This window comes from Streptacidiphilus alkalitolerans, from assembly GCF_042511045.1.
GTDB classification, from domain to species: domain Bacteria; phylum Actinomycetota; class Actinomycetes; order Streptomycetales; family Streptomycetaceae; genus Streptacidiphilus; species Streptacidiphilus alkalitolerans.
This window is the reverse complement of the sequence record NZ_JBHEZX010000004.1, coordinates 457892-515087: the sequence shown is the minus strand read 5'-3', so window position 1 is coordinate 515087 and position 57196 is coordinate 457892. Positions and strand designations below refer to the sequence as shown.

Annotated in this window: 51 protein-coding genes, 3 tRNA genes and 1 pseudogene (2 of these 55 cut by a window edge); 29 read left to right on the top strand and 26 right to left on the bottom strand. The window is 70.8% G+C overall.

Annotation, left to right across the window (positions count from 1 at the left end; all coding sequences use genetic code 11):
• The 3 genes from fabF to ACEZDG_RS11765 form a co-directional block, all read left to right on the top strand.
• On the top strand, nt 1-460 hold the 3' end of the coding sequence (gene fabF, locus ACEZDG_RS11775) for a beta-ketoacyl-ACP synthase II (RefSeq protein ID WP_380506678.1). The gene continues 806 nt to the left of window position 1, outside the view; only the last 460 of its 1266 coding nucleotides appear in the window; its start codon lies beyond the left edge, outside the window; the stop codon is at nt 458-460.
• A 138-nt stretch (nt 461-598) separates the two neighbouring features.
• On the top strand, nt 599-1204 hold the full coding sequence (locus tag ACEZDG_RS11770) for a TetR/AcrR family transcriptional regulator (protein ID WP_380506675.1): 606 nt from the start codon (nt 599-601) through the stop codon (nt 1202-1204).
• Nucleotides 1201-1647, top strand: a complete 447-nt coding sequence (locus ACEZDG_RS11765) for a hypothetical protein (protein WP_380506672.1) — start codon at nt 1201-1203, stop codon at nt 1645-1647. The genes ACEZDG_RS11770 and ACEZDG_RS11765 overlap by 4 nt, the downstream gene beginning before the upstream one ends.
• Nucleotides 1648-1689: 42 nt before the next feature.
• On the opposite strand, the gene ACEZDG_RS11760 is transcribed toward ACEZDG_RS11765, so the two are convergent.
• The 4 genes from ACEZDG_RS11760 to ACEZDG_RS11745 form a co-directional block, all read right to left on the bottom strand.
• Entirely contained in the window at nt 1690-3669 is a 1980-nt protein-coding gene (locus tag ACEZDG_RS11760) for a S53 family peptidase (protein WP_380506669.1), read from the bottom strand.
• 616 nt (nt 3670-4285) lie between these two features.
• On the bottom strand, nt 4286-4780 hold the full coding sequence (locus ACEZDG_RS11755) for a DUF3145 domain-containing protein (protein ID WP_380506666.1): 495 nt from the start codon (nt 4778-4780) through the stop codon (nt 4286-4288).
• Between the two features lie 595 nt (nt 4781-5375).
• Nucleotides 5376-5720 (bottom strand): hypothetical protein, encoded by a 345-nt coding sequence (locus ACEZDG_RS11750; protein ID WP_380506663.1) that lies wholly within the window; start codon nt 5718-5720, stop codon nt 5376-5378.
• Between the two features lie 71 nt (nt 5721-5791).
• Complete coding sequence (locus ACEZDG_RS11745; protein ID WP_380506660.1) at nt 5792-6814, bottom strand: NADP-dependent oxidoreductase; 1023 nt, start codon at nt 6812-6814, stop codon at nt 5792-5794.
• A 95-nt stretch (nt 6815-6909) separates the two neighbouring features.
• Between ACEZDG_RS11745 and ACEZDG_RS11740 the strand changes: the two genes are divergently transcribed.
• The 10 genes and pseudogenes from ACEZDG_RS11740 (at nt 6910) to ACEZDG_RS11695 (ending at nt 13522) form a co-directional block, all read left to right on the top strand.
• Entirely contained in the window at nt 6910-7356 is a 447-nt protein-coding gene (locus tag ACEZDG_RS11740) for a MarR family winged helix-turn-helix transcriptional regulator (RefSeq protein WP_380506657.1), read from the top strand.
• A gap of 151 nt (nt 7357-7507) precedes the next feature.
• Nucleotides 7508-8992, top strand: coding sequence for a glycosyltransferase 87 family protein (locus tag ACEZDG_RS11735; protein WP_380506654.1), 1485 nt, complete (start codon nt 7508-7510; stop codon nt 8990-8992).
• A 64-nt stretch (nt 8993-9056) separates the two neighbouring features.
• Nucleotides 9057-9130 (top strand) — tRNA-Ile (locus ACEZDG_RS11730).
• Nucleotides 9131-9556: 426 nt separating this feature from the next.
• On the top strand, nt 9557-10051 hold the full coding sequence (locus ACEZDG_RS11725; RefSeq protein WP_380506651.1) for a TIGR03668 family PPOX class F420-dependent oxidoreductase: 495 nt from the start codon (nt 9557-9559) through the stop codon (nt 10049-10051).
• A 55-nt stretch (nt 10052-10106) separates the two neighbouring features.
• Nucleotides 10107-10877, top strand: coding sequence for a GntR family transcriptional regulator (locus tag ACEZDG_RS11720; RefSeq protein ID WP_380506648.1), 771 nt, complete (start codon nt 10107-10109; stop codon nt 10875-10877).
• A 131-nt stretch (nt 10878-11008) separates the two neighbouring features.
• A complete protein-coding gene (locus ACEZDG_RS11715) occupies nt 11009-11143 on the top strand; it encodes a hypothetical protein (RefSeq protein WP_380506645.1) in 135 nt (44 codons plus the stop codon).
• Nucleotides 11140-11472 carry a hypothetical protein gene (locus ACEZDG_RS11710; protein ID WP_380506643.1) on the top strand — a complete coding sequence of 111 codons (333 nt, stop codon included), beginning with the start codon at nt 11140-11142 and terminating at the stop codon, nt 11470-11472. The genes ACEZDG_RS11715 and ACEZDG_RS11710 overlap by 4 nt, the downstream gene beginning before the upstream one ends.
• A gap of 76 nt (nt 11473-11548) precedes the next feature.
• A complete protein-coding gene (locus tag ACEZDG_RS11705) occupies nt 11549-11794 on the top strand; it encodes a hypothetical protein (RefSeq protein ID WP_380506641.1) in 246 nt (81 codons plus the stop codon).
• A gap of 102 nt (nt 11795-11896) precedes the next feature.
• Nucleotides 11897-12526 (top strand): DUF3761 domain-containing protein, encoded by a 630-nt coding sequence (locus ACEZDG_RS11700; protein ID WP_380506638.1) that lies wholly within the window; start codon nt 11897-11899, stop codon nt 12524-12526.
• 53 nt (nt 12527-12579) lie between these two features.
• A pseudogene (locus tag ACEZDG_RS11695) lies at nt 12580-13522 on the top strand (IS5 family transposase).
• A gap of 345 nt (nt 13523-13867) precedes the next feature.
• Here the strand turns inward: ACEZDG_RS11695 and ACEZDG_RS11690 are convergent.
• Entirely contained in the window at nt 13868-14467 is a 600-nt protein-coding gene (locus ACEZDG_RS11690) for a T6SS immunity protein Tdi1 domain-containing protein (RefSeq protein WP_380506635.1), read from the bottom strand.
• A 71-nt stretch (nt 14468-14538) separates the two neighbouring features.
• A protein-coding gene (locus ACEZDG_RS11685) for an IS5 family transposase (protein ID WP_380506632.1) occupies nt 14539-15347 on the bottom strand; the annotation gives its coding sequence in 2 pieces (ribosomal slippage) (nt 14539-14999 and nt 14999-15347; 810 coding nt in all).
• A 1146-nt stretch (nt 15348-16493) separates the two neighbouring features.
• Here ACEZDG_RS11685 and ACEZDG_RS11680 point away from each other — a divergent pair.
• From ACEZDG_RS11680 to ACEZDG_RS11660, 5 genes are all read left to right on the top strand, one after another.
• On the top strand, nt 16494-17348 hold the full coding sequence (locus ACEZDG_RS11680) for a hypothetical protein (protein WP_380506629.1): 855 nt from the start codon (nt 16494-16496) through the stop codon (nt 17346-17348).
• Nucleotides 17349-17512: 164 nt separating this feature from the next.
• The gene (locus ACEZDG_RS11675; RefSeq protein ID WP_380506626.1) at nt 17513-17866 is read left to right on the top strand and encodes an AraC-like ligand-binding domain-containing protein; all 354 of its coding nucleotides are present in this window, start codon (nt 17513-17515) and stop codon (nt 17864-17866) included.
• A 701-nt stretch (nt 17867-18567) separates the two neighbouring features.
• Complete coding sequence (locus ACEZDG_RS11670; protein ID WP_380506623.1) at nt 18568-18690, top strand: hypothetical protein; 123 nt, start codon at nt 18568-18570, stop codon at nt 18688-18690.
• Nucleotides 18691-19042: 352 nt separating this feature from the next.
• Nucleotides 19043-25651: an RHS repeat-associated core domain-containing protein gene (locus tag ACEZDG_RS11665; protein ID WP_380506620.1), complete on the top strand. Its 6609-nt coding sequence runs from the start codon at nt 19043-19045 to the stop codon at nt 25649-25651.
• A gap of 38 nt (nt 25652-25689) precedes the next feature.
• Nucleotides 25690-26061 carry a hypothetical protein gene (locus tag ACEZDG_RS11660; RefSeq protein WP_380506617.1) on the top strand — a complete coding sequence of 124 codons (372 nt, stop codon included), beginning with the start codon at nt 25690-25692 and terminating at the stop codon, nt 26059-26061.
• Between the two features lie 84 nt (nt 26062-26145).
• Here ACEZDG_RS11660 and ACEZDG_RS11655 read toward each other — a convergent pair whose 3' ends face one another.
• The 3 genes from ACEZDG_RS11655 to ACEZDG_RS11645 form a co-directional block, all read right to left on the bottom strand.
• A complete protein-coding gene (locus tag ACEZDG_RS11655; protein WP_380506614.1) occupies nt 26146-26664 on the bottom strand; it encodes a type II toxin-antitoxin system PemK/MazF family toxin in 519 nt (172 codons plus the stop codon).
• An 82-nt stretch (nt 26665-26746) separates the two neighbouring features.
• A tRNA-Asn gene (locus tag ACEZDG_RS11650) sits at nt 26747-26819 on the bottom strand.
• A 31-nt stretch (nt 26820-26850) separates the two neighbouring features.
• Nucleotides 26851-26923 (bottom strand) — tRNA-Asn (locus tag ACEZDG_RS11645).
• 267 nt (nt 26924-27190) lie between these two features.
• Here ACEZDG_RS11645 and ACEZDG_RS11640 point away from each other — a divergent pair.
• Complete coding sequence (locus ACEZDG_RS11640; RefSeq protein WP_380506611.1) at nt 27191-27502, top strand: YtxH domain-containing protein; 312 nt, start codon at nt 27191-27193, stop codon at nt 27500-27502.
• Nucleotides 27503-27619: 117 nt separating this feature from the next.
• Entirely contained in the window at nt 27620-29044 is a 1425-nt protein-coding gene (locus tag ACEZDG_RS11635; RefSeq protein ID WP_380506608.1) for an FGGY family carbohydrate kinase, read from the top strand.
• 18 nt (nt 29045-29062) lie between these two features.
• Here ACEZDG_RS11635 and ACEZDG_RS11630 read toward each other — a convergent pair whose 3' ends face one another.
• The 6 genes from ACEZDG_RS11630 to ACEZDG_RS11605 all read right to left on the bottom strand — a co-directional run bounded on the left by ACEZDG_RS11630 (nt 29063) and on the right by ACEZDG_RS11605 (nt 36961).
• Complete coding sequence (locus ACEZDG_RS11630) at nt 29063-30139, bottom strand: RNA polymerase sigma factor (protein ID WP_380506605.1); 1077 nt, start codon at nt 30137-30139, stop codon at nt 29063-29065.
• Nucleotides 30140-30338: 199 nt separating this feature from the next.
• Complete coding sequence (gene dnaG, locus ACEZDG_RS11625) at nt 30339-32270, bottom strand: DNA primase (RefSeq protein ID WP_380506601.1); 1932 nt, start codon at nt 32268-32270, stop codon at nt 30339-30341.
• Between the two features lie 63 nt (nt 32271-32333).
• Nucleotides 32334-33593: an NAD(P)/FAD-dependent oxidoreductase gene (locus ACEZDG_RS11620; RefSeq protein WP_380506598.1), complete on the bottom strand. Its 1260-nt coding sequence runs from the start codon at nt 33591-33593 to the stop codon at nt 32334-32336.
• A gap of 100 nt (nt 33594-33693) precedes the next feature.
• Complete coding sequence (locus tag ACEZDG_RS11615) at nt 33694-34965, bottom strand: deoxyguanosinetriphosphate triphosphohydrolase (protein WP_380506595.1); 1272 nt, start codon at nt 34963-34965, stop codon at nt 33694-33696.
• A 95-nt stretch (nt 34966-35060) separates the two neighbouring features.
• Nucleotides 35061-35984 (bottom strand): sirohydrochlorin chelatase, encoded by a 924-nt coding sequence (locus ACEZDG_RS11610; RefSeq protein ID WP_380506592.1) that lies wholly within the window; start codon nt 35982-35984, stop codon nt 35061-35063.
• An 86-nt stretch (nt 35985-36070) separates the two neighbouring features.
• Nucleotides 36071-36961 carry a trypsin-like serine peptidase gene (locus ACEZDG_RS11605; RefSeq protein ID WP_380506589.1) on the bottom strand — a complete coding sequence of 297 codons (891 nt, stop codon included), beginning with the start codon at nt 36959-36961 and terminating at the stop codon, nt 36071-36073.
• Between the two features lie 254 nt (nt 36962-37215).
• Here ACEZDG_RS11605 and ACEZDG_RS11600 point away from each other — a divergent pair, with 254 nt between their 5' ends.
• Entirely contained in the window at nt 37216-38385 is a 1170-nt protein-coding gene (locus ACEZDG_RS11600; protein WP_380506586.1) for an alpha/beta hydrolase, read from the top strand.
• A gap of 17 nt (nt 38386-38402) precedes the next feature.
• Here ACEZDG_RS11600 and ACEZDG_RS11595 read toward each other — a convergent pair whose 3' ends face one another.
• On the bottom strand, nt 38403-39428 hold the full coding sequence (locus ACEZDG_RS11595) for a proteasome assembly chaperone family protein (RefSeq protein WP_380506583.1): 1026 nt from the start codon (nt 39426-39428) through the stop codon (nt 38403-38405).
• A 410-nt stretch (nt 39429-39838) separates the two neighbouring features.
• Here ACEZDG_RS11595 and ACEZDG_RS11590 point away from each other — a divergent pair, with 410 nt between their 5' ends.
• Nucleotides 39839-40525, top strand: a complete 687-nt coding sequence (locus ACEZDG_RS11590; RefSeq protein ID WP_380506580.1) for a GNAT family N-acetyltransferase — start codon at nt 39839-39841, stop codon at nt 40523-40525.
• Between the two features lie 239 nt (nt 40526-40764).
• Here the strand turns inward: ACEZDG_RS11590 and ppdK are convergent, their stop codons facing one another.
• The 3 genes from ppdK to ACEZDG_RS11575 form a co-directional block, all read right to left on the bottom strand.
• Nucleotides 40765-43533 (bottom strand): pyruvate, phosphate dikinase, encoded by a 2769-nt coding sequence (ppdK, locus tag ACEZDG_RS11585; protein ID WP_380506577.1) that lies wholly within the window; start codon nt 43531-43533, stop codon nt 40765-40767.
• A 392-nt stretch (nt 43534-43925) separates the two neighbouring features.
• On the bottom strand, nt 43926-45098 hold the full coding sequence (gene dusB, locus ACEZDG_RS11580) for a tRNA dihydrouridine synthase DusB (protein WP_380506574.1): 1173 nt from the start codon (nt 45096-45098) through the stop codon (nt 43926-43928).
• Between the two features lie 59 nt (nt 45099-45157).
• Nucleotides 45158-46063: a helix-turn-helix transcriptional regulator gene (locus ACEZDG_RS11575; protein ID WP_380506571.1), complete on the bottom strand. Its 906-nt coding sequence runs from the start codon at nt 46061-46063 to the stop codon at nt 45158-45160.
• 102 nt (nt 46064-46165) lie between these two features.
• On the opposite strand from ACEZDG_RS11575, the gene ACEZDG_RS11570 reads away from it, so the two are divergent.
• From ACEZDG_RS11570 to ACEZDG_RS11560, 3 genes are all read left to right on the top strand, one after another.
• Nucleotides 46166-47653, top strand: coding sequence for an MFS transporter (locus ACEZDG_RS11570; protein WP_380506568.1), 1488 nt, complete (start codon nt 46166-46168; stop codon nt 47651-47653).
• An 85-nt stretch (nt 47654-47738) separates the two neighbouring features.
• Nucleotides 47739-48032 (top strand): type II toxin-antitoxin system Phd/YefM family antitoxin, encoded by a 294-nt coding sequence (locus ACEZDG_RS11565; RefSeq protein WP_380506565.1) that lies wholly within the window; start codon nt 47739-47741, stop codon nt 48030-48032.
• Nucleotides 48029-48430, top strand: coding sequence for a type II toxin-antitoxin system VapC family toxin (locus ACEZDG_RS11560; RefSeq protein WP_380506562.1), 402 nt, complete (start codon nt 48029-48031; stop codon nt 48428-48430). Before ACEZDG_RS11565 ends, ACEZDG_RS11560 begins: the two co-directional genes overlap by 4 nt.
• Before the next feature lie 30 nt (nt 48431-48460).
• Here ACEZDG_RS11560 and ACEZDG_RS11555 read toward each other — a convergent pair whose 3' ends face one another.
• Nucleotides 48461-49294 (bottom strand): hypothetical protein, encoded by an 834-nt coding sequence (locus ACEZDG_RS11555; RefSeq protein ID WP_380506559.1) that lies wholly within the window; start codon nt 49292-49294, stop codon nt 48461-48463.
• Nucleotides 49295-49664: 370 nt separating this feature from the next.
• On the opposite strand from ACEZDG_RS11555, the gene ACEZDG_RS11550 reads away from it, so the two are divergent.
• Nucleotides 49665-50279: an NADAR family protein gene (locus ACEZDG_RS11550; RefSeq protein ID WP_380506557.1), complete on the top strand. Its 615-nt coding sequence runs from the start codon at nt 49665-49667 to the stop codon at nt 50277-50279.
• Here the strand turns inward: ACEZDG_RS11550 and ACEZDG_RS11545 are convergent.
• Genes ACEZDG_RS11545 through ACEZDG_RS11535 form a run of 3 tightly spaced genes read right to left on the bottom strand, consistent with a single transcriptional unit; the run spans nt 50267 to nt 52916 of the window.
• Nucleotides 50267-50998, bottom strand: a complete 732-nt coding sequence (locus tag ACEZDG_RS11545; RefSeq protein WP_380506554.1) for a DUF4097 family beta strand repeat-containing protein — start codon at nt 50996-50998, stop codon at nt 50267-50269. The genes ACEZDG_RS11550 and ACEZDG_RS11545 overlap by 13 nt on opposite strands.
• Nucleotides 50995-51639 (bottom strand): response regulator, encoded by a 645-nt coding sequence (locus tag ACEZDG_RS11540; protein ID WP_380506552.1) that lies wholly within the window; start codon nt 51637-51639, stop codon nt 50995-50997. Before ACEZDG_RS11540 ends, ACEZDG_RS11545 begins: the two co-directional genes overlap by 4 nt.
• Nucleotides 51627-52916, bottom strand: a complete 1290-nt coding sequence (locus ACEZDG_RS11535; protein ID WP_380506549.1) for a sensor histidine kinase — start codon at nt 52914-52916, stop codon at nt 51627-51629. Before ACEZDG_RS11535 ends, ACEZDG_RS11540 begins: the two co-directional genes overlap by 13 nt.
• 177 nt (nt 52917-53093) lie before the next feature.
• Between ACEZDG_RS11535 and ACEZDG_RS11530 the strand changes: the two genes are divergently transcribed.
• A complete protein-coding gene (locus tag ACEZDG_RS11530; RefSeq protein ID WP_380506546.1) occupies nt 53094-53516 on the top strand; it encodes a hypothetical protein in 423 nt (140 codons plus the stop codon).
• Nucleotides 53513-53887 (top strand): hypothetical protein, encoded by a 375-nt coding sequence (locus ACEZDG_RS11525; protein ID WP_380506543.1) that lies wholly within the window; start codon nt 53513-53515, stop codon nt 53885-53887. Before ACEZDG_RS11530 ends, ACEZDG_RS11525 begins: the two co-directional genes overlap by 4 nt.
• Nucleotides 53888-53962: 75 nt before the next feature.
• Here ACEZDG_RS11525 and ACEZDG_RS11520 read toward each other — a convergent pair whose 3' ends face one another.
• Entirely contained in the window at nt 53963-55351 is a 1389-nt protein-coding gene (locus ACEZDG_RS11520; protein WP_380506540.1) for a glycine--tRNA ligase, read from the bottom strand.
• Nucleotides 55352-55607: 256 nt separating this feature from the next.
• On the opposite strand from ACEZDG_RS11520, the gene ACEZDG_RS11515 reads away from it, so the two are divergent.
• Nucleotides 55608-56024: a Fur family transcriptional regulator gene (locus ACEZDG_RS11515; protein WP_380506537.1), complete on the top strand. Its 417-nt coding sequence runs from the start codon at nt 55608-55610 to the stop codon at nt 56022-56024.
• Nucleotides 56025-56175: 151 nt separating this feature from the next.
• Here the strand turns inward: ACEZDG_RS11515 and ACEZDG_RS11510 are convergent, their stop codons facing one another.
• Nucleotides 56176-57006: an isoprenyl transferase gene (locus tag ACEZDG_RS11510; RefSeq protein WP_380506534.1), complete on the bottom strand. Its 831-nt coding sequence runs from the start codon at nt 57004-57006 to the stop codon at nt 56176-56178.
• A gap of 30 nt (nt 57007-57036) precedes the next feature.
• Nucleotides 57037-57196 carry the end of a DNA repair protein RecO gene (gene recO, locus ACEZDG_RS11505; RefSeq protein ID WP_380506531.1) on the bottom strand. The gene runs 587 nt beyond the window's last position, so the window shows 160 of its 747 coding nt (coding positions 588-747); its start codon lies beyond the right edge, outside the window — the gene reads right to left on this strand; its stop codon occupies nt 57037-57039.

Genomic DNA, 57196 nt, shown 5'->3' with positions numbered 1-57196 from the left:
CCTGTCCTCGGACGCCCACCACATCGCGCAGCCCGAGCCGACCGGCGCCGGCATCGCCCGCGCCCTCGCCCACCTGTTCGAGTCCACCGACCTGGCCAAGGAGGAGGTGGTGCACCTCAACGCGCACGCCACCTCGACCCCGCAGGGCGACGTGGCCGAGATCAAGGCGCTGCGCAAGGAGCTCGGCGACCATGTCGACCACATCGCGGTGTCCGCGACCAAGTCGATGACCGGCCACCTGCTCGGCGGCGCCGGCGGCATCGAGACCGTCGCCACCGTGCTGGCGCTGTACCACCGGACGGCCCCGCCCACCGTCAACGTGGACGACCTGGACCCGGAGGTCGACGCCGACATCGTCATCGCCGAGGCCCGCAAGCTGCCCGAGGGCCCGATCGCGGCGCTCAACAACTCCTTCGGCTTCGGCGGCCACAACGTGGTCCTGGCCTTCCGCCGCGACTGACCCGCAGACACCCCCAAGGCCCGGCCCGGTACCCACCGGACCGGGCCTCTGCGTTTCCCTTGCAGTCCGACCCCCGCACTCCCTACTATTTGAGCACTCGCTCAGTTTGAGCGGGCGCTCAAAAGTTGAGGGAGAGGCATGGCCAAGGGCCGGAGTTCGGACGACACCAAGGCTGCGCTCGTCGAGGCGGCCATCGCCGCCCTGCGCGAGAACGGTTTCGCCGGGGCCAGCGCACGGGAGATCGCCCAGCGGTCCGGCTGCAACCAGGCGCTGATCTTCTATCACTTCGGCACCGTCTCCCAGCTGCACCTGGCCGCCCTGGACGCGGTGAGCGCGGCCCGCGACACCCGCTACCGGGCCATGGTGGAGGAGTCGCACGGACTCTCCGCCCTGGTCCGCGCCGCGCGGGCGGTGTTCGACGAGGACCTGGACCAGGGGCATGTCACCGTCCTGGTCGAGATGATCGCCGCCGCCCAGTTCAACCCGGAGCTGCGGCCGGAGGTCGCCGCCCGGATCCGCCCCTGGCGCGCCTTCGCCGCCGACTCGATGAAGGACGCCCTGGCCGGCTCCCCCGCCGCCCGGCTGCTGCCGCCCGACGAACTGGCCCACGCCGTGGTGGCGATGTACCTGGGCCTGGAGATGCTCGCCAACCTGGAGGGGGAGCGCGAACCCGCGCTGGCCCTGTTCGACCGGGCCGGGAAGATCGCCTCCCTGCTCGACATCTTCAAGAGGAGACGCAAGTGAGCGCCGTGAAGGTCGATCGTGCCTGGCTCTGGTTCGCCGCCTGGCTGCTGCTCGGGGCCGGCTGGTGCCTGGCCCTGCTGACCGCCCTGACCATAGGGGTCTTTGTCGCGCCGGTGGTGCTGGCGGCGACGGCCCTGCTGCTGTGGCGGGCCGGGAAGCGCTCCGCCGTGGGGCTGCCGGGGCTGGTCTCCGGCCCCGCCCTGCTGCTGTTCTTCGTCGGCTACCTCAACCGCGGCGGCCCCGGCGACGTCTGCACCGCCGACGGCACCACCTGCACCGAGGAGTGGGACCCGACCGGCTGGCTGGTCGCCGGATCGGTGCTGCTGCTGGCCGGGGTGGCGCTGTTCCTGGTGCTGCGCCTGGTGCTGCGCCGCCGGGCCCGCCGGAGCGGAACGCGCCGGAGCCCGGCGGGTGGTCCCGCCGGGCTCCGGTTCACCGCGTGAGCGTTGCCTCCCGCGTGAGTGTGCTTACCGCGTGAGCTGCCGTCAGCCGTTCTTGAACGACTTCAGGTAGGTCTCGGTCGGCGAGCCGACACCGGTAGCGCTGTCGTAGCCCTTGACCGCGGTCAGACCGTAGTCACGGCCGAAGGCGATCAGACGGGCGCGCAGGGTGCCGTCCACGATGCCGGCGTCGAAGACCGCGCTCAGCGGGGGCTGGCCCTTGACCGCCGACTCGTTGACGACGTCGGTGTAGGACTTGCCACCGGCCCGGGAGTAGATCGCCGGGTTGGCGAAACCGAGCGGACGGCCGCCGTGGGCCTGGATCGCGTCGGCCTGGACCGCGGAGAACTCCGGCGCCGAGACGCTGGTGCCGCCGTAGCCGCCCTCGCTGTAGGCAGCTCCGTCGGAGATGCCGACCAGGACCGAGGTGTAGAGGTCACCGTTCATCGAGATGTCCGGGGTGACCCGCTGGGCGGTGTCGCTGTGGACACCGGTCTGCAGGGTGTGCGCCAGCGCGCTGGGAACGACCGGGCCCTGGTACCAGGGCTGGGCGAAGTCCTGGCTGACGCCGCCGCCACCACCGAAGTAGAAGGCGCCGGGCAGCGGGCTCCAGCCCTTCTGGTCGGCGGTCAGCGCCGAACGCAGGGTGCCCATGTCGGTCTCGAAGCCGTAGTCGCCCTTCTTCGAGGAGATCGCCAGCGCGGTACCGCCGACGCTGGTGACCCACTGGGACGAGTCCGGCCAGTTGGCCTGGGCCTCGGTGGTGGTCGGGTCGCAGTTCGCACCGGTGGCCGCGGCCCCCGGGGAGCTGTCGCCGCAGTCGCCCGCGGAGAAGTCGAACCCGATGCCCTCGATGGCGCCCTGCTGGAAGATCTGCTCGTAGGCCGCGATCAGCTCCGGCGGGTAGTCCCCGTTGACCGAGCTGTGCATGATCTCGCCCCAGGAGTTGGAGACGACATCGGCCAGGTGGTTGTCCACGACGTTGGCCAGGGCAGCGCCCAGGTCGTCGTCGGTGCAGGAGTTCGCGCCCACGTAGACGACCTTGGCGTCGGGCGCGAGCCCGTGCACCATCTCGACGTCCAGCGCCTCCTCGGGGGCCCAGCCGGCGGCGCCGCCGCAGGCGTCCACGTTGTTCCACTGGTCCGGGGTGACGATCTCGGAGTACTGGCCCGGCTTGAAGGCCTTGTCACCGTGGTTGGTGGAGTACTGGTTGGCGTCCGCCTCCATCGTGCTGGAGCCGAAGGCGTCGATGATGGCCACCGTGGCGCCCTTGCCGGTCAGACCGGAGGCGGTGATGCCGTACGCCTTGCGCAGCTGCGACGGGTAGAACGAGCACTGGTCGAACGAGGTCTTGGCGACGTAGCCGTACGGCGCGCCCTTGGCCGCCTTCTGGCCCCAGTAGTCGGAGCAGGTCGCGACCGTCGGCAGCCCGGTCTTGCTCGGCTTGGCACCGGCGCCCTGGGCGGCGGTGTTGACCGAGATCGACTGCGGCTTGGCCGCGGGGGTCACCGTGGCCAGGCCCACGACGCCGATGACGTCCGAGGCGACGGCGGCCGGGATGACCGCGTTGGCGGTCGGCGCGTGCACGGTCTTGCCCTTGAGCTTGTACTGGTGCAGCGAGGTGCCGAAGGCCCGCTTGATCGCCGCGGTGTTGCCGCTGACGGTGATCGCGTGCTCGGTGGTGCTGCCGATCTTGAGGCCGGCGCCGGTGAGCCAGTCCTGCACGGCCTTGATCTGGGCCGGAGTGGCCAGGAACTTGGCCTTGGCCTGTGCGGCCGTGAGGAACTTGCCGTAGGAGGCGTTGCCGGGAGAGGAGACGGCCTTGGCATAGGCCGCGAGCGCGGCCGGGTCCTGCCCGTTGAGGTACACAGTGGCTGAGGTCACGGCGTTGGCCGCGACCGCGCCCTGGTCCGCCGAGGCGGTGGCCCAGGCGGGGCGGGTGCCCGCCAGTACCTTGGCCTTGGCGGCGACCGGGGCCGCCTGGGACGGAACGGCGAGAGCAAGGGCACCGGTGGCGAGGGCCATGGAGGCGACCGCCGCGGTGGCTATACGTGCTCGTCGGCCATGGTTGGACTGGTGATCGGTAATGACGACTCCAGGAGTGAGGGCCCGTCAGGACAAGTGCTCCGTACGAATCACATGAACGCTCGTTCGGAACGCCACTGTGATGTGTACACGGGTCAAGAATTGCGGCGCAAGGGGTTGCGGAGAACTGGTGCGGCAACTGCCACCACTGGCAGTGGATGCAACACAGGGTTTACACGGGTGCGACCTGACCGTCCGTCAACAGGATGATCTCTGTCGATTATCGGACAACTGCGGGTCGGCGGGGGTGTGGATGTGGCAAACGAGGGGTTGCCAGGGGGCTTCGAGGCCCTCCGTAAAAGGGATGTACCAGGACATCACGACGGGCCCGGACGGCCCGAATCACCCCAGGTTGCACTTGGATCACAGCGCTGAGCGGCAGCCGGAACGGCTGCGGAAGCAGCCCCTCCGTTTGTGTCGGAGGGCCGGGCGGGCGGGCCGCCGGACGGCGGGGCGGGCGGGTCGTGGGGCGGGCGGTCGGGCAGGGCGTCGGACGGCGGTGCGGGCAGGGCGTCGGACGGACGGGCGGGGCGTGGGGCGGCGGGCCGGACGGCTGTCAGACCACCTGGTGCAGCCAGCGCACCGGGGCGCCCTCGCCCGCGTGCCGGAACGGCTCGAGCTCGTCGTCCCAGGGCTTGCCGAGCAACCGGGAGATCTCGGCCTCGAGGTCGGCCTGACCGGTCTCGGCGCGCAGCAGCGCGGTGCGCAGCCGCCCCTCCGGGATCAGGATGTCGCCGTGGATGCCGGTGACCGCGTGGAAGATGCCGAGATCGGGCGTGCTGCTGTAGCGCTCGCCCTCGCAGCCGGCCGACGGGTCCTGGGTCACCTCGAAGCGCAGCAACTGCCAGCCGCGCAGCGCGGACGCCAGCCGCGAGGCCGTGCCGGGCTCACCCTGCCAGGAGCACTCGGCACGCCAGGTGCCGGGAGCGACCGGCTGGCGAATCCAGTCGAGGCTGACCCGCACGCCGAGCACGCCTGCTGCGGCCCACTCGACATGGGGGCAGAGCGCACGTGGCGCGGAGTGCAGGTAGAGAACTCCACGAGTCGTCACCGGGACCTCCAATGTGGTGCGAGGGGCGCCTTCCCCAGCGGCCTCGATGCCCACGTCCGGTTGCTCCTGGTGGTGTCAGTACGTCACCACAGGGATGACTACCCGAGGTGACATTCTGTAAACACTAAGCGATCAATAATCTCGACAAATCGGACTAACTCTCACTCATCGTGGCCAAAACCAGGCCGACTTGGTCAATCCGAAGAGAAGTTGAGCGCTCACCGGAATGCTGAGGAAACGGTACCGCGCCCGGGCCCGCCGTGGGTGTCGGTCCCGCTGAACCACCCGAAAGCACGCGCATCCCGCCCCGGAAGAGTGGGATTCGCGTGCTCATCGGATGGTCGTCAAAGCCGATCTACCGCCGACCGCAGGGTCGGGGGGCGGGTCCTGCTCCGTCATCAGACTGACCCTCCGTCAAACCTCCCGCACCGGCCCCTGCCCGGAGCCGACGACATTGACCGGGCGGCGCAGCCCCCGGCCACGGTGAACTCGTTCACCGGGACGCCGGCCTGCTCGAACGCCTCGACCTCGGGGACGGTGGTGCGCGTGGCCAGGCGAAGATGTCGCCCACCCCGCTCTGCCCCGGGACCGCGGTTTAGTCGGCGGCCTCGATCCAACGGTCGGCGGCGGCGTACAACTCCGTTCCCTGATCAAGCAGTTGCATCACCTTGGCGTACTGCCACTCGCCGGAGACCTTCCCGCCGTAGTTAGGCGTGCGGACGCCCGGCCGGGCCGGGCAGCTCGGACAGCGGGGTGCCGTGGCGCCGACGCCGACGACCTGGTCGGGTCCGACCCCGGCCTGCGCGAGCGCGCGTGGCACAGCCTCGCGCAGCAGCACCTCCCGCCAGTCGTCCGGCACCTGCGGCGCCCAGTCCGGCGGCAGCACAATGCTCCGGTCGGGCAGCACCCGGTCGACAACACCGTGGCGGTACTCGTGCACCGCCCCGGGGGTGGGCAGGGGCGACCCCAGGAACTGTTCCGGGAACCGCCCCCGCCGTCAGCCGACCCGTGTCAGCCGGTGACCCTGACCAGCATCTTGCCGGTGTTGCTGCCGCGCAGCATGCCGAGGAAGGCGTCCACCGCGTGCTCGAAGCCGTCCACCACGGTCTCGTCCGCCACCAGGCGCCCGTCGCGCAGCCAGCCGCCGACCTCCTCGACGAACTGCGGCTGCAGCGCGTAGTGGTCGCGCACCAGCATGCCCTGGAGCCGCAGCCGCTTGCCGATCGCCAGCGCCAGGTTGCGCGGGCCGACCGGCGGCTCGGTGCTGTTGTACTGGGCGATGGCGCCGCAGAGCACCGCACGTCCGTGCACGTGGAGCGCACCGATCGCCGCCTCCAGGTGCTCCCCGCCGACGTTGTCGAAGTAGACGTCGATGCCCTCGGGGGCGGCCTTGGCCAGCTGCTCGGCGACCGGGCCCGCCTTGTAGTCGAACGCGGCGTCGAAGCCGAGCTCCTCGGTCAGCCGGCGGACCTTCTCCGGCGATCCCGCGCTGCCGACCACCAGCGAGGCGCCGCGCAGCTTGGCGAACTGGCCGACCATGCTGCCGACCGCCCCGGCCGCGCCGGAGACGAAGACGGCCTCGCCCGGCTTGAAGGAGCCGACCTCCAGCAGACCCGCGTAGGCGGTGAGACCGGTCATCCCGAGCACGCCGAGGAAGGACTGCAGCGGCAGCGCGGCGTCCACCTTGACCGCCTGGGACGCGTCGAGGGTGGCGTACTCGCGCCAGCCGAGCCCGTGCAGCACCGGGTCGCCGACCGCGAAGCCCTCGGCCGCCGAGGCCACCACCCGGCCGACCGCGCCACCGTCCATCACCGCGCCGAGCTGGAACGGCGGAGCGTAGGACTTGACGTCGTTCATCCGGCCGCGCATGTAGGGATCGACCGACAGGTACTCGTTCCTGACCACGATCTGCCCTGCCTCCGGCGCCTGCACCGGTGCTTCCACCAGCGCGAAGTCCTCCGGGACCGGCCAGCCGGACGGCCGCGCCGCCAGGTGCCACTCGCGGCCGGTCGCGGGCAGGGTCTGCTCAGCCATGTCTCGACATCCTTTACTTCATCGTTCATTGATTACTTCAAGTAACTGTGCAGCCAAAAGCTTCACCATGTCAAATATTCAGCTAACCTTTCGGCATGTCACAACCCCAGGATCCGCTCACCCTCGAGGTGGTCGACCTCATGGCGAACCTCGTCGCCCTCTTCCACAAGGAGTACGAGGAGGCCGCCGCCGCCCGCTCACTGACCGGCGCCCAGGCCAAGGTATTGGCCCTGCTGCGGCGCGGACCGATGCCGATGCGGCAGATCGCGCAGACCCTCGCCTGCGAGCCGTCCAACATCACCGGCATCGTGGACCGGCTGGAAGCCCGCGGCCTGGTGGCCCGGCAGCCGGACCCGGACGACCGCAGGGTCAAGCGGGTGGCCGCCACCGAGGCCGGACGCGTCGCGTCCGAGGAGCTCAGGGAGTCGCTGCACTTCGCCCGCACCCCGCTGGCGGGCCTCGCCCCGGACGAGCGGGGCCAGCTGCGGGACCTGCTGCGCCGCATCGTCGACGGCGCGCAGCGGCCGGCCCGCTCCGCGTAGCCCGCACGGCCCGGACGGCTCCGCGTAGTCCAGAAGGATGAGAGGGCTCCCCCGGCTTGGGGGCGCTACTGTCCGAGCCCCCCGCTAGGCTCCCGTGGACGAAGGATCTGGCAAAGCGGGCCAGGTCGCAACGGCAGCCGGAGGCGGGGACGTGGCGGGGGAAGCAGTACGCGAAACGGCGGTGGACGGCAGTCGACCCGCCGAATCCGCAGCTCAGGAACCCCGGAGGTCACAGGAGCCGCAGCGATCCGCAGGCATCCCGAGCGCCCGGACCCCGACCGGCTCCGGGAGCCCGGCAAGTTCCCGGACCCCGGCCAACCCCTGGATCCTCGCGAGACCCGGGAGACCCACCCGCAGGGCCTGGGTCCTGGTCACGGTCGGCACCCTGCTGTCCCTCGCGCTCTACGGCTTCGTCCGGCACGCCGTCGGCGTCGACATGGTCGACATGGTGGTCTACCGCGCCGAGGGGAACACCGTCCGGCACGGCACCGACCTCTACACCATGGTGGTGCCGAAGTTCGACCTCGTCGCCACCTACCCGCCCTTCGCCGCGCTGATGTTCGTGCCGACCACGTACTTCCCGGTCGAGGCGCTGCGGGTGCTGGTCACCGCGATGAACCTGCTGCTGCTCGGGGCCGTCGCCCTGTTCTCCTTCCGCCTGGTGGGCTGGCCCGGGCGGAACGTCCGGCCGATAGCCGCGGTCGCCCTGGTCGGCGTCGGCATCTGGCTGGAGCCGGTCTGGGCCACGCTGAAGTACGGTCAGATCAACCTGCTGATCGCATGCCTGGTACTGGCCGACCTCACCCGCCCGGACCACGCCCGCAGCAAGGGCCTGCTGATCGGCATCGCCGCGGGCCTGAAGCTCACCCCCGGCGTTTTCGGCGTCTACCTGCTGCTGACCGGCCGCCCGCGCGCGGCGCTGGCCTCCTTCGGCGGCTTCCTCGGCACCGCCCTGCTCGGCTGGATCGCCCTGCCGAACGCCTCCGAGCGCTTCTGGACGCACTACCTCTACGACTCGCACCGGGTCGGGGTCACCCACATCCCCGACAACCAGTCACTTCGCGGCGCCCTGGCCCGGCTGCTGCACGAGCGCGACCCGGGGCTGTCCTGGGCCGTCCTGGCCGCCGCCGTCGCGCTGATCGGCCTGGGCACAGCGGTGTACGCCACCCGGAGCAACCGGCACGTGCCGCGCGCCGAGGCCTGGGGTGTGGTCTGCGCCGCCGTCACCGCCCTGCTGATCTCCCCCGTCAGCTGGACCCACCACTGGGTCTGGTGCGTGCCCGCGCTGGTCCTGCTCACCGCCGAGGCGGTGACGGAGCAGCAGCGCCCGCGCGGCGCACGCCACCTGCGCTGGCGGCTGATCCTGGCCGGCGGCCTCGTCACCTTCCTGGGGTACGGCATGTGGCTCACCCCGCACAGCCCTCGGCGCAGCATCGCACTGCAGTTCTGGCAGCAGCCGATCTCCTCGATCTACGCCGTCTTCGGCCTCCTGCTGCTTGGTGTGGCGCTGGCCCGCGCGGTCCGCAGGAACCGGGCGGCCTCCGCCGCAGGAAAGATCAGAAGCACGGAACCTCCCGCGCGGCCCACGCGTCTCACCAGCTATGCTGCGGCGAGCGGTCCACACGCGGGCCGCTAGTCCTGATGTACGACGATCAACTGGAAAGATCGTCCGTACGGTCGGTACTGTGTGCGAATGGCCCGGGGCGGTAGCTCAGCCGGTTAGAGCAGGGGACTCATAATCCCTTGGCCGTGGGTTCGAGTCCCACCCGCCCCACTCGGTCGCAGCCCAGTTCAGCACCCCTGAACTGGGCTTTTTGCTTCGGGGGCGGGCGGCGGAATGGGGCCTTGCTGGACCGCTGCCGGCCCGAGCGTCAAGCGATCATGGCTTCCGGTCGGATCCAGCCACCCTGGAAGCCCATGCGATAAGCCGACTGCATTGGCGAGGCAGGGCACCGCAAGGATCGTCCGTTGATCCCACCGGAGGACCCCGCTCATATCGAACACCATCGAGCGCACTCAGCTGAACGTTCTCGGCCGCTGGTGCCGCGCTGCCGTCACGGCCGGAACGAGTCGACCGCACAGACGGGGCCCGCCGTCATGTCGATGGCGGGCCCCGTCTGGTGTCTCAGATTCCGGTCCACTCTCCGGGACGGTCGACCCAGGAGACCTGTGCAGGCTCGCGCAAATCGGTACCGGGTCGATGCTGTTCGACGAGGACCTCGAACTGGGCTTGGATGCCGCCGGGTTCGGTTGTCGTGCGCGCTACGGTCGGGACATGAAGCTCACGACCGCCGAGGCGCGGGCGCGTCTCCAGCAGGCCCGCATCGCCCGACTGGCGACCGCCGGCGCCGATGGACAGCCGCACCTGGTGCCCATCACCTTCGTCCTGGACAACGAGTGCATGTACTTCGCCATCGACCACAAGCCGAAGTCGACGATGAAGCTGCGGCGGCTGCAGAACATCACCGAGAACCCTCAGGTGTCCGTCCTGGTCGACCACTACTCCGACGATTGGGACGCCCTGTGGTGGGCCCGCGCCGACGGCACCGCGGAGATCTGGGACGCGGGGGATCCGCGCGCTGACGCGGTCGAACTGCTGTCCGCGAAGTATGAGCAGTACCGGGAGACGCCGCCTCTCGGTCCCGTGGTCGCGATCGCTGTCCGGTTGTTTTCCGGGTGGTCCTACGCGAGTTGAGCGTCGGGGTGCTGTCGTACTCTGCTTGGATACACAAGCGGAGGTACCTGTGCCCATGGCCGCCCGCGAAGCGCCACTGTTCCGACAGATCGCCGACTCGCTGAGGTCGGCGATCCTCTCAGGCGAGTTCACGCCCGGAACTCAACTGCCGTCCGAGAACGACCTCAAGGACCGGTACGGCACCACGCGCGTGACGGTCCGCAAGGCCATCGCACTCCTCAAGGCTGATGGGCTGCTGATCAGCCAGCAGGGCAAGGGCGTGTTCGTTCGGCCGCGGCCGGCTGTCCAGATGCTCACAACAGGTGCGAACTGGCGGCGCCGACGCGAGAGCGGGACTGCCAACTACAACGCCGAGGCCGCCGCCCAAGGGCTGGTCGCGGAACAGCAGTTGCTCGGGGTGGAGACCCTCCCGGCCCCGGCGGAGATCGCCGAGCGCTTCGAGGTACCGGCGGGCACCCCTGTGATCGTCCGCCGCCTGCTGTTCGTCGTGGACGAGCAGCCCATGCAGTTGGTGTGCGCCTACTACATGGCGGCCCGCTTCGCCGGCACTGAGGTCGAGCAGCCTCGCCGGATCCGGGGCGGAGTGAGTCGGCTCGTGGAGGACCCGGTGGGTCCGATCCGGCAGCGGTTCATCCAGTTCGTCGAGGATCTGGAGATCCGGATGCCGACGCCGGAGGAGGCCGAGACTCTCGCGGTGCCGCCGGGTGTTCCTGTGGCCAGGGTCTTCCGGACCGGCCATGTCGCCTCTGGGGAGATCGTTGAGGTCCTGGACTCGCTGGTGCCGTGCGATCGCCACGTCTTTCGGTATGTGATCGACGTTCCCTGATCAGGTGATTATCCGTCACCAGGTGCCCACAGGCCCCCTTTTCGCGCCATCCGCTCTTGTATATCCAAGTGAACCGCCCCTATGGTGGGACGAGCTTGGATATACAAGCACCCGTAGTCATAGGGGGCGCCATGTCGGTCGCAAATCTGCAGGCCCAAGAGCCCAACCCGCGCGTGATGCCCGACTCTGCGCAGACGTTCCGCGTCAAGGTCCCACTGAACGACTTGCTGCAGGTGCTCGAGGACATTGCCGAGGTCGAGCGATGACCACCACTCTGCCGCCCACGACGGTCCGCTGCTCCTACTGCCAGGAACCCGCCGAGGGCTTGAGGGCGTGGCTCATCCGCCACGACCGCAGGTCACCGGTCGTCGCCATGAGCCACAACGCCTGCTATCCGGCGTTCATCGACGACTTGATCCTGATCAACGGCGGCATCGAAGGCGCGTACCCGACACCGGGGTCGTGCCACATGTGCGGGAGGCACACCCGGCGGGCCCGGGTCGTGGCCGAGATCCACAGCGAGGCCGGCGCCGGGGCGACCGTCGTCCGCTGCCTGGAGTGCTGCAAGAACCCGCCGAAGGCCGCAGTGGCCTGAGACTGGCCCTCATCGCCATCCAGACGGTCAGCAGTACGATCAGCGGATCACGATCATCGTGCTGACCGGGGGAAGCATGAACCAGAAGCGTCGTACCGCAGGCGTCCTTGCCGGAGCTGTCGCCGTACTCCTGGCCCTGGGCGGCGTGATCCATGTCGTCGACGCCTACAAGCACTCCGGCGCGCCGCCACCGTCTTGCACGACCAGGTCCGAGCCGAACGTCGACTGCATTACCGCCATCAACACCTGGTGTCAGGAGCACGACTCGAAGCCGGCAGACGACTGCGTTGATCAGCTCACGCTGAACTACCTCGACAGCTGACGACGAACCTGCTCGAACCCTGGGTAACGGAACGGCCCTACTCCGTAGTCACTATCTACGACCCTGGAAACCTGATCCCCCGATACTTTTTGGGGGATCCACATGCAACACCGCATCATCGCGGCCATATCGGCCATAGCAGCCACCGCCGCCGTACTCGTGCTCGCCGGTTGCAGCACCGAGACCGCAGCAGCCACCCCGCCATCGAAGACCAGCACCCTGCCGGACCTCATCGGCGAGGGCCTGCAGAGCGCACAGGACACCGCCCAGGCCGCCGGCTTCAACTCCCTGAAGTCCCACGACGCCCTCGGCCGACATCGCCACCAGATCTTCGACCGGGACTGGAAGGTCTGCACCCAGACCCCGGCGCCCGGATCTCAGACCCCGGACGCAACCGTCGACCTCGGGGCAGTGAAGACCAACGAGCAGTGCCCTGGAACCGGCAGCAGGATGAGCACCCCGAGCACGGCTGCGACCAACACGCCCACGCCGTCGCCACCGCCGTCGCCCACGCACGTGGCGAAGCCCAAGCCAACGCACGCTCCCACGCATTCCAGCAGCACAAACGGGTCCAACGGCGGTTCCTCCGGCGGCTCGTCGGGCTCCACCAGCGGCGACGGCAGCCCCGGAGACGGGGCTACGGCCCTGTGCAATGACGGCACCTACTCCCACGCAGCCCACCATCGAGGAGCCTGCTCCAGCCACGGAGGGGTCGCCGTGTTCTACAACTAGGGGCTGTCCGGCCGATCATGTGACTGGCCGCTCATCGGGTCGTTGTTCTTGGCATGGGTGGGAATCAGCGTGGTGGGCTGTCGGATGCCGAGTGGGAACGTCTGCGGCCGTTCCTGCCGGTGAGCAATGGTCGGTGTGGGCGGTGGCGTGACCATCGTCAGGTGATCGACGGAATTCTTCACCGGGTGCGGACCGGGGTGCACTGGCGTGATCTGCCTGAGCGGTTCGGGCCCTGGAAGACCGTCTACGAGCGGCATCGGCTGTGGTCGGCGGACGGTACCTGGGAGCATCTGCTGCAGCAGGTCAAGGCCGCCGCCGACGCGGCCGGCCAGATCGACTGGGCTGTGTCAGTGGACTCGACCAGCGTGCGTGCCCACCAGCAAGCGGCTGGTGCGCGGACCGCTCCGCCGCCCGCGCCGGCCACGTCAAAGGGGGCCGAGACGCTGGAACACCAGGACGAATCCTCGTGGCAGAGCCTGGTCGCCCGGCTGGTGGAGGTGGTGCTGGAGGTGAGGGCCTGGGTCGATCGCGCGGTGGCTTCACCAGCAAGATTCACCTGAGTGCCGACGGCCGCTGCCGCCCGCTGTCCCTGATCGTCACGCCCGGGCAGCAGGCCGACTGCACCCAGTTCGTGCCGGTGCTGGAGAAGATCCGGGTTCCCCGCCTGGGGCCGGCCGACCGCGCAAGAGGCCGGACAGCGTCGCGGCCGACAAGGCATACAGCAACGGGCCATGCCGTCAGTACCTGCGGCAGCGCGGTATCAGGCACACCATCCCGGAGAAGTCCGACAGTCAGGCCGCCCGCCTGCGCAGAGGATCGCGCGGCGGACGGCCACCAGGCTTCGACCAGGACCGGTACAAGAAGCGCAACACCGTGGAACGGGCCATCAACAAGCTGAAGAACCACCGTGCGGTGGCCACTCGTTACGACAAGCGCGGCTACGTCTTCCTCGGCACCGTCACAGCCGCCGCACTCGTCATCTGGCTCAGGGTTTGAGGCCCCTCACAGCGCGAAGGGTTGAATAGGCCAGAGCCCGGTCAACCACCTCTGCCGCTGTCGGCTCAGGCCCCTCGGGCCAGAAGATCAGGCCGGAGACATGACCGCTCGGACACCCGAGGGCCCTGTCGAGCTGGTCCAACACCCTCTGAATCTCATCATCGGCGTATTCGGAGTTCATGATTTTCTGCACCAGCATGACTGCTGTCCCGCGAGTAATCAGCAACTGCATCCACCCCTCAGACGTAGATGCACCTTAGAGGAGCTAACAGAAAGAGCCCTGGTGCCAGGTCGTCTGCCCCGGATACCTCGCTGGCCAGGCCTGGTGGACGGGTGTCGGGCAGCCTAGAGTCCACTCACTCCGCGTGCCAACTGGCACGAGAGCTCCCAGTAGACATCCAAGTTGGATCGCTGGAGGTTGCCCACCGACTCCTCTCCTCCGAGGAAGAGCGGAACTCCCAGTCCCACGCACTCATCGAATCCGAGAGGGTCCATGTCCTGTGCGCGCCATTCTCGGTACAGCTCCCATGAGAGAGCCTCCCCATCCAGGCTCTCCTCCGAGATCAAGTCGTGGAACTCAGCAAGAGCCATTTCGCTCTCGTAGGCCTTTCCGGCCGCAGGATCGAACTGGATGACGGGCAGGTTCTGCGGATCCCTCAGATCGACGGCAAGCTGGCGCCCCAGCCAGTCGAAGGCGAACGGGAAGGTAACGCGTCCAGCCTCCGGAGCCAACTGAATGCAGTAGTCGCGCGCTTGCTGGGCGGTCCCGACACCGTGAACCCGGTACAGGCCATCCGCGAATGAGGTTCCAGCGTGGTGCCGGAAGCCCTCGGCCAGCTGCTGGTAGGCCGTCGTCGCGTTGCCACGCAACGGAAGCTCGTACTGTGCCGACTCCAACTGTTCCCTGGCTGTCTCGGGCCACTGCACCGCGAACGCGTCAAACACGTGCTGCCTTTCTCACTGCGATCAGCCAGGTGGTACGCCCGGCGCACCGCGACTATGTCAACTGAGAGCAGTCAACACAACGCGCGGACGCGTCTGTAGGTGATGATGCAGCACGCCAGCTTGAGGAATGCCTCGTGGATGTCATCGCGGATGTCCCACCGGATTCGCAGGCGTCGAAAGCCATGAAACCACGCGTTCGTCCGCTCGACGACCCACCGGACAGTGCCGAGTCCGGACCCGTGCGGGACTCCGCGACGCGCGATCACCGGTTTGATCCCGCGCTGCCACAACAAGCGCCGGTACTTGTCGTAGTCGTAGCCGCGATCGGCGTAGAGCCGGTCCGGTTGGTGACGCGGTCGGCCCCGCTTGCCGCGGACGTGGGGGATGGCGTCCACAAGTGGCAGCAGTTGGGTCACGTCGTGACGGTTGCCGCCGGTCAACGCGATGGCCAGCGGGGTGCCGCGACCGTCCGTGATCACATGGTGTTTCGAGCCGGGTCGACCGCGGTCGACCGGGCTCGGTCTCGTTTTGGGCCGCCCCGACGGACCTGGCGATGCGAGCCGTCGATCACCGCCCGCGACCAGTCCAGCTCACCGGCCCGGTGTAGCTCGCTCAGCAACACAAGGTGCAGCCGGTCCCACACCCCAGCCTCGTTCCAGTCCCGCAACCGACGCCAGCAGGTCATGCCCGAGCCGAAACCGAGCTCCTGCGGCAGCCACTCCCACTGGATCCCGGTGTGCAGCACGAACAAGATCCCCTGCAGACACTTGCGATCGTCCAGCGGCAGCCTGCCCGGGAACCGCAAACGCCGTTCCCGCACTGGCAAGAGCGGTTCGATCCGCTCCCACAGGTCGTCCGCCACAAGCCAGGGCGGCCCCATCCCCTTCCCCACGCTCTGACCAACGAGGCAGCAGGAAAGGAGACATGGGTCCGCAGAGCTCTTTATGTTAGCTCCTCTTAGCGAGTCACATGATCGGCCGGACAGCTCCTAGTGCGCGCCCAGCACCTCACCGGTAGCACTTGGACGCTGAAGTACACGTTCAACTGTGCGAACTCCGGCTCGGCAGGAACCTTCGTCGTGAGCGACGAGATCAGCGTCCCGCCAGTCAACGCGCTCAAGGTGCAAGGCTTCCGGCATTACGCCGCAGTACAACAGCGACACCCACCACCTAGAGATCAACTGCGAATACGACTGGACGATCACCATCACCGGCTGACCCGTCCGGCCCCGCACCAGTGCGGCCGGGCGGGGCCGAGGATCCTGCTGGTGGATCAGGGGCCCCGTTCTCGTACATCATCGAACCCGAGGTAACGGCTCGGACGTACCGCGTCGTCACATCGGCGAGCACTGAAACGCTGGACCTCCAACCATCCAAGGGGACAGCGCCATGAGCGACCCAACCCAGCCGCGCGCTTGGCGGCCACCACCACCGCGGCAGGTACCCGGCCGACGGAAGATGAAGATTGCTGGGATCGGATGCGGCAGCGTCGTCCTTGCCCTGATCGTCATTGGTGGCATCGCCGCAGCCGTCGACCCGCCCAAGAAGACTGGTTCAACCGTCCCAGTTGCAACCACACAGTCGGCTGCCGCTATCACCACGACAAGCAGTCCGCCCGAGCCTTCTCCTTCGCCGACCCTTGCACCGACGACGACCGGCCCCACTCCGGCGAAGTCGAGCCCCACTATGCCGAGTCCGAAGCCAGCACCGGCCCACAAGGCAGCGCCGAGGCCGACGAAGGCCAGGGCGACACCAAAGGAGTGCGACCCGGGTCCTGACATTATCGTCTGGTATCGCGTACCGACCCTCGACGATGAAGCGCAACTGCTCGGCAGCCGCGGCGGTGTCAACTGCTCTTCCACATTCGACTACGTCCAGACGACATCACCGACCGGCCCCGGGTACTGCACCGTGGCTGCGTGGTCGAGCGACAACCCGGGCTACGACGCGAACGCCGACCCGGCGAAACGTCCCAAGAAGGCGCAGGTATCGGTTGGCCCGGCTTGCTGAGGTCTACCGTGCTACACATGGGGTTCCCTTTCGCAACAACCGTTTCGGCCGTATCGGCGGCGGCGAGCGCTCTTGCGGCCTTTGCCGCGTACCACGCGGCCCGCAAGGCGAACTCCACAGCCGTGGCGGTCGCCAACATCGAACGCGACCGCCGACACAGCGAACTGCGCCCAGTACTGGAGATCGGCACGCCTCAGAGCGCCACGGACCCGGACATCCTGCGCTTCCGATTCACCGGACCGGACGAACTGGAGTCCTTCGGCCTGCTCACAGTCACCGTCACCATCCGCGACGACAGGGACCGATCCAACGACTCCCTGCTCGGCGGCAGCCCTACGCGTGAGGAACTCGCCGCGCAGATCTGGGGACCCTGGCGCCTACGCCCCCGTGTCGACGGCGCCGACCAGCAGGGGCGCTCCGCTCCCGGTCGAACTGTTCGTGTAGGGGAGGAACTCGTTTCTTCCATCGACAAGACGCTGTCCCCGCAATGGAGCCGTGACCAGCCTGGTTGGGACCGACAGTACAGCGGTGCACCCATCCGCCTGCGCGTCGAGATCACGGCCGAAGGGTTCCGCCCCTGGGTGCTGCTGCGCGAGGTCCCGCCCTGGCGCGGGCGCGGCGTGCGCTTCGAGATCCAGCGAGGAACTGGCGACCTGTACCTGTTGCGCAACGTCGGCACATCGACGGCCATTGACGTGACCGTCGAGGACGGGCCGGGCGTGGACGACAGGCCCCAGAACGTCACCGTCGCGGTAGGCGAAGCAGTGCACATGATCATGGCTGGATCCCTGGCTGTGTCACTTCCCACGGAGCTGCGGGTCGTCTGGGACGGTCAGCTTGAGCCGGTCACTCTGCCCATGCCGCCTCGCTGACTACAGTCCGATCCCAGCGGTGGCGGCGTCTTCCCCCAATGACAGGTACGACACCGGGGCGGACGGTCGGGTGCGGGCTCGGGGTCGCCTGGAGATGGCATGGCGGCGTCATTGAATGGAGAACCACCCCTCGCGGAGGCTGTGGTTCTCGGGGGAGGCCATGCATGGTGATCGAGACCGTGCTGCGCAGCGAGGAGTTGCCGGCGGCCGAGCGGTTCGACTGGTGGCGGGACACCATCGACCGTTCGCTGCCGCCGGCCATCGTCACCACTGACCACACCGACGGCTTCCGGGCCACGGCGCGGCAGTTGCGCCTGGGCACAGTCCGGGTGTCCGTGCTGGCCCATCCGCCGATGTGGGTGGACCGGTGCGCCGCGTTGGTCCGCAGGTCCGACCCGGGCCTCTACCACCTGGCGCTGCCGCTCCGGGGCACCCGCCGGATCGCGCTCGGCAAGCACGACGCCGTGCTGGCCGCGGGCGACCTGCTGCTCCACGACACGCGCGGGTGCACCCGCTGATGGGCCTGCGGCTGTCGAGGCACAGCGGCGCGGGCGTCCTGCTGTCCCGGTTGCTGACCCAACTGGCCGCGGAGTCCCGGCCTTGGGGCCGCACGACGCCGTGGGACTCGGAACCGTGGCGACGGACCTGGTGGCCGTCCGGGAAGTCGGGGTGCCCCGAGGCCATGGAACCCGGGGCACCGCGGTGTACTACCGGGGGATGGCGTACACCGGAGAGTCGTCTGTCCCGGCGGCGCCGAACTACACCTACGTTTTTCGCCATCGGTGCGACCGGCGCTGCGTCGGGCCCCGGGGGGAGGAGCGTGGTGCTCGGCGGCGGGCTTGCCGGAACTCTTCCGGGTGCGGGGCGGCTCAGAGGGTCTTCGCGGGAGTCGTCAGTAGTTCGCGCCGAGAGCGGTACCGAGAGCGGAGTCGGGCGAGGAGTCGGCGCATGGGCCGCAGCACCGACCGGCGGGACGGGCGCACCAGCGGATTCACAAGCCCTTCTCCTCCCCCTTGGGATGCGTGATCTCTGCGACAGCGGCGGCCCCACGGCCGTCCGACCGTGGCCCCGGTGTGTAGCATCCGCTGACATGCGATGCGGAGCTTGTGGATCGGAACGGCTCAGCCCACTCGGTGAGCTGAGTTCACCCGAGTCGATCAAACCGATCCGGCTCCGGTTCTACCGGACGGGGCTCTTCAAGGGCCGGCCGGCCTACGACGTGCCGTTCGCACGCGCCTGCCGCGACTGCGGCGCGCTGACTCCCTTCCTCAGCGCTTCGGCCCGGCGGCAGCTCGACGCGGACGCCGACACCCTCGGCGACGTCGCACCACCGGCGTCCTAGGGAACAACGCACACAAACAGCGACCCCCACGCCTCCACCCAGAATGTATGCAATCAATCACACCCGACGGAGCATTTGTAGCCTTTTGCTCCTATTGACTGCAGAAAAAGGGTGCACACGACCGGGCGCCATTGACTGGTATGCGTCAGAGGCTGATCATTTGCGCTGCACCATGCCGCCATCAGGGAGGCGTGTGCCGCATCTGAATGGGGAGTGAGCAGTGAAACGGTTGACCGCGCTGGCGGCGATCACTGCCGTAGTTGCCGGGCTCGGAGTGCCCCCGGCCTGGGCCGGGACGATGGGGACAACTCGGGCCGCCGGACAAGCACAGACGTCTTCAACGTCGAACCCGGTGACGGACTTTGGATCGAAGGCGGCTGTCTCTCCGGACCTGGCTGTCAACGCGTTCGGCGACGGCGCCGGGTACCACATTCAGGTCGCGCAGGAGAAGACGGGCTTCACCTGGAAGGAGGTGGCGGTCCTTCGTCCGGGCAACCTTGACGACTCGTCATGGACCGGGTACCAGTGCACCTCGGGGGACGGCCGCTACGAGGCCGTCGCCGTGCTGCCGACGTCGGCGGTGAACAACAACGCCGCCCGTGACCAGGGGGCGTTCGCCTACTCCGTGGACCTGCGGACCGGCACCGTACGGCCCATCGCCTCCGGCGTCGGCCTGGAGTACTTCTCCCCCGGCTGCGGGACGGGCGACCAGGCCGCCTTCAGCCTCTACCTGGGCACCGACGAGAAGACCAGCGAGATCCTGACCGCCGATCTGACCAGCGGCAAGGTCGTGCACACCACGACCGTCGCCGGCCAGGTCACCTCGACCGTGCCGACCGGGCAGGGCCTGGTCGGGGTCATGGGCTCGCAACTCGTCTCGCTCCCCCGGAGCGGCGCCGTCACCGGCAGGCCGAGCAGGATCGCCTCGGTCGCCGGTTCCGCCTACGAGCTGCGCCCCGCGGCCGACGGCGGCATCGACTTCCTCACCCTGGCCCCGGGCCGGAAGACCGCCTCCGTGGTGCACGAGTCCCACGGCACGGTCCACAGCCTGGGCACGGGTCCCGCCGCGGGGCTGCAGATCTTCCAGGGACGGGCCGGCCACAACACCCTGGCCGGCAGCACCTCCCTGGCCGACGGCAGCAGCCTGCGCAAGGTCGACGCCTCCCCGCTCGCCGATCCCGCCTACGCGTCGCTGGACGGCGACGCGCTCTTCGGCGACCACCAGAAGAACACCACCGCGGACTCCAGCGTCCTGGTCACCGGCAGCCGCAAGCTGGTCAAGCGCGCCCCGGCCGCCGCGACGACGGTCGGCAGGGTGTCCACGACCGTCCCGCCCGCCGTCCCGGCCTCCGGTGCCCCGGCTGCCAAGAGCTCCGCGAACTCCGCGTACACCGCTGCCGCCGCCGGCAGCGTGGTGAACGCGGCCTTCGTCACGCCGAAGGCCGTGCAGGCGACGGCGCTGGCAACGGTGCAGACGCCGAAGTGCTCGGTGCCGCGCAACGACCCCACCAAGCAGGCGATGCAGCCCAGCAACGCGCAGGTCGACTGGGCGGTGCAGATGGCCGAGCAGAACCTGCTGACGGGTTCCGCGGTGGCGCGTCCGGCGAACTTCGACAACCTGGGCCTGGCCTCCTACTCCGCCAACGGCGACTTCGCGCAGGTCCCGCTGTCGCACCCGGCCTCCAGCAGCCAGACCAGCGTGCCGCGTTCGGTGATGGAGGCGATCCTGGCCCAGGAGAGCAACTGGGACCAGGCCTCCTGGCACGCCCTGCCCGGCATCGGCGGCAACCCGCTGATCGGCAACTACTACGGCACCGCCGGGTCGATCGACTCGATCAACTACGCCGCCGCCGATTGCGGTTACGGCATCGGCCAGGTCACCAACGGCATGGCCAGCACCGACACCACCTTCTCCGCCCACGGCCAGATCAAGGTCGCCGTGGACTACGAGGAGAACATCGCCGCCGGCCTGCAGATCCTCGAGCGCAGCTGGAACCAGCTCTACGCCGCCGGCATCACCGCCAACGGCGGTGACCCCAAGTACCTGGAGAACTGGTACTTCGCGATCTGGGCCTACAACTCCGGTGTCCAGCCCACCGCCGCCTACGGCAACACCACCAACTGCACCCCAGGGCTCACCTGCGCCGGACCCGACGGCACCTGGGGCCTGGGCTGGTCCAACAACCCCGCCAACCCCAACTACCCGCCCAACCGCCAGCCCTACCTCGCCTACACCTACGGCGACGCCGCCCACCCCGGCAGCTGGCCCTACCAGGAACGCGTCCTGGGCTGGATGGGCACCCCGCTGCTGCGCTCCAACGCCAAGGCCTACGCAGGCCCGGCCTACCACGGCGGCAGCAACTGGCTGAACATCGCTCCGTTCACCACCTTCTGCGGTGCCAACAACCACTGCACCCCCAACGCGGCGCAGACCGCCGGCACCTGCGGCCTGGCCGACTCCGAGTGCTGGTGGAGCCTGCCGGCCAGCTGGATCCCCAGCATCGCCACCACCGGCAGCACCAGTAGTTACACCTACGGCGCCGGGTCCACCGAACCGTCCGTCGCCGACCCGCACCCGCCGACCTGCAACCGCGACTCCGGCGTCCTGCCGTCCACCTCCAGCGGCGCGCCGATCATCGTCTCGGCGCAGGTCGGACTCGCCGTGGGCAGCACCCCGCTGAACATCGCCGGCTGCTCGGGCGAGAACTGGTCCAACAACGGCACCTTCACCATGAGCTACGGCACCGACAGCTCGGGCAACGCCACCGGCGCCATCGACACCCACCAACTGGGGGTGGGCTTCGGCGGGTACACCCTGTTCACCCACACCCACGACGGCTCCGAGTCGGCCGTGATCAACACCGGCACCTGGACGCCCAACCTGCCGAAGCTGCAGTACTACAAGATCAAGCTGCACTTCCCGGCCACCGCGGCCAGTGCCACCAACGCCGTCTACAGCATCAACCCCGGTGGCGGTGTGAGCCCGTGGAAGATCCGGGTGAACCAGGACTGGGGCTCCGAGCAGTGGGTCACCATCGGCACCTTCGCCATGGAAAACGGCGGGAACGTGGTGCTCACCAACCAGAGCGGCAATGTGCCCAAGGCGGGTGAGGCCTGGTCGGACTTCGACGTCGCCTACGACGCCATCGCCTTCACCCCCGAGGGCGGCACCCCGGGACAGCCCATCGGCGGACCGCCGACCATTCAGGACGCCCCCAAGGGCTCCAACCCCGCCTACATCCAGTGCGGTTGCGCCCGTCGCACCGCGGGTGACCCGGTCGACACCAGCACCGGCTACTTCGGTCAGGACTTCACGGACCTGACCACGCCCGGCCGGGGCGCCGTGCTGAACATGACCCGCTCCTACGCCGAGGCGATCGCCGACCCGAACGGCCCCAACGGGTCGCTCGCCGCCGACGGACCCCTCGGCTGGGGCTGGACGTTCAACTACAACCAGCACGCCACCACCGATGCCACGACCGGCAATGTGACCGTCCGGCAGGAGGACGGATCCTCCGTCACCTTCCTGGACGCCTCCGGGACGTACACCCCCAGCGCCCCGCGCTTCGACGCGACGCTGACCAAGTCCGGCAGCACCTACACCTACACCCGCCTCGGCCAGGCGATCTTCAGTTTCGACGTGGCGACCGGGCACCTGCTGTCCGAGCAGGACCTGGCCGGCAGCAAGGCGTCGACGCCCTATGCGACCGTGCTGGCCTACGACTCCTCCGGGCACCTCTCCACGGTGACCGATCCGGCCGGGCGGACCTTCACCTTCACCTGGACCGGAAGCCACATCACCAAGCTGGCGGACTCGGCCGGTCGCACCCTCACCTACGCGTACGACGCGAACGACAACCTCACGGACGTCGTGGACGCGGGCGGCGGCCACAGCCAGTACGGCTACGACGGCAACCACCTGATGGTCTCCATGCGGACGCCGGGCAACTACGGCGGCCCGGCCTCGGCGGTCACCAGCATGGTCTACGACTCCAGTGAGCGGGTCACCACCCAGAAGGACCCGGACGGCGACCCCACCACGTTCGCCTACAACCCCGACGGCACGGTCCTGGTGACCGACCCGGCCGGCCACCAGATCCAGTACACCTACCAGAACGGGCTGCTGACCAAGCAGACCAACGGCTACGGCACGTCCAGCGCCGGAACCTGGAGCTACACCTACGACCCGGTGACGCTCGGCGTCACCTCGGAGACGGACCCGGCCGGCCATCTGACCACGTACACCTACGACGACCACGGCAACAAGTCGTCGGAGTCCAACTCCCTCGGCTACGCGACCGACTACCAGTACGACGACCACGGCAATCTGATCGAGACCATCGGCCCCGACGGTGTCGCCAAGGTCAACCAGTACGACCAGTCGGGCCACATCCCCTCCGGCTCCGCCGGGGTCCTGGACCTGACGTCCACCACCGTCACCTCGGCCGAGAACGTGGTCGACGCCACCGCAGGGACCTTCGGTTCGGTGGCGGCCCGCACGGTGAACTACTACTACGACGACCCCGCACACCCGGCGGACCTGACCCGGACCGTGGACGCCCTGGGCAACACCACCACCGACGCCTACGACGCGTTCGGGGACAAGACCTCCGTCACCGACGCGGTCGGCAACAAAACGACGTACTCCTTCGACACCGGCAAGGGCTGGCTGATGTCCAGCACCACGCCGCAGGGGGACAAGACCACGTACACCCGGGACGCCTGGGGGCAGCTCACCAAGTCGACGGACGCCCTCGGACACACCAACGCGTCCAGCTACGACCTCGACGGCCACGCCGTCAGCAGCACCGACGGCAACGGCAGGACCAGCACCGTCACATACGACGCGGCCGGCCGGCCCACCCAGGCCGAGACCGCCGACGGCACGGTGACCAAGACCGACTACAACCCCGACGGCACCGTCGCGGACACGGTCGACGGCCTCGGCAACAGGACCAGCTACGGGTACGACGGCCAGGGGCGGAAGGTCTCCCGCACCGACCCGGACCTCCGTACCACCAGCACGGTCATCGACCCGAGCGGCCGGGTGACCAGCTCGACCGACGCCAAGGGCCGCACGACGACCATGGGCTACGACGCCGCGGGAGAGCTCCTCAGCGTCGCGTACTCGGACACGTCCAGCCCGGGCACGACGTTCAGCTACGACCCCGCCGGCCGCAAGACCTCGATGACCGACGGCACCGGCACCACCAGCTACACCTATGACGCGTTCGGCGAGCTGACCCAGAAGATCACCGGCGCCGGCGCCGTCGTCTCCTACGGGTTCGACAACGGCGGCAACCTGGTGTCGATGACCTACCCCGGTGAGACCACCGCGGTCGCCCGGGGCTTCGACGCCGACAACCGGCTGGCCTCGATCACCGACACCAGCGGCAAGAAGACCGCCTTCGGCTACAGCGCCGACGGAGTCCTCGCCAGCACCACGTACCCCGACGGGGACGTGGTCACCAACGGCTACGACACCACCGACACGCTCACCTCGGCGGCCGTCTCCGGCAGCACCAGCAGTGCGCTGACCCTCGGCCGCGACAACGCGGGCCAGGTCGACGCGGAGCAGCTGGGCACCGCCCCGAGCACCTCCTTCTCCTACACCGACCGGGAGCAGCTGGCGGCCGCCACCGGAGGGTCCCCGGAGGCGTTCGCCATCGACCGGGCGAACAACCCGACCACGGTGGGCGGCAGCACCCAGTCCTTCGACGCGGCCGGGCAGCTGTGCTGGAGCACCCAGGGCGCGGTCGCCGACCCCGCCTGCGCGACGGCTCCGACCGGGGCCCGGACGTTCAGCTACGACCAGTTGGGAGAACGGACCGCCCAGTCGTCCGGCGCGGCGACCTACGGCTACGACCAGAGCGGCCGGCTGACGTCGTTCTCCGGCGGAGGGACCACGGCCGCCTACACCTACGACGGCGTCGGCGCCCGCACCTCCAAGACCGTCAACGGCGCCACCACCTCCTTCGTCTACGACGACAGCTCGCTGTCCAATCTGCTGACCGACGGGACCAACGACTACCTCTACGGCCCGGGCGGCCTGCCGATCGAGCAGAAGTCGGCATCGGCCAGCTACTGGTTCGTCCATGACCAGGTCGGCTCCACCACGGCCCTGCTGGACGCCTCCGGCGCCGAGGCCTCGACCTACGCGTACTCCGCCTACGGAGTGACCACGCATTCCGGTACCGCGAGCACACCGCTGCAGTACACCGGCCAGTACACCGACGCCGAGTCGGGGCTGCTCTTCCTCCGCGCCCGCTACTACGACCCGTCCACCGCCGAGTTCCTGACCGTGGACCCGGACGTGGACCTGACCGGGACCCCCTACGCGTACGCCGGGGGCAACCCGCTGAACGCGGTCGACCTCTCCGGGCTCGACTGGTGGAACCCCATCTCCTGGTCCAGCGACACCTGGAAGAACATCGGCGCGGGAGCCCTGGCCGGGGCCGCCGTGGTCGGCACGGCGGCGTGCATCGTCGCCGAGCCGTGCGGGGTCGGTGAACTCGCCATCGCCGGCGGGGCCTCCTTCGCCGCCGGCGGGATCAGCATCAGCACCGCCGCGTCCTGGGGCGCCGCCGCCGGGGCGTTCGGCGGCCTCGCCTACTCGGTCAGCAGCGGAGGGGATTCCTCCAGCGGTGATTCCGGCGGCTCCTCGGGCAGTTCCTCCAGCAGCGGATCCGACGCCAATCGCCAGGCGTCCCAGGACTACGCGCACCAGCAGGCCCAGATGGACCACGTGTTCGTGCCCAAGCACAAACTGGGCGCGCTGATCGCGTCGTGCGGCGACGAGGGCGCGACCATGGACCAGATCATCGACAGCGTGCAGGACGCACCCGACGGGATCTACGGAAAGACGAATCCGCTGGTACGCGTGATCAACGGATACACGGTCACCATTCGCGGCGCCATGATCAAGGGGGTATTCAAGGTCGGCACCGCATTCATTCCATAAGTTGACAGGGATGGGCTCCGGTGCCAGGGTTCGTTTCCATGGCACCGGAACCCGTCCCACCCCGCATTCTCACGCAGGCCGAGCGCGACGTATTGGCCCTGCTGCTTTCCGCGGATTTCGAAGGCGCGCAGGAGCTTCGGTCGCAACTGGACCACACGCAGGTCGTGGCGGTCTGGGCGGCCGGTTCGCCCAGTGTCGACCTCGCCGTTCCCGGCGGCATCGGAAAAGCGCAGGTAGCGGACGGGGAAATTCCGGTCGGGGCCGAGGTCCACGACCCGCAGGGTAATTACCTGGGAGAAATCACCGTATGGGTGACGAGTGGCCTCCTTTCGGCCATCGAATACTCCTGGGTGACCGACGAGCCGCCCACCAGGCTTCCTGACACCGCCGCCCTGAGGCTGGTCCAGTGAATTCCCCCGTTCGCACGATGTTTGACGGAAGGTCATTTCATCGTGCACGGACGGCATCGTCCAGCAGTTAGCCCAGTACCGGGTTCAGGCCAGGGCCTTCTGCACCTGGTTCCAGAGCCCGGCGTCCACCGCGCCGACCCGGCGGCGGAAGTCGGCCAGCGGCACCTCGCGGGGCTCGTCCGTCTCCAGCCAGCTGGCCCGGTGCTCCCGGTCGCCGACGGTGCCGGGCGGCAGCGGGAGGACGCCGGGACGCTCGGTGTGGTGCTTGCTGGTGATCTTCAGCACCGTCGCGGTGACCGCGCCGCGGTGCAGCACCAGGCAGGGGCGGTCCTTGGAGCCGGGGCCGTCCTCGAACGGCACCTCGGCCCACCAGATCTCGCGCGGCTCGGGCAGCCGGGAGGGCGCACGCTCGGCGCCGCGCGAGGGCGCCGCCGGCGGGCGGCCCGCCCTGGGCCCGGGCCGGGGCGCCCGCGGACGGGGGCGCGGACGGTCGCCGCCGGAGCGGCCGGACGAACCGCTCCCGCGCCGCCGGGAGTACCCGAACAGCCCAGCCAGCAGCACCAGCAGCGCCACTCCGCCGTCGATCAGTTGAGAGTGCGTCATCCCCGGGGCCCCTCCTCGGAACACGGCGGCCGACGGCAAAGGCCCCGACCTGGGTCGGGGCCTTTGCCTGAAGCGTGTGCAGCTCCTCCAACTGGACTCGAACCAGTAACCTGCCGATTAACAGTCGGCTGCTCTGCCAATTGAGCTATGGAGGATCGTTCACCTGACCGGAAGCTGCTCCGGCTGCTCCCCCAACTGGACTCGAACCAGTAACCTGCCGATTAACAGTCGGCTGCTCTGCCAATTGAGCTATGGGGGAAAGTGCGGCTTCGCGGACCCGGCTCCGTCGAGCTGTGGGCGGCGCTTGCTGCGGGTCATACATTAGCGCACCCAGGGGGGTGCTCCGCCAATCGATAGTCCGCCGCGGACGCGGGCCCCGATTCGTCCGGCCTGACCAGGGTAGGCGAGGGCGGACGGCACAGGGTACTACGGGCCCGGCGCGGCAGCCGGGCGCCCCGGCCCCGACCGCCGTAGGCTCCCGGGAGCGCACAGCGACAGCACAGCGAAAGACAGAGGTGGAGGCGATATGCGCAAGCTCACTTTCATCGCGGGACTGGCCCTCGGCTACGTACTCGGCACCCGCGCCGGCCGCGAACGCTACGAGCAGCTCCGGAAGACGGCCCGCGACCTCTCGCAGGCCCCGACCGTCCAGTCCGCCACCCGCAGCGCCAAGCAGGCGGTCGGCACGGCCACCGGCAAGGCCGCGGACGCCGTGGTCGGCAAGGTCGGCGACAAACTGCCCTCCTCGCTCACCGAACGGGTCCCCTATCTGCGCGACCGCGTGAACGCGGCCGACAGCGACGGGACCACCGACGCCTGGGGCAGCACCAGCAGGTAGCGGGCGGCCGGGCCCTCCGCACCAGGGCGGCCGGGCCCTCCGAAATTCATGCCGTCCGGTCGGAATCCGGTTCCAGTACGGCGCGGGGCGCGCGCCGTTACGGCATGATCTCGTTACATGGCGATATCGGCTGGCATCGACTGCTCGTCCCAGTACACCAAGATCGTTGTCTGTGACAGCGACACCGGCGCGGTCCTCCGGGAGAACCGCGCCCCGCACCCGGGTGCGACCGCCGCCGGGGGCGCGACCGCCGAGATAGACCCGCAGTCCTGGCTGCGCTCGCTCGGTGCCGCCGCCGAGGGCGGAATGCTCGAAGGGGTGCGCGCGATCGGGGTCAGCGCCCAGCAGCAGGGTCTGATCGCCCAGGACGCCGGCGGGGTGCTGGTCCGTCCCGCGCTGCTGCGCCACGACCCGCGGGCCGGCCGGGCCGCCACCCAGCTGCTGGCCGAGCTCGGCGGCGCCGCCGCCTGGACCGAGGCCGTCGGCGGGATCCCCACCGCCGGATCCACCGTCGCCAAGCTGCGCTGGCTGGCCGAGCACGAGCCGCAGAACGCCAAGCGGGTGGCCGAGGTGCTGCTCCCGCACGACTGGCTGGTCTGGCAGCTGCTGGGCCACCCGACCCGGCGGGCCACCGACCGCGGCGACGCCTCCGGCACCGGCTACTGGTCGCCGGTGACCGGCCGCTACCGCAGCGACCTGCTGGCGCTGGCGCTCGGCCACGAGCCCTCCGTCCCGTCCGTACTGGGCCCCGCCGAGGCCGCCGGGCACAGCCCCGAGGGCCTGCTGATCTCGGCCGGCACCGGCGCCGCCATGGCCACCGCGCTGGGCCTCGGCCTGGACCAGGGCGACGCCGTGGTGTCGCTGGGCAGCAACGGCACCGTGCACGCCGTGCACGACAAGCCGCTGGTCGACCCGGACGGCACGATCACCGCCTTCGCCGACGCCACCGGACGGCATCTGCCGCAGGTCAGCACGCTGAACGCGGCCCGGGTGCTGCAGGCCACCGCCGAGCTGCTGCGCACCGACGCGGCCGGGCTCAGCGAGCTGGCGCTGCGCTCCACCCCCGGCTCGTACGGGCTGGTGCTGCTGCCCTACCTGGACGGCGAGCGCACCCCCGACCTGCCGCACGCGGCCGGCACCCTGGCCGGGCTGCGGGTGGACTCGATGCGTCCCGAGCACCTGGCCAGGGCCGCCGTCGAGGGCATGCTCTGCGGCCTCGCGGACGCGCTGGACGTGCTGCGGGACCGCGGGGTGGCGGTGCGCCGGGTGTTCCTGACCGGCTCGGCCGGGCGCCTGGCCGCGGTGCAGGCCATCGCACCGCTGCTGCTCGGTGTCCCGGTGGTGATCCCGGCCCCCGGCGACTACGCCGCGATCGGCGCGGCCCGGCAGGCGGCCTGGGCGCTGGCCGGCAGCACCACCCCGCCGCAGTGGCCGCTGCGCGACGCGGTGACCGTCGACCCGGGCGAGGACGTGGCGGTCGGCCGCGCGGTCCGGCAGCAGTACGCCGCGGTCCGCAACCAGGCCCACCCCGAGCTGGGCTGAGGCCCGACGGCAGGCGGCTCAGTCGAGGTAGCCGCGGAGCTGGTCGGCGAAGGCGTGGTCGCGCAGCTTGTTGAGGGTCTTGGACTCGATCTGGCGGATCCGCTCGCGGGTGACGCCGAACATCCGTCCGATCTCCTCCAGGGTGCGCGGGCGGCCGTCCACCAGGCCGTAGCGGAGCTGGACCACCCGGCGCTCGCGCTCGCCCAGGGTGGAGAGCACCGCCTCCAGGTGCTGCCGCAGCAGGATGAACGCGGCGGACTCCACCGGGGAGGCGGCGTCGGCGTCCTCGATCAGGTCGCCGAGGGCGACGTCGTCCTCCTCGCCGACCGGCGCGTGCAGCGAGACCGGTTCCAGGGCCAGCCGCAGCACCTCGCCGACCCGGGCCACCGGGATCTCCAGGACCGCGGCCACCTCCGCCGCGGTCGGCTCCTGGCCGCGCTCCTGGAGCAGCCGCCGCTGCACCCGGACCACCCGGTTGATCAGCTCCACCACGTGCACCGGCACCCGGATGGTCCTGGCCTGGTCGGCCAGCGCCCGGCTCATCGCCTGCCGGATCCACCAGGTGGCGTAGGTGGAGAACTTGTAGCCGCGCGCGTAGTCGAACTTCTCGACCGCGCGGATCAGCCCAAGATTGCCCTCCTGGACCAGGTCGAGCATGGTCAGCCCGCGGCCGACGTAGCGCTTCGCCACCGAGACCACCAGCCGGAGGTTGGCCTCGATCAGCCGGCGCTTGGCGATCCGGCCCAGCACGATCAGCCGGTCCAGGTCCGAGACCAGCGGTTCCTCGGAGAGGCCAGGGTGGGAGTTGAGGTACTCCTCGGCGAACAGCCCGGCCTCGACCTCGCGGGCCAGCTCCACCTCCTGGACCGCGGTGAGCAGCGGGATCCGGCCGATCTCGCGCAGGTACTGCCGGAACAGGTCGGCGGAGGGGCCGGCGGATTCGTCGATCGCCGCGGGCATCGGGTCGTCCGAGCGGTCGTCGGTCTCCACGAGGGCCTCCGGCGGTGGCTCGTCGGCGAGCGGTACGGGGGCATCGGAGGCATCGGAGGCTGGGCGGATGGCCGTGGCTGCGTCCACGTCCTTCCCTTCCGGCACCGGGAGTCGCTCTGCGGAGGAGGGGCCGGCGCCTGCTGGCCGGGGGCTGGGACTGTGACTGGAGCTGTGACGGAAGCTGTGAGCTGGGCGGGGGGTGTGCGAGGAGTACCGCAACCCAGTGTGCTCCCCCGCAGACGTCCGGGCAGAGACGTGTGCAGCACTTTTTGCAGCCGACGGGGTCTCCCGCTGCCCGGAGGGGTCAGAGCGCCGCGGCGCCGCGCTCGCGCAGGCCCTGGCCGTACTGCTGGAGCGCCCACAGCTCGCCCTGGACGGCCGAGAGCTGCTCCGGGGTGGCCCGCGGGCCGAGCCGCTGCAGATGGGCCCGGCAGTCGGCGACCCTGCGGTCCACCGCCTGCAGCCGCAGCTTGACCAGGAACTCCCCGGCGTACATGGCGTCGGCCGCGCGGCGGGTGCGCACCGGCTCCACGGTCAGCTCGGTGATCAGGCCGCGCACCCCGTCGTCCGGGGCCGCCGCGCGGACCAGGCCGGACCAGGCGTCGGGTGCCGCGGCCCCGGCGGCCACTCCCCCGGCGACCGCGATGGCGGTGCGGACCTGCGCGTACGGCGGGGTCGGGAACTCGTCCTCGGCGTAGAAGTCGAAGGTGGGCGCGACCAGCGCCGGGAGCTGCAGCGCCAGCTTCAGCAGCTCGCGCTCCACGAACTGGGCCGGGTCGCGCGGGTTCAGCCGGTACGCGGGCCGCATCGGCGCGGCGGCGGCCGGCGCGGGCACCGGCGCGCCGTAGCCGCGGCGCTCGCCGGGGCGGTTGCCGTTGCGGTCCTTCTGCTGGTCCCGCTCGCGCTGCCAGCGGGCCAGCTGGGACACCCGGCGGACCACGAACTGCTCGTCCAGGATGCCGATCATGCCGGCCAGCTGGACCGCGTAGTCGTGCTGGATCGACTGGTCCTTGATCTGCGCGACGATCGGCGCGGACTGCTCCAGCGCGGCCGAGCGGCCCTCGGCCGTCTCCAGGTTGTGGGTGGCGACGGCGGCCCTGATCGCGAACAGGAACAGCGGGACCGGGTTCTCGATCAGCGCCCGGACCGCCTCGTCGCCCTGGGCCAGCCGCAGCTCGCAGGGGTCCATCCCGCCGGGGCTGACCGCGATGGAGGTCTTCGCGGCGAACTTCTGGTCGTCCTCGAAGGCGCGCAGCGCGGCCTTCTGGCCGGCCGCGTCGCCGTCGAAGGTGAAGACCACCTCGCCCCGGTACTGGGAGGTGTCCATCAGCAGCCGGCGCAGGATCTTGATGTGGTCCTCGGCGAAGGCGGTGCCGCAGGTGGCCACCGCGGTGGTGACGCCCGCGAGGTGACAGGCCATCACATCGGTGTAGCCCTCGACCACCACGGCCCGGCCGGTCTTGGCGATGTCCTTCTTGGCCAGGTCGATGCCGTAGAGGACGTTGGACTTCTTGTAGAGCGGGGTCTCCGGGGTGTTCAGGTACTTGGGGCCGTTGTCGTCCTCGCGCAGCTTGCGCGCGCCGAAGCCGACCACCTCGCCGGTGATGTCCCGGATCGGCCAGACCAGCCGGCCCCGGAAGCGGTCCATCGCCCCGCGCTGGCCCTCCGAGCAGATCCCGGAGAGCAGCAGTTCCCGGTCGCTGAACCCGCGACCGCGCAGGAAGCGGGTGAGGTTCTCGAAGCCGCCGGGGGCGTAGCCCACGCCGAAGTGGGTGGCCGCCGCCTCCTCGAAGCCGCGCTCCTTGAGGAAGCGCCGGCCGATCTCCGCCTCCGGGCTGCCGAGCTGCTCGGTGAACCAGGCCGCCGCGATCTTGTTGATCTCCAGCAGCCGGGTCCGCTCGCCCTTCTGCTGGCCCGGCTGGTAGCCGCCGCCCTCGTAGCGCAGGGTGATGCCGACCTGTCCGGCCAGCCGCTCCACGGTCTCGACGAAGGACAGGTGCTCGATCTTCATCACGAAGCCGAGGGTGTCGCCGCTCTCCTGGCAGCCGAAGCAGCTGAAGACGCCCTTGCTGGGGTTGACGTAGAAGGACGCGGACTTCTCGTCGTGGAACGGGCAGAGGCCCTTGAGCTGGCCGCCGCCGCCATTGGTGAGCTGGACGTACTCCCCCACGACATGGTCGATCCGGACGGCGGCCCTGACCGCGTCCACGTCCTCGTCCTTGATGCGTCCAGCCACGTCGTGCAGTGTATGCCCGGCAGCCGACAGCACCCGAGGGTCGAGCGGCGGCTACGGCGGCGGCTACAGGTCCGCGAGCGGGATCGAGGGGTCGGCGAGGCGGTCGGGGGCGATGGGTCGGCCGGAGCGGACCAGCTGCTGGACCGCGCCCACCACGTCCCAGACGTTGACGTTCATCCCGGCCAGCACCCGGTTGTCCGGCCCCTGCCAGAAGGCGATGAACTCGCGCTTGCCCGCGTCACCCCGTACCACCACGTGGTCGTAGGAGCCGGGGGCGGCGTAGCCGGAGTACTCGAGGCCGATGTCGTACTGGTCCGAGAAGAAGTAGGGCACCCGGTCGTAGGCCACCTCCCGGCCGAGCATCGACCGGGCCGCCGCGGGGCCGCCGTTGAGGGCGTTGGCCCAGTGCTCGACCCGCAGCCGCCGGCCGAACAGCGGGTGCTCGACCGAGGCCACGTCCCCGGCGGCGAAGACGGCCGGGTCGGAGCTGCGCAGCGAGGCGTCCACGGCGATGCCGCCGCCCTCCTCGGCCGAGGCGATCTCTAGGCCGGCCTCGACGGCCAGCGCGGTCTGCGGCAGCGCGCCGGTGCCGACCAGCACCGCGTGCGCCGGGTGCTCGTCGCCGTCGTCGGTGTGGGCGGCCAGCACCATGCCGTCCTCGCCCTCGATCGCGGTGACCGTGGCGCCGAAGTGGAACCGCACGCCGCGGTCCTGGTGCAGATCCGTGAAGAAGCCGCCGAGTTCGGGGCCAAGCGCGCCGAACAGCGGGGTGGGCTGCGGTTCCACCACGGTCACCTCGGCGCCGTAGCCGCGGGCGGCGGCGGCCACCTCCAGGCCGATCCAGCCCGCGCCGACCAGCAGCAGCCGCCCGTTCTCCCGGCCCAGGGTCTGCAGGGTGGCCCGCAGCCGCTCCGAGTCGTGCAGCCGGCGCAGGTAGTGCACACCGCCGAGCTCGATCCCGGGGACGTCCAGCGCGCACGGCGCCGAGCCGGTGGCCAGCAGCAGCCGGTCATAGGTGAGCACGGTCCCGTCGCCGAGCCGCACCGCCCGCGCCTCCCGGTCGATTCCGGTCACCGGGGAGCCGAGCCGCAGCTCGATCTCGTGCGCGGCGTACCAGGGGGACTCGTGCACGAAGAGGTCGGACCTGGGGGTGGCGGCGGTGAGGTAGCCCTTGGACAGGCCGGGGCGCTCGTACGGGGGTTCACGCTCCTCGCCGACGAGGATGACCCGGCCGGTGAAGCCCTCGGCACGCAGGGTCTCGGCGGCCTTGGCCCCGGCGAGTCCGGCTCCGACGATGACATGGGTCTCGTGTGCGTCCACCACAGGTGGTCTCCTGTCAGGTCGTGAAGTGGTTCACTGCGGGCAGTCGTCACAGCAGCCTCCCGCACCGGCACGGAACGGTGAAGAGCGCGTGCACGCTCCGTTATCGCCGGATGACCAGCATCCGGTGCCGGGCCTCGGCCGAGGCGTCGGTGAGCGTCGCGATCTGGTCCACCACCGCGCGCAGCCGCCCGGCGTCGTCCGCCGCCTCCAGGTACAGCGCCTGGAACACCGGGTCCAGGCCGACCGGCGCGGAGCCGAGCAGCACCTCGGCCAGCTCGCCGATCACCGCGCGCTGCCAGGTGCGCAGCTGCGCCTGGTCGTCACGCTGCATCACATAGCGCACGGCGACGGCCTTGAGCACCGCGCACTCGGTCCTGACCGACCGCGGGACGATCAGGTCGGCGGCGTAGCGGGTGAGCGGCTTCGGGCCGTAGCGCTCCCTGGTGGCCTGCTCGGCGGCGGTGCAGAAGCGGCCGATCAGCTGGCTGGTGGTGTCCTTGAGGGCGGCTCTGGCCCGGGCCGAGGCGTCGTAGCTGCGGGGCCACCACTCCTCGGCCTGCAGCCGGTCCAGCGCCTCGGCCAGCTCGTCCTGCTCGGCGGTGGGGGCGTAGCGCCGGGCCACCGCGAACAGGTCCGCCCGCTCGCCCGGGGCGCGCAGCGCGGCCGGGGCGACATGCCCGGCGTGCAGGCCGTCCTCGACGTCGTGGACCGAGTAGGCGACGTCGTCGGACCAGTCCATCACCTGGGCCTCGAAGCAGCGCTCGAAGCGGTCCCGGCTCGCCGGCGCGTCCTCCCTGAGCCAGTCGAAGACGGCCTGGTCCTCGGGGTAGACGCCGTACTTCCGCGGCAGTTCGGGGTGGCTGCCCCTGGTCCACGGGTACTTGGTCGCCGCGTCCAGGGCGGCCCTGGTCAGGTTGAGGCCGACGCTGCGCCCGCCGGTTCCGGCGCTGAAGCGCTTGGGTTCGAGCCGGGTCAGGATCCGCAGGCTCTGCGCGTTGCCCTCGAAACCGCCGCAGCTGCGCGCGGCCAGGTCGAGCGCCTCCTCCCCGGTGTGGCCGAATGGCGGGTGGCCGATGTCGTGGGAGAGGCAGGCGGTCTCCATCAGGTCCGGGTCGCAGCCCAGCGCCGCGCCCAGCTCCCGGCCGATCTGGGCGCACTCCAGCGAGTGGGTGAGCCGGGTCCGCGGGAAGTCGCCGGCCGCCGGGGCGACCACCTGGGTGGTGCCGGCCAGCCGGCGCAGCGCGGCGGAGTGCAGCACCCGGGCCCGGTCGCGCTGGAAGGCGGTCCGGCCGGGACGCTTGTCCGGCTCGTCCACCCAGCGGGCCTGGGCGGCGGCGCTGTACTCGGTGCTGACCTGTTCCGTGTCGTCCATATCCGGCAACCGTAACCGCCTGGTCCGACAGCCCGGAACTGACACACCACCGGACCGGGCCCGCCGGAACGAAACTGACGGCCCCTCGGACGGCCTCAGACCGCCGCGGCCACCGCGGTCCGGGCCGGCAGCGCCGCGTCGTAGCGCTGCAGCAGCAGCTCGGCCACCGTCTCCGCCGCTCCCAGCGGGGCCGCGACCAGCCAGGGCGCATCCGCCGCGGCGAGCCGGGCGAAGTCGCCGGGGGCGGTGAAGTAGGAGGAGAGCGCGATCCGCCGGTAGCCGCGCTCGCGCAGCACGGCCACCGCCTGGGCCACCGTCGGCGCGGCGGCGGAGACGTACGCGGGCACCACCGGGGCGTGCAGCCGGGCCGCCAGCAGCAGCGCCTGGGTCTGCGCGTCCCGGGCCGAGGCCGGGTCCTTGGAGCCGGCGGCGGCGAGCACCACGGCGTCCCTGGCCTCGCGGCGGCGGACCCGGCCGACCTCGGGGTCGTCCCAGCCGGCCTCGGCCAGCCGCTGCCGCAGGGCGTCGGCGAGCAGCGGATGCGGGCCGAGCGGCGCGGCGACGGAGGCGTCCAGCCGGGGGTGCCGGGCCAGCGCGGCCGGGAGGTCGTGCCGCACGTGGTAGCCGCGCCCGAGCAGCACCGGGACCAGCACGGCCGCACGGCCCGCGGTACGCACGGCAGCACGGTCCCGGGCCAGGTCGTCCAGGACCTCGTCCAGCAGCGGCTCGTTCAGCCCGAGGTGCGCCAGCCGTACGTCCAGGCCCGGGCGCAGCGCGCGGACCCGGTCCAGCAGCCGGGCCACGGTGGTGCGCGCGGCGGGGTCGCGGGACCCGTGGGCGACGGCGACCAGCACCGGGCGCGGATCCGGGCGCGTGCGCCGTCCGCCTGCTTCGATGCGCCCCCGGCCGGACCGGGGCCCGGCCGGGCTCGGCGCGAAGCGGTGCGCCATCTCGGCGATCAGCTCGGCATGACTGCTGCCGAGCGGGGCCCGTTCGGGGGTGGTGTCGGTCGGCGTCATACCGCCAAGCCTGCCGCACCGGTGTTTCCTCCCAGTTGCGCGGCCGTCACACGGCGTCTCCCTCGATGTGACGGAGCCCTCTACGCTCAGGCCGCGGCCACGGCCTGGGCGTAGAGGGCCTTGACCGCGTCGCCGAAGTAGCTGGCGAAGGAGACGTCGGGGGTGTCCCCGCCCTCCTCGTAGCCCCCTATGACGCCGACCAGGGTGCCCCGGCCGGTCCTGGGGTCGACGCCGGTGAGGATCGGGCCGCCGCTGCTCCCGTCCGCGAAGCCGGTGCAGTCGAACTCGGACTGGGTCGGCGAGTAGACCTTCAGGGTGTTGCGGCAGGCCACCGGCTTCTCGGTGTCCGCCGGGTAGCCGATCACCCCGACCGGTTCGGGGCGCTGCGGGGCGAAGCCGACCGCCTGCGCGCCGACCAGGTCGGCCAGCCGGGCGCCGGGCGAGCCGAGCCGGCTGACCACGACGAAGGCCACGTCGTAGTCCCGGTCGCTGCTGGCCGCCCAGTGCGGGTCGACCAGCACCTTGGTCACCGTCCACTCCCCGTACGGCTCCCGGCCGTCGTGGTAGCCGGGGACGAAGAGCACCGGCGCGGAGGCCGACGCGGGTGCGCCCGCGGCCGGGTCGGACAGGCAGTGCGCGGCGGTCGCCACGACATTGCCGACGGTGCTGGCCACCACGGTGCCGGTGCAGAAGTGGTGGTGGGTCGAGCGCCCGGTGTCGTCCGCCAGGAACAGCGCGCCGACGCTCGGCAGCCCGTCGAAGGCCGCGCCGGCGGTGGACAGTGTCGCGGCCGGACCCGCGAACCCGGCCGGGACGTTCGCGGCCGAGTCGGCGGCACTGGCCGGACGCGGCGGGGGCGGCGGGCTTCCGGCGCTGTCCGCGGCGGGCCTGGCCCACTGCAGCGCCAGTACGAAGCAGATGCCGAAGACCAGCGCCCCGGCCAGGCGGGAGAGTACGCGCAACTGCGAACGGGTCACGCGGACGTGCTCCTTTCCGGGCCGACCGGATCGACAGAACCGAATGATATGCACCGACCCGGGGTCCGTACATGACCGACAGGTAAGAGCCTCCGATCAACGTCGCAGCCCAGTCTCAAGTCCTGTGCAATTCGTGTCACAACTGTGTAAGAGGGCCCTCTGGCCAGGGAAGACACCAACTGCGGTCGGTTAGGGTTCTTTCGGACCAAGGCCGCCGCGGCAGCCGTACACGCGCGCCGAAGGGTTGCCAAGCAGTGAGCCTCACCGGCACCGCATTCTTCTACCTGCTCATCGCGGCCACCGCGGCGGCCGTCGTCGGCACCTGCTTCGCCTGGGGCGCGGTCCGCGGCCCGCGACCGCTGCGCTGGGGGTCCAGAGTCGTCATGATCGCGGTCTGCCAGTTCACCGCCATCGCGGTGGTGGCGGCCTGGATCAACAACAGCTACGGCCTCTACACCTCCTGGGACGACCTGCTCGGCCGGGACAACGGCAGCGCCACCGCGGCGATGCCGGGGCCGCCGGCCGGCCGGGCGATGTTCACCAGGGGCAGCAACGGTCTGCTGGAGACCTACTTCCACGGCGCGCACTCCAAGCTCTCCGGGGAGGTCCTGGCCTGGACCCCGCCGCAGTACGACGAGCCCGCGTACCGGCACCAGAAGTTCCCGGTGATCATGCTGCTGCACGGCGTCCCCGGCTCGCCCCAGTCCTGGGTCGAGGGCGGACAGGTCCCGGGCCAGCTGGCGAGGATGATGGAGTCGGGAATGATCAACCCGGCCATCCTGGTGATCCCGGTGATCGACCCGGGCGGCATCGACACGGACTGCAGCGACACTCCGGCCAGGAAGAACGCCACCTGGATCGCCCAGGACGTGACCCAGCTGATCAAGAGTCAGTTCCGGGCCCTGCCCGAGGCCAGGGGCTGGGGGCTGGTCGGCCTCTCCACCGGCGGCTACTGCGCGGTGAAGCTGCCGATGCAGTACCCGGGCACCTTCGCCAACGGGGTCGCCCTGGACCCGGACCCGCTCGGCGGCGACCCCAGCGTGCTCACCAACGCCAAGCTGCGCGAGGAGAACAGCCCGCTCTGGCTGACCCGGAAGCGGCCTGACGTCTCGCTCTTCGTCGCCACCAGCGCCCAGGACCGGCTCAGCCGGGTCGCCAACCTCACCGCCCTGCGCAAGGACGCCAAGTGGCCCACCACCGTGGCGCCGCCGCTGGTGCTGCCCACCGGCGGTCACAACTGGAACACCTGGCTGCGGATGTACCCCGTGGTCTTCCCCTGGCTGAGCAGCCATCTGGACCGGGCGCACGTGGTGGCGCCGAGCAAGCCGCAGAAGCACCCGGCGGGCTCGGGTTCCACCGGGGCGGCCGGAGTCGACCCGTCCGCCCCCGCGGAGCGGAAGAGCGCCCCGCCGCGGAAGCCCTAGGGGGTGTCTGACGGAGGCTAGAGCCCGGTGCCCTCGTTGGGGCTCTCGCCCTGCTCGGCCAGGAACTCCTCGAAGGCCCGGCCGAGCTCGTCCGCCGACGGCAGGTCGACCGGCTCCGCCATCAGGTTCTCCCGGCCGGAGGCGCCAGCCACCGCGTCGTACTGCTGCTCCAGGCCACCGACGGCGCTGCGCAGCTCGTCGTCGCCCTCGGCCAGCTGCTGGTCGATGTCGGTGCGGACCTCGTCCAGCTTGGCCCGCAGCGAGACGCCCGGCAGCACCAGCCCGGTGGCGGCCTGCACGGCCTCCAGCACGGCCACGGCGGCCTGCGGGTACGGCGTACGGGCGAGGTAGTGCGGGACGTGCGCGGCGAAGCCCAGCACGTCGTGCCCGGCCTCGGCGAGCCGGAACTCCAGCATCGCCGCGATGCTCGCCGGGACCTGGACCTTCTCGAACCAGCGCGGGTAGAGCCCGATCAGGTCCTCCCGGTTGCCGTGCGGGGTCAGGCCCACCGGACGGGTGTGCGGGACGCCCATCGGGATGCCGTGGAAGTTCACCGCGAGCCGCACCCCGAGCTGCTCCACCACCTGGCGCACGGCGGCGGCGAAGCGCTCCCACTCCACATCCGGCTCCGGGCCGCTGAGCAGCAGGAACGGCGCCCCGGCCGAGTCGTGCAGCAGATACAGGTCGATCGCCGGGGCGTCGTACGAGGCCCAGCGGTCGCGGTCGAAGACCATCGCCGGGCGGCGCGCCCGGTAGTCCACCAGACGGTCGGCGTCGAAGCGCACCAGCAGCTTGCGCGCCGGGTCCTCCAGCAGGTGGTCCACCACCTGCTCGCCGACCTCGCCGGCGTCCATGAACCCCTCGAAGAAGTGCAGCAGGACCGGGCGGCCCTTGGCGGCGCCCCCGTCCAGGCCGGGGACCGCCTCGTCGTCGGTCCCGGCGTCACCCTTGTGGCCGGTCTCACCACCGGACGTGCCGAAGGCCGCCCCGACGGCGGCCAGCGCCTCCGGCTCGAATGCGTACAGCGCCTGCGGATCAAGCACGGTGAACCCAATCTCCCGAGGTCCGCGCCCTGAACCGCGCGCAGACTCCACTATTCCATCAGCAGCACGCCCGGGCCGTGCGGCATTCCCGACTGTGCCGGGAAGTCGGGCGCGGCGCGGGATGACTTGGCCGCCCGGGCCCGGTATGGTCCTCTCGCTGCACCGCATCGTTGCCGTCAGCGAGCCTCTGGCACCGCTCTACCCTCGCACGACCTGACGTACCCACGCATCGCACCCTGCCTTCACCTGGCCGCCCGCTGTTCTTCGCGCTCTCGTTCCTTCCTCGGCCATCTTCCCGGACAGACACTGTCCCCCCGCTCCCTGCGCCGCCACGGCTGACGCGCTCCGTCGCCGTACCCGGGACCCGCAGGGCGCCCCTCCCTGTCCCGCCGCCTGAAGGACACAAGGCCGTGCCTCTTCCTGTCTACCTCCATGGCCGCAGCGTGCGGCTGGAACCCCTCGCGGAGCGCCACATCGAGGCGCTGACCACGGCTGCCGCGGAGGATCGCAGCAGTTTCGCGTTCACCCCGGTCCCGCACGGGACCGAGGCCACCGCCCGCTACGTCGCGGACGCCCTGGCCGCGCAGGAGGCGGGGCGCGCCCTGCCGTTCGCGACGGTCAGGACCGCCGACGGCGCGGTCGTCGGCTCCACCCGGTTCTGCGAGCTCGACTACTGGCAGGGCCCGGTGGTCTGGCCGCCGGTCCCGCGCGGGCCGGTCGGCGACGCGGCGTCGGCGGTGCCGGACGCCGCCGAGATCGGTGCCACCTGGCTCTCCGCGCGGGCGCAGGGCACCGGGATCAACGCCGAGGCCAAACTGCTGATGCTGCGGCACGCCTTCGAGACCTGGGGCGTGCGCCGGGTCTCCATGCGCGCCGACGCCCGCAACGTGCGCTCGCGCGCGGCGATCGAACGCCTGGGCGCGGTCCTGGACGGGGTGCACCGGGCCCACAGCCGCGGGCTGGACGGCCAGGTCCGCGGCACCGCGTTCTACTCGATCCTGGACGAGGAGTGGCCTGCGGTGCGGATTGCGCTGGAGCGCAGGACCGGCGTGGTGCGGTCCGTGGTGGAACCGGTCTGGCCGCTCATTTCGGCCTAGGCCGCCCGGAACGCAAAATGCCGGGGCGGGTCACTCCCGGACGCCATTGTCCGGGGGTGACCCGCCCCAGCGGTACGGCGGGTGCTCTGCGCCGAGCGCCGCCGTAGCTTGTGGGCGGGCAGCTCCCCCTCCCTTCCCTCATCCTTGGTCGGGGACGGGGGTTGCACCGGGAGGGGGATACCTCGCGCTGACACCGGAGGGCACACCCCGCGAGGGAACAGGGCACCGGTGAGGGTTTGTCAGCGCGAGTCGCTGCCCGCGGTCTCGATCGCGGCGCGGCCTGCTTCCAGGCGCGCCACGGGGATTCGGAAGGGCGAGCAGGACACGTAGTCCAGCCCGGCCCGGTGGAAGAAGTGGACCGAGTCGGGGTCGCCGCCGTGCTCGCCGCAGACCCCGAGCTTCAGGTCGGGGCGGGTCTTCCGCCCCTCCCGTACCGCGTGCTCGACCAGGGCGCCGACACCGTCGCGGTCGATGGTCTCGAAGGGGGAGACCCCGAAGATGCCCTTCTCCAGGTAGGCGGTGAAGAACGAGGCCTCCACGTCGTCCCGGGAGAAGCCCCACACGGTCTGGGTCAGGTCGTTGGTGCCGAAGGAGAAGAACTCAGCCGCCTCGGCGATCTGACCGGCCGTCAGCGCCGCCCGGGGCAGCTCGATCATCGTGCCGAGCTTGATGTCCAGCTTCACCCCGGTCGCCGCGGCGACCTCGGCCAGCACCAGTTCGCACTCGTCGCGCACTATCTCCAGCTCCTGCACCGTGCCGACCAGCGGGATCATCACCTCGGGACGGGGGTCCCCGCCGCCGAGCCGCCGTTCCGCCGCGGCCTCGGCGATGGCCCGCACCTGCATCCCGAACAGGCCGGGGATGACCAGGCCGAGCCGGACCCCGCGCAGCCCCAGCATCGGGTTCTGCTCGTGCAGCTTGTGCACCGCCTGGAGCAGCCGCAGGTCGTTCTCGTTGGGGTCCTTGCGGGCCTCGGCGAGGGCGACCCGGACCGACAGCTCGGTGATGTCGGGCAGGAACTCGTGCAGCGGCGGGTCCAGCAGCCGGACCGTGACCGGCAGTCCGTCCATCGCCTGGAACAGCTCGACGAAGTCGCCCTTCTGCAGCGGCATCAGGGTCGCCAGGGCGGTGTCCCGGTCCTTGTCGTTGTCGGCCAGGATCAGCTGCTCGACCTCGCGGCGCCGCTCCTCGCCGAGGAACATGTGCTCGGTGCGGCACAGGCCGATGCCCTGGGCGCCGAAGCGGCGGGCGCGGTTGGCGTCGTCCGCGTTGTCGGCGTTGGCGCGGACCCGGAGCCGGCGGCGGACGTCGGCGTGGGCCATCAGCCGGTGCACCGCCTGGACCAGGCCGCCCTGCTCGTCGGCGCCGGCGTGCAGGGTCCCCTCGAAGTACTCGACCACCGGGGACGGCACGACCGGGACCTCGCCCAGGTAGACCTTGCCGGTGGAGCCGTCGATGGAGATCAGGTCGCCCTCCTCCACCACCTTGCCGTCGGCGGTGGTGAAGCGGCGCTTCTTGGTGTCGACCTCCAGCTCCTCGGCGCCGCAGACACAGGTCTTGCCCATGCCGCGGGCGACCACGGCCGCGTGCGAGGTCTTGCCGCCGCGGGAGGTGAGGATGCCCTCGGCGGCGATCATGCCGTCCAGGTCGTCCGGGTTGGTCTCGCGGCGGACCAGGATGACCTGCTCGCCGGAGCGGGACCACTTCACCGCGGTGTAGGAGTCGAACACGGCCTTGCCGACGGCCGCGCCGGGCGAGGCGGCGATGCCCCAGGCCACCCGCTCGGCCTTGGTGGCCTCGTCGAAGCGGGGGAACATCAGCTGGGCCAGCTGGGCGCCGTTGACCCGGTGCAGCGCCTCGTCCAGGTCGATCAGGCCCTGGTCGACCAGCTGCACCGCGATCCGGAAGGCGGCGGCGGCGGTGCGCTTGCCGACCCGGGTCTGCAGCATCCACAGCTTGCCGCGCTCGATGGTGAACTCGATGTCGCAGAGGTCCCGGTAGTGGTTCTCCAGGGTCTCCATGATGGTCATCAGCCGGTCGTAGGAGGTCTTGTCCAGGCCCTCCAGCTCGGCCAGCTGCATGGTGTTGCGGATGCCCGCCACCACGTCCTCGCCCTGCGCGTTCTGCAGGTAGTCGCCGTAGACGCCGGCGTGGCCGCTGGCCGGGTCGCGGGTGAAGGCGACGCCGGTGCCGGAGTCGGCGCCCAGGTTGCCGAACACCATGGAGCAGATGTTGACCGCGGTGGCCAGGTCGCCGGGGATCCGCTCCTGGCGGCGGTAGAGCTTGGCCCGGTCGCTGTTCCAGCTGTCGAAGACGGCGTGCACGGCGAGGTCCATCTGCTCGCGCGGGTCCTGCGGGAAGTCACGCCCGGTGTGGTCCCGGACGATGCCCTTGAACTCCTCGACGATCGCCTTGAGGTCGGCGGCGTCCAGGTCCAGGTCGTCGCTGGTGCCCTTGGCCTGCTTGGCCCGCTCCAGCGCCTCCTCGAACAGGTCGCCCTCGACGCCGAGCACGGTCTTGCCGAACATCTGGATCAGCCGGCGGTAGGAGTCCCAGGCGAAGCGGTCGCCGGAACCGTCGGCGGCGGCGGCCTGGGCGGCGAGGCCGCCGACCGAGGCGTCGGACAGGCCGATGTTGAGGACCGTGTCCATCATCCCGGGCATGGAGAACTTGGCCCCGGAGCGGACCGACACCAGCAGCGGGTCGGCCGCGTCGCCGAGCCGCCTGCCCATCTGCTGCTCCAGCGCGTCGAGGTGCGCACTCACCTCGGCCCGGAGGGCGGCCGGCTCGGCGCCGGTGTCCAGGTAGACCTTGCACGCCTCGGTGGTGATGGTGAATCCCGGAGGGACGGGAAGCCCGAGGTTGGTCATCTCGGCGAGGTTCGCACCCTTCCCGCCGAGCAGGTCCTTCAGATCCTTGTTGCCCTCGGTGAAGTCGTAGACGAATTTCTGCTCTGCCGACACGGGTCTGTTCTCCTGCCGCACGGTTGCCCTGACGTCGGAGAACATACCCAGATCAAAGGCCGTTCGACGCCTCCGTTGGGCCGTCAGTGGTTTGTACCGATGGGTAACCCACTAGATCGAAAGCGCACAATCGGGCTTCGCCTGTGAAACTGAAATCGTCGGCCTGACGCTAGCCATCGTTCAAAGGTTGAACGCATGGAAACCCGAACATCACCCGGGCGGCACTCAGCGTTCATGATCCGTATCGGCGCTGTTGCCTTGGCTTGATCAGGTGTAAGGAATCACCGCCGCCTGACACGTGCACGTTCGGAATGTGATCCACCTGCCGGGCCACCTGCGCTTTTGCGTCCAACTGACGCAAAGTGAGCGGTGATGTGTCCAGAGTCACGTGGCTCCGGAGCGCCCGTCTCACCCCTCGTGCGTAGTCCGGCTCAGCCTCAGCCGCCGCTGGTGTCCAGTTCGGCGTCGGAGCCGGGTACGGCGCAGTCGTACGGGTCGTCGAGCCAGCCCTCGGGCAGCACCACCCGGTTGGCCCCGGAGGTACGGCCGCGCGGGCCGTCCGCGCTCTCCGGCCAGCGCTGGTCCTGGTCCACCGCGGCGAGGTGCCCGGCCAGCTCGTCCAGCGAGGAGGAGAGGGCGAGCCCGCGGCGCAGCTCGGAGCCGACCGAGAAGCCCTTGGTGTACCAGGCGACGTGCTTGCGGAAGTCCACGACGCCGTGCTTCTCGTCGCCGATCCACTCCCCCAGCAGCTGCGCGTGCCGGTACATCACCTTGGCGACGTAGGAGAAGTCCGGCCGGGCGTACTGGGTCTCGCCCTCGAATACCGAGACCAGCTCCTTGAACAGCCAGGGGCGGCCCAGGCAGCCGCGGCCGACCACCACGCCGTCGCAGCCGGTCTCCCGGACCATCCGCACCGCGTCGTCCGCGGACCAGATGTCGCCGTTGCCCAGCACCGGGATGTGGGCGGGGACGGCCTCCCGCAGCCGGGCGATGGCGGACCAGTCGGCGGTGCCGCTGTAGTGCTGGATCGCGGTGCGGCCGTGCAGCGCGATGGCGCTGACGCCCTCCTCGGCGCCGATCCGGCCGGCGTCCAGGTAGGTCATGTGGTCGTCGTCGATGCCCTTGCGCATCTTCATGGTGACCGGCAGCCCCTGCGCCCCCGCCACCGCCTCGTGCAGGATCCGCTGCAGCAGGTTGCGCTTGTACGGCAGCGCGGAGCCGCCGCCGCGGCGGGTCACCTTGGGGACCGGGCAGCCGAAGTTGAGGTCGATGTGGTCGGCCAGGTCCTCGTCCGCGATCATGCGGGCGGCCCGGCCGACGATCACCGGGTCCACCCCGTAGAGCTGGATCGAGCGCGGCGTCTCGGAGGCGTCGAAGCGGATCAGCCGCATGGTCTTGTGGTCCCGCTCGACCAGCGCCCTGGTGGTGATCATCTCGGAGACGAAAAGACCCTTGCCGTCCGACTGCTCCCGGCAGAGGCTCCGGAACGGCGCGTTGGTGATCCCGGCCATCGGCGCCAGCACGACCGGCGGCCACACCTCGATCGAGGCGCCCAGGCGCAGCGGGGCGACGCTCGGCGCGGCGGCGGATGCTTCGACGGTCGTGGTCATCTCTGGTTTCTTCCCGTGCACGTTGGAGGTCGGCAGACTGCCCATTGTCCCATCCGGGTTCAGCCGCCCTTGACGGCCAGCGCGTGCAGCCGTTCCACCCGCTCCCGGGTCTCCTCGTCGGCCGGGGTGTAGCTGATCAGCCGGGTGCTCTCGCGGGGGCCCAGCCACAGCGTGGTGAAGTCGAAGTGCAGCAGCCCGACCTCCGGGCTCAGAAAGCGCTTGTCGCCGCTGCCCGAGGTGCGCACCTCGTGCTGCCGCCACTTGGCCTCGAACTCCGGCGAGGCCAGCGTCAGCCGCTTCAGCAGCGCCTTCCAGGCCGGTTCGGCGATGTGGTCGGCCATCGCGGCCCGGAACTTGGCCACCATCATCGACGTCGCGGCCTCGTAGTCGACCAGGGCGCGCTTCCAGTCCGGGTGGGTGAAGCAGAGCAGCAGCAGATTGCGGTCCTCGGGTGCCACCGCGTCCAGGTCGCCGATCATCCGCCCGTAGGTGCGGTTGTAGGCGAGGACGTCGTAGCGGCTGTTCACCGCCACGCAGGGCAGCGGCTCCAGCTGCTCCATCACCGCCTGCACCGACGGGGTGATGGTGGGGCAGAGCGCGGGCGGCGCCGGGTCGGGGGCGCCGGCCAGGATGAAGAGGTGCTGCCGCTCGTTGGGGTCCAGCAGCAGGCCGCGCGCGATGGCGTCCAGTACCTGGGTGGAGACCTGGATGTCGCGGGCCTGCTCCAGCCAGGTGTACCAGGTCACCCCGACCGCGGCGAGCTGCGCCACCTCCTCCCGGCGCAGGCCCGGCGTACGGCGCCGGCCGAGCGCGGGCAGGCCGACCTGCTCCGGCGAGATCCGCTCGCGGCGGCTGCGCAGGAACCCGGCGAGCTCACGGCGGCGCAGTTCCTCCGGCTTGGCCGGGGCGGCCGAGGAGGCCGGAGCGGAGTGGACAAGTTCGAGCGGAGCTGGGGCGGTGGCCATGCCTACCAGGATGCGCTATTGGGCATCCCTGTGCCAGGTAGTGCTGATACCTGGATAAGCACACACTGGTACCAGGTTAAGAAGCAGCGGATCGTAGTGGTCATGACTTCACAGGTGACTCCCGCATCCCGGGCGAACGTCCTGCCCCGGGTAACCCGCCTGGGCACTGCCGGCGCTCCTTCCCCAGCCTCGCACACGGCCCGGCCCACTCCGCGGCTCAGCGCGCTCGGCCTCTTCACCGTCCTGCTCGGCGCGTTCCTGCCGATGCTGGACTTCTTCATCGTCAATGTCGCGCTGCCGACCATCGACCGCGACCTGGTCGCGGGACCGGCCACGCTGGAGCTCTTCGTGGCCGGCTACGGCATCGCCTACGCGGTGCTGCTGGTCCTCGGCGGGCGCCTCGGCGACCTGTTCGGACGGCGGCGGCTGTTCATCGCCGGATCGCTCGCCTTCGGCCTCGCCTCGCTGGCCTGCGGCCTGGCCCCGACCGCGCTGACCCTGGTCGCCGCGCGGGTGGCCCAGGGCGCGGCGGCGGCGCTGATGCTGCCGCAGGCGCTGGCCACCATCCAGTCCGCGACCGAGGGCGAGCGCAAGGCACGCGCCATGGGCATCTACGGCGCGGTCGGCGGGATCTCGGTCGTGATCGGCCAGGTCGTCGGCGGGGTCCTGCTCTCGGCGAACCTCTTCGGCACCGGCTGGCGCTTCATCTTCCTGGTGAACGTCCCGGTCGCGCTGGTCGCCGCGGTGCTCGCGCTGCGGTCGGTCCCGGAGACCCGCTCGGCCAACCCGGCCAAGGTGGACCTGCCCGGTACCGCGCTGCTGGCCGCGACCCTGCTGTCGCTGCTGGTCCCGCTGATGGAGGGCCGCGCGGTCGGCTGGGCCTGGTGGACCTGGACCCTGCTCGCCGCGTTCCCGTTCCTCGCCGCCGCCTTCGTCACCGTCGAGCGCAGGGCCGAGGCGGCCGGGGCGATCCCGCTGATCCCGCTGTCGCTGCTCCGCATCGACGGGCTGCGCACCGGCCTGACCATGGCCGTCCCCTTCTTCATGGGCTTCGGCGGCTTCATGCTGGTGATGGCCGTGGCGCTGCAGCAGGGCCTGCACGAGGGCCCGATCGCCTCCGGCATGGCGATGGTCCCGATGGCGGTCGGCTTCTTCGCCGCCTCACTGGCCGGGCCGCGGCTGCTGACCCGCTACGGCAGCAAGGTGATCCTCACCGGCACCGTGGTCCAGGCCGTGGGCCTGGCGGTGCTCACCGTCACCGTGCTCACCGACTGGTCCGGCCTCAGCCCGCTGGTGCTGCTGCCCGGGATGGCCATCGCCGGCACCGGCCAGGGCCTGGTGATGCCCCCGCTGATCCGGCTGGTCCTCTCCGAGATCCCGCCGGCCCGGGCCGGCGTCGGCGGCGGCATCCTGGCCACCACCCAGCAGTCCAGCCTGGCCCTGGGCGTGGCCACGCTCGGCACCCTGTTCCTCAGCCTCTCCCCCAGCTGGGGCATGCGCGACGCCCTCACCCTGGTCCTCGCCCTGCAACTGGCCCTGACCGTCCTGGTCGTCGCCCTCTCCACCCGCCTCCCCCGCCGCGTCGGATGACCCCGCGGCGGGCCGGTTCCCTCGATCGGGCGAAATCGACGCACGATCCATCGAATCGACGCACGCTCCGACCTATCGTGAGTCCATGACCGCACGAGTGCCGATTCGGCAGCTGCAGCAGCACGCAAGCGAACTTGTGGACCGGGTGGCCGCGGGCGAGCGCATCGAGATCACCCGCAATGGGCGCCTGGTGGCGGTGCTGGCACCACCGCCACCGGAGCAGCGCGTCCTCGAGGACCTCGTCCGGGACGGGACGCTCGACGCACGCAACGTCCAGCGGGCAGTCGGGCTGGCGGACTGGGAGCCGCTCCCAGCGGCTCCGGAGGAGAAGCCGCTCTCGGAGACCCTGCAGGAGCTCCGGGACGAGGAGGACCGGTGATCTACCTCGACTCCTGTGCCCTGCTGAAGCTGCTCAGCCCCGAGGCGGAGACGCCGGCGCTGCGCTCCTTCCTCCGGTCGAGGGCTGCCGAGGGCCATGCGAGCAGCGCGCTGGCGGAGACCGAGGTCGGCAGAGTCCTGGTCCGGCGCGGAGCCGGCCAGGACCTGCTGGAGAGCGCCGAGGACCTGCTCAGCCGCATCCTCCGGATCCGGATCACCGACCCCGTGCTCCGCGCCGCGGGCCGTCTGCCCGTGCCCCACCTCCGCAGCCTGGACGCGATCCACCTCGCCAGCGCGGAGTTCCTGGAGCAGGCTCTCACCGCCTTCGTCAGCTACGACAAGCGCCTGCTCGCCGCCGCCGCCGAACGCGGCCTCCCGATCGAGTCCCCCGGGGCCTGATCAGGATGGCGACACGAGGCAGGGCGGCGGCTAACCCCCGTTGGTGTCGGTCCAGTCGCCGGTGAGGAAGTCCTGACTGATCTCGCACATGGCGATGTTGTAGCCGCCCGAAGCGGTCGCCCTGGAGATCACCTTGCCGTTGACCTTGATCTCGCAGGTCACCTTGCCGCCCCCATTGAGCTGCGCGGTGATCGAGTAGTACAGCGGGTGGCCGAGCGTCTTGGTCACAGTCATCGGCACGTGCCCTTCGGCGCTGCTGCCGGCCTGCCCGTACTGCACGTCCGCGTGACTACCGGTGAGGACATAGGTGATCGTGTCACCCTTGGGCGCGGCGGGCTTGCTCCCCGGGCAGTCCTCGCCGGTCTTGACGGCGCCGAGGTCAACGGTGCTGCTCAGCGCCCTCCCACCGGGTGCGGGGGTCTGGCTGCAGACCTTCCAGTCCCGGTCGAGGATCTGGTGCCGCCCGGTGCCCAGTGCGTCATGGGACTTCAGTAGGAAGAAGCCGGCCGCTTGGGCGGCGTCCTGCGCTGCCTGGAGACCCTTTCCGACGAGGTTGGGCAGGGTTCCCGCCTTCACCACCGCGGGCTTCACGCTGGCCGTGGGCGTAGGCGTGGGCGTCGTCGTCGGGTCAGGCGAGGTACTGGCGCTCGTGATCGACGCGACCCGCTGCGTGGGCGCGGGGATGGGGCGACTGGCCGCCGTGTCCTTGGCCGGCCCGACGATCGCGCCGACAACACCGAGCACGACCAGCAGGGCGAGGAGCCCCCCGCAACCGATTCCGGCCAGCTTCCACTTGGGCTGCTTCGTGGGCGGTGGCGGTGGCAGGTACGGCGCAGGCGGACCTTGCTGCGGTGGGTAGGTCATGTCGCTTTTCCCCCAAGGTAGTTGGAGGGGTCAGCGTTCCAGCATTGTGAATAATCCGTGCAGGTAGACACCAAATAGTTACAACTCGGCTCTCGTTTCGGTGGGGAATGCCAGCATCGCGGGATGACCACGAGTGAGCTGGGGGACCAGCACAAACACCCGCTTGTAGTCGACGTGCTTACCTGCCGCCGCACGTGGACGACGCCGCGCGATGTCGTCCGGCCCGATGCCCTCGCCCGACCACACCCGGCGCGAACCAGTAATCGAGACCGATTGAACCTGTCGACCCATTCCCGGTCGCGGTCTCCGGGACCGCTGATCCCGGTCTGATCCGGAGTTCGGTGTCGGTGGCGGCTGGCAGGATGACGGGATGACGACGAGTGAGGTGCGGGACCCGGCGCGGGCGCGGAGCCGGGAGGAGCTGGCGGGGATGACGGCGGCCGGGGCGCGGCCGAAGTGGCTGATGTTCTGGGGGCACCAGCCGCAGCGGGACGGTTCGGTCGGGCCCGGGTGTCTGAGTCAGTGGTGGCCCTCGCGGTTCAGCGTGGACGGGGTGGAGTACGCCACCGCCGAGCACTGGATGATGGCCGGCAAGGCCCGGCTGTTCGGGGACGGGCAGGCCGTGCCGGGGATCCTCGCGGCGCGGACGCCGGCCGAGGCGAAGAACCTGGGGCGGCTGGTGCGCGGGTTCGACGACGAGCGGTGGCGGGTGGAGCGGTTCGAGCTGGTGGTGGCCGGGAACGTCGCCAAGTTCGGGCAGGACCCCGCGCTGCGCGCCTACCTGCTGGGGACCGCGAACCGGGTGCTGGTGGAGGCGAGCCCGCGGGACCGGGTCTGGGGCATCGGGCTCGGCGCGGCGGACGAGCGGGCGGCCGACCCGGCCCGCTGGCGGGGGCTGAACCTGCTCGGGTTCGCGCTGATGGAGGCCAGAGCAAGACTGACGGCCGATCAGGAGCCCCAGCAGAAAAGGGATCAGGACGTGTAGGCGAGGTCCACCGGACCGGAGTCGCTGGTCGCGGTGACGGTGCCGGCCGCGGCCGGGTCGTCGAGACCGTCGTCCATCGAGGCGGGTCCGCTGGTGGAGTGGGCGGCGGCCCGGTAGCGGGTGCCGTGCGGGAGGCCGATGTCGATCGGCCCCGAGTCGGACTCGGCGCCGACCGTGCGCGGCGCGGCGGCGAAGTCCAGGCTGATCGGGCCCGAGCCGCTCAGCGCCCGGACCCGGGCGGACCGCAGCCCGTCGCACTGGATCGGGCCGGAGGCCGAGCGCAGGTCGAGGGCCCCGGCGATCCGGGAGACCGTGGTGGGCCCGGAGGTGGCGACCGACTGCACCGCGGTGTCGGCCGGCACCTCGATCCGCAGGTCGGCGTGGCAGTCCAGCGAGCCGAGCAGGTGCGTGCCCAGGCAGCTCACGGTGACCACCAGGGTGTCGCCGTCCCAGTGGTGCCCGACCCGCGGCCGGCTCAGCACCCAGTCCAGGCGCTGACGCAGCGTCACCCTCCCGGCCGGGCCCCGGTCGACCTCCACCGAGCCGCCGGTGTTGTCGATCCGCAGCGCCGACACCGGGTGGACCAGGGTACGGGCGGCGGAGGCGTGGTCCGAGGCCAGCCCGGTGACCAGGGACGCCCCGGTGGTCGCCGCCACGACCAGCCCGGTGACCAGGGCGAGCACCCACCAGAGCCGCCGCCGCGGGTCGGCCCCGCTCACGCGTGGTCCAGGAACTGCAGCACCGCCATCACCCGGCGGTGCTCCCCCTCGGTCGGGGAGAGGTCCAGCTTGGTGAAGATGCTGTTGATGTGCTTCGCCACCGCGCTCTCACCGACCACCAGCGCCTGGGCTATCGCCGCGTTGGAGCGCCCCTCGGCCATCAGCGACAGGACCTCCCGCTCGCGCGGGGTGAGCGAGTCCAGCGGGCCGCTCTGCCGACGCAGCAGCAGCTGCGAGACCACCTCCGGATCCAGCGCGGTGCCGCCGGCGGCGACCCGCTCCAGCGCGTCCAGGAAGTCGTCCACATTGGCGACCCGCTCCTTCAGCAGGTAGCCGACCCCGCGGGTGTCGCCGACCAGCAGGTCCGCCGCATAGCGCTCCTCCACGTACTGGGAGAGCAGCAGGACCGCGGTCCCGGGCCACTGCCTGCGGATCACCAGGGCCGCGCGCACGCCCTCGTCGGTGAACCCCGGCGGCATCCGGACGTCGGTCACCACCACCTCGGGACGGTGCTCCGCCACCGCCGCGAGCAGCCCCTCGGCGTCGGCCACGGCGGCCAGCACCTGGTAGCCCACCGCCTCCAGCACCTTGACCAGCCCGGCCCGGAGCAGGACCGAGTCCTCGGCGATCACAGCGCGCACGGCAACTCCACGGTGAGGACGGTCGGACCCCCGAGGGGGCTGGTCACGGCCAGGCTGCCGTCCACCGAGGCGGCGCGCTGGCGCAGCCCGGCGAGCCCGGTGCCCCTGGCCGGGTCGGCACCGCCCACCCCGTCGTCGGCGACGGTGATCACGATGCGGGTGCCACTCTGCCGGACCGCGACCTCGGCGCGCGAGGCGCGGGCGTGCTTGGCGATGTTGGCCAGGGCCTCGGAGACCACGAAGTACGCCACCGCCTCCACCGCCGGGTCGGCCCGGCCGGGCAGTTCCACCACCAGTCTGACCGGCAGCGGGGCCCGGGCGGCGATGCCGGACAGCGCCGCGTCCAGGCCCCGGTCCTCCAGTACCACCGGGTGCAGTCCCCGTACCAGGTCCCGGAGTTCGGCGATGGCGGCCTGGGCCTCCAGGTGCGCCTCGTCGATCACCTCCATGGCCCGGACCGCCTGCTGCTCCGGCGGGAGCCCGCGCAGGGTGCGCTTGGCCAGGCCCAGGTTCACCGCCAGCGACACCAGCCGCTGCTGCGCGCCGTCGTGCAGATCGCGTTCGATCCGGCGGCGCTCGGCGTCGGCCGCGTCCACCACCCCGCTGCGGCTCTCCGCCAGCGACTCGACCCGGCGGGCCAGTTCCCTGGCCCGGTTCGGGCCGAGCAGCGCGGCGGCGGCGTAGCCGTCCAGGCGGCGGACCAGCCGGGCCGCCCAGGGCATCGCCAGCAGCAGGACCAGCCCGACCGCGGTGATCCAGATGTCGCCCGCGTCCTGGCCGTTGAAGGCGTAGCTGTCGGTCGGCGCGGCCCAGGCCCAGCCGAACACGGTGGCCAGCACCAGACCCGCGGTCCAGCCGGCCAGCACCGCGACCGCGAGCGCGGACAGCAGCGGCGCCGCCACCAGGTGGTAGCCGAGCTGCCGCCAGGCACTGTCCGAGCGCAGCCAGCGCAGGGTGGCCCGGCTCAGCAGCGGGCCCTCCCGCTCCGCGGCGGCCGGGATCTCCAGCCCGAGCAGGGCGCGGAAGCGGTCCCGCTGCAGCCGGGTCAGCAGCCGGTGGAACAGCAGGAGCAGCAGCGCGACGCACACCGGCAGCCCGGTGTGCCACGCCTTCGGCGCCAGCAGCACGACCGCGGGCAGCGCCAGCGGCACTCCGGCGGCGATGAACCCGGTCTCCTGCCAGGCCCAGCGGCTGAACGGCGCACCGAGCAGCCGCAGCGCCGTGCGCCACGGCTGGTGCGCGGTCGCCGGGACCGCGCCCATGTCCGTCGTCGCCATGGCGCAGACCCTAGTGCGCATGATCGTCCCCGCGCCATGAACTCCGGGCCCGTCCCGGGGTGTACCAGGCACCACCACGGCTCGGACCCGCGCACTACCGACTCCTCCGCCGGATTTCGGGAAGCTGGTGACCATCGGAAGACGTTGAGGAAGTACACAGCTCGGGGAGGGACCCTGATGACCATGCAGAATCCGACACTCGACCCAGGCGTCGACACCCTGCCCCTGCTTGACTCCCCGTGGTCGGTCCGCTTCGCCCACGGCACGAGGGGCCGGGTCGCGCTGGAGGTCTACAACGCCGGACTGCTGCTGGACGTGCTGGTGGCCCAGCCCCTGGCCGCCGACCTGCTGCGCGGCGCCCGCAGGACCGTGTCCAACGGCCTCTCCTCGGTGCTCGCCTGGGGCCATCTGCCGCCGGACGGGATACCCCCGGCGGTGGAGCTCACCCGGCGGCACCGGGCCCCGTACGCGGCCGAGCCCCGCATCGGCGCCGGGGTCTTCTGGCTCGCGCTGGCCCAGGGCAGCTTCGACCGGGTCACCGCGACCCACCGCGACGGCACCAGCGAGCGGCTGCGGGTGCGCGCGGGCTGGTCCCGATGAGCATCGCCCTCGGCCCCGGCCGCACCCCTCCCGCGCAGCTGCTGCCCTGGCTGCTGGTCGGACTCGGCACGGTGCTGCTGCCCTGGCTGGGCACCCTGGCCGCGGCCGGCCAGTGGAACTGGGTCGGCCTCGACTTCCTGGAGGCGCTCGGCCTGATCGCCACCGGGCTGCTGCTCCGCCGGGCCGACCCCCGGCACTGCCTCACCGCCGCCGCGACCGCCGTGCTGCTGCTCACCGACGCCTGGTTCGACACCACCACCGCGGCCCCGGGGCCCGCGCTGGCGTTCGCGCTGACCACGGCCGTCCTGATCGAACTCCCGCTGGCCGTCCTCTGCGCCCGGCTGTCCCTGCGCGCCCTGGCCCGGGCATAGCCGCAGCACGCAGAACGCGCCGTCGCCCCTCCCCAGCTTCGGGAGGGGCGACGGCGCGTCAGCGTCGGGCCGGCCTCAGCAGCCGATGAGCTTCCCGGCGAGGAAGCCCTCGACCTGGTCCAGCGAGATCCGCTGCTGCTCCATGGTGTCGCGCTCGCGCACGGTCACCGCGTTGTCGTCGAGGGTGTCGAAGTCGACGGTGATGCAGAACGGGGTGCCGATCTCGTCCTGGCGGCGGTAGCGGCGACCGATCGCACCGGCGTCGTCGAACTCGACGTTCCAGTGCTTGCGCAGGTCCGCGGCCAGGCCGCGGGCCTTCGGCGAGAGCGCGGCGTTGCGGGACAGCGGCAGCACCGCGACCTTGACCGGGGCCAGCCGCGGGTCGAGCCGCATCACCACGCGCTTCTCCATCACGCCCTTGGCGTTGGGCGCCTCGTCCTCGCGGTAGGCGTCGAGCATGAACGCCAGCATGGCGCGGTTCACACCGGCCGCGGGCTCGATGACGTACGGGTACCAGCGCTCGCCGGACTCCTGGTCGAAGTACTTGAGGTCCTGGCCGGAGTGCTCCGAGTGCTGGGTCAGGTCGTAGTCGGTGCGGTTGGCGATGCCCTCAAGCTCGCCGAACTCGTTGCCGCCGAACTGGAACCGGTACTCGATGTCCACGGTGCGCTTGGAGTAGTGCGAGAGCTTCTCCTTGGCGTGCTCGAAGAAGCGCAGGTTCTCCTCGCGCAGCCCGAGGTCGAGGTACCAGTTCCAGCGCTCCTGGAGCCAGTACTCGTGCCACTGCTCGTCCTCGCCGGGCTTGACGAAGAACTCCATCTCCATCTGCTCGAACTCGCGGGTGCGGAAGATGAAGTTGCCGGGCGTGATCTCGTTGCGGAAGCTCTTGCCGGTCTGGGCGATGCCGAACGGCGGCTTCTTGCGCGAGGTCTGCTGCACGGCGGCGAAGTTGATGAAGATGCCCTGGGCGGTCTCCGGGCGCAGGTACGCCAGGCCCGCCGGGTCACCGGCGTTGAACGCGCCGAGGTGGGTCTCCAGCATGCCGGACATCGGCTTGGGCTCGGTGAAGCCGCCCTTGTTGCCGCAGTTGGGACAGTTGATGTCGGCGAGCCCGTTGGCGGGGACGTGGCCGTGCTTGGCCTCGTACGCCTCCTCCAGGTGGTCGGCCCGGTACCGCTTGTGGCAGGAGACGCACTCGGTCAGCGGGTCGCTGAAGGTCGCGACATGGCCGCTGGCCTCCCAGACCTCACGGGCGAGGATGACGGACGAGTCGAGACCGACGACGTCCTCACGCGCGGTGACCATATTGCGCCACCACTGCCGCTTGATGTTCTCCTTCAGCTCGACACCCAGCGGTCCGTAGTCCCAGGCGGCCTTCTGGCCGCCGTAGATCTCGCTGCAGGGATAGACGAAGCCACGGCGCTTGCTCAGGCTGACGATGGTGTCGATCTTGTCGGCGGCCACAGTGCTCTCTTCAGTACGACGAATGCGGTCAGTGATGGATTTCATTGCACGCGGGGCGCGCCACAGCCGCCCGTACGGGGGCCGAGGACGCGACCGAATACCTCAGGTTACCGGCCCGGGAGGCAGACGTTTCAATTCCATTGCCGCGGTGCTGCTCGGCCGGTGGCCGCAGGTACCCACCAAACGCCGCCCGGCTGGCACAATGGCGGCGGCAGCCCCCGTTCGGGACCGTTTGAGAGTGCGAGGAGACCACAAGGTGACGCCGCCGTCTGCGAACCAGTCGTCCCCGGCCCGGTCGACCCGGCAGCGGACCGCCGTCGCCTCGCTGCTCACCGAGGTGGACGACTTCCGCAGCGCCCAGGAACTGCACGATCTGCTGAAGCACCGGGGCGACTCGGTCGGCCTGACCACGGTCTACCGCACGCTGCAGTCGCTCGCCGACGCCGGCGAGATCGACGTCCTGCGGACGGACGACGGCGAAGCGGTGTACCGGCGGTGCAGCAGTGGGCATCACCACCACCTGGTCTGCCGCAGTTGCGGGCGCACGGTCGAGGTGGAGGGACCTGCGGTCGAACGCTGGGCGGAGGGGGTCGCCCACGACAACGGGTTCGTGGACGTGGCCCACACGCTCGAGATCTTCGGTACCTGTGCGGAGTGCGCGGCGCAGGGCTGATCGCAGGCAGCCGGGTGCGCGTCGGCGCTGGTTGCTGTTCGCGCAGTTCCCCGCGCCCCTGGGGGACTGCCTGGCCGAGCCACGTCGTACCTCAGGGGCGCGGGGAACTGCGCGAAGAACCACCCGCGACGGGTCACCCTCCGCGCAACGTTCAGCCCTGCTTCGGGAGGACCACCTCGTTGGGGAGCGCCCCGCCGTAGCGGCGGTCCCGGGAAGCGAACTCCTCGCAGGCGCGCCACAGGTCGCGGCGGTCGAAATCCGGCCACAGGACGTCCTGGAACACCATCTCCGCGTACGCCGACTGCCACAGCAGGAAGTTGGAGGTCCGCTGCTCCCCGCTGGGGCGGATGAAGAGGTCCACGTCCGGCATGTCGGGGTGGTAGAGGTACTTGGTGAGGGTCTTCTCGTTGACCTTCTTCGGGTCGAGCTTCCCGGACGCCACGTCCGCCGCCAGCGCCGCCGCCGCGTCGGCGATCTCGGCCCGGCCGCCGTAGTTGACGCACATGTACAGCGTCATCGCGTCGTTGTCGCGGGTCATCTCCTCGGCGACCTGGAGCTCCTGCACCACGCTCTTCCACAGCTTGGGCATCCGCCCGGCCCAGCGGATCCGGATGCCCATCTCGTTCATCTCGTCGCGGCGGCGGTGGATCACGTCCCGGTTGAAGTTCATCAGGAAGCGCACCTCCTCGGGCGAGCGCTTCCAGTTCTCGGTGGAGAAGGCGTAGAGGGAGAGGTTCTTCACGCCCAGCTCGATGCAGCCCTTGAGCACGTCGAGCACGACGCTCTCGCCGACCTTGTGGCCCTCCGTGCGCGGCAGCCCGCGCTCCTTGGCCCAGCGGCCATTGCCGTCCATGACGACGGCGACATGCTGGGGCACCAGCTCGCCGGGGAGCTTGGGCGGCTGGGCGCCGCTCGGGTGCGGGGACGGGGGTGCGTACTCCCGCTGCCGACCGCCGAAGAGTCCACGCCGTGCAGTTGCCATGAGCTTTCAGTTCTCCCGAGGTATTAGCGGTCAGCGGTCTACGTAGCGGAGCGAGCGCAGGCCGCGCTCCAGGTGCCATTGGAGGTACGCCGCGACCAGGCCACTGCCCTCCCGGGCGTGGCGGGCCTCGGCGGCGTCCGCCGTCCTCCAGTCGCCGGACAGCAGCGCGCCCAGCAGTGCCAGTGTCTCA

Coding starts and splice junctions, on each gene's coding strand:
- ACEZDG_RS11770 (WP_380506675.1), top strand. CDS start 599: ATGGCCAAGGGCCGGAGTTCGGACGACACCAAGGCTGCGCTCGTCGAG.
- ACEZDG_RS11760 (WP_380506669.1), bottom strand. CDS start 3,669: ATGGCCCTCGCCACCGGTGCCCTTGCTCTCGCCGTTCCGTCCCAGGCG.
- ACEZDG_RS11745 (WP_380506660.1), bottom strand. CDS start 6,814: ATGGCTGAGCAGACCCTGCCCGCGACCGGCCGCGAGTGGCACCTGGCG.
- ACEZDG_RS11740 (WP_380506657.1), top strand. CDS start 6,910: ATGTCACAACCCCAGGATCCGCTCACCCTCGAGGTGGTCGACCTCATG.
- ACEZDG_RS11725 (WP_380506651.1), top strand. CDS start 9,557: ATGCTGTTCGACGAGGACCTCGAACTGGGCTTGGATGCCGCCGGGTTC.
- ACEZDG_RS11720 (WP_380506648.1), top strand. CDS start 10,107: ATGGCCGCCCGCGAAGCGCCACTGTTCCGACAGATCGCCGACTCGCTG.
- ACEZDG_RS11715 (WP_380506645.1), top strand. CDS start 11,009: ATGTCGGTCGCAAATCTGCAGGCCCAAGAGCCCAACCCGCGCGTGATG.
- ACEZDG_RS11710 (WP_380506643.1), top strand. CDS start 11,140: ATGACCACCACTCTGCCGCCCACGACGGTCCGCTGCTCCTACTGCCAG.
- ACEZDG_RS11705 (WP_380506641.1), top strand. CDS start 11,549: ATGAACCAGAAGCGTCGTACCGCAGGCGTCCTTGCCGGAGCTGTCGCC.
- ACEZDG_RS11700 (WP_380506638.1), top strand. CDS start 11,897: ATGCAACACCGCATCATCGCGGCCATATCGGCCATAGCAGCCACCGCC.
- ACEZDG_RS11680 (WP_380506629.1), top strand. CDS start 16,494: ATGGGGTTCCCTTTCGCAACAACCGTTTCGGCCGTATCGGCGGCGGCG.
- ACEZDG_RS11675 (WP_380506626.1), top strand. CDS start 17,513: ATGGTGATCGAGACCGTGCTGCGCAGCGAGGAGTTGCCGGCGGCCGAG.
- ACEZDG_RS11660 (WP_380506617.1), top strand. CDS start 25,690: ATGGCACCGGAACCCGTCCCACCCCGCATTCTCACGCAGGCCGAGCGC.
- ACEZDG_RS11655 (WP_380506614.1), bottom strand. CDS start 26,664: ATGACGCACTCTCAACTGATCGACGGCGGAGTGGCGCTGCTGGTGCTG.
- ACEZDG_RS11640 (WP_380506611.1), top strand. CDS start 27,191: ATGCGCAAGCTCACTTTCATCGCGGGACTGGCCCTCGGCTACGTACTC.
- ACEZDG_RS11635 (WP_380506608.1), top strand. CDS start 27,620: ATGGCGATATCGGCTGGCATCGACTGCTCGTCCCAGTACACCAAGATC.
- ACEZDG_RS11615 (WP_380506595.1), bottom strand. CDS start 34,965: ATGGACGACACGGAACAGGTCAGCACCGAGTACAGCGCCGCCGCCCAG.
- ACEZDG_RS11610 (WP_380506592.1), bottom strand. CDS start 35,984: ATGACGCCGACCGACACCACCCCCGAACGGGCCCCGCTCGGCAGCAGT.
- ppdK (WP_380506577.1), bottom strand. CDS start 43,533: ATGTTCTCCGACGTCAGGGCAACCGTGCGGCAGGAGAACAGACCCGTG.
- dusB (WP_380506574.1), bottom strand. CDS start 45,098: ATGACCACGACCGTCGAAGCATCCGCCGCCGCGCCGAGCGTCGCCCCG.
- ACEZDG_RS11575 (WP_380506571.1), bottom strand. CDS start 46,063: ATGGCCACCGCCCCAGCTCCGCTCGAACTTGTCCACTCCGCTCCGGCC.
- ACEZDG_RS11570 (WP_380506568.1), top strand. CDS start 46,166: ATGACTTCACAGGTGACTCCCGCATCCCGGGCGAACGTCCTGCCCCGG.
- ACEZDG_RS11565 (WP_380506565.1), top strand. CDS start 47,739: ATGACCGCACGAGTGCCGATTCGGCAGCTGCAGCAGCACGCAAGCGAA.
- ACEZDG_RS11555 (WP_380506559.1), bottom strand. CDS start 49,294: ATGACCTACCCACCGCAGCAAGGTCCGCCTGCGCCGTACCTGCCACCG.
- ACEZDG_RS11550 (WP_380506557.1), top strand. CDS start 49,665: ATGACGACGAGTGAGGTGCGGGACCCGGCGCGGGCGCGGAGCCGGGAG.
- ACEZDG_RS11535 (WP_380506549.1), bottom strand. CDS start 52,916: ATGGCGACGACGGACATGGGCGCGGTCCCGGCGACCGCGCACCAGCCG.
- ACEZDG_RS11530 (WP_380506546.1), top strand. CDS start 53,094: ATGACCATGCAGAATCCGACACTCGACCCAGGCGTCGACACCCTGCCC.
- ACEZDG_RS11525 (WP_380506543.1), top strand. CDS start 53,513: ATGAGCATCGCCCTCGGCCCCGGCCGCACCCCTCCCGCGCAGCTGCTG.
- ACEZDG_RS11510 (WP_380506534.1), bottom strand. CDS start 57,006: ATGGCAACTGCACGGCGTGGACTCTTCGGCGGTCGGCAGCGGGAGTAC.